Source organism: Pelagicoccus mobilis (genome assembly GCF_016595505.1).
Lineage (GTDB): Bacteria > Verrucomicrobiota > Verrucomicrobiia > Opitutales > Opitutaceae > Pelagicoccus > Pelagicoccus mobilis.
In genome coordinates, this window is the sequence record NZ_JAENIL010000025.1 from 57,672 (window position 1) to 109,682 (window position 52,011).

44 protein-coding genes (1 of these 44 cut by a window edge) are annotated in these 52,011 nt (G+C 55.1%); 14 read left to right on the forward strand and 30 right to left on the reverse strand.

What is annotated here, in order from left to right; translation table 11 throughout:
• The 21 genes from JIN87_RS14255 to gspG all read right to left on the reverse strand — a co-directional run.
• Nucleotides 1-1,038, reverse strand: the 5' portion of a protein-coding gene (locus JIN87_RS14255; RefSeq protein ID WP_200356251.1) for a cbb3-type cytochrome c oxidase subunit I. 441 nt of this gene lie to the left of the window's left edge; only the first 1,038 of its 1,479 coding nucleotides appear in the window; its start codon is at nucleotides 1,036-1,038; its stop codon lies off the left edge, out of view.
• A 28-nt stretch (nucleotides 1,039-1,066) separates the two neighbouring features.
• Nucleotides 1,067-1,351: a hypothetical protein gene (locus JIN87_RS14260; RefSeq protein WP_200356252.1), complete on the reverse strand. Its 285-nt coding sequence runs from the start codon at nucleotides 1,349-1,351 to the stop codon at nucleotides 1,067-1,069.
• 9 nt (nucleotides 1,352-1,360) lie between these two features.
• Nucleotides 1,361-2,596, reverse strand: a complete 1,236-nt coding sequence (locus tag JIN87_RS14265) for a hypothetical protein (protein ID WP_200356253.1) — start codon at nucleotides 2,594-2,596, stop codon at nucleotides 1,361-1,363.
• The gene (locus JIN87_RS14270) at nucleotides 2,593-3,207 is read right to left on the reverse strand and encodes a c-type cytochrome (protein ID WP_200356254.1); all 615 of its coding nucleotides are present in this window, start codon (nucleotides 3,205-3,207) and stop codon (nucleotides 2,593-2,595) included. Before JIN87_RS14270 ends, JIN87_RS14265 begins: the two co-directional genes overlap by 4 nt.
• Before the next feature lie 4 nt (nucleotides 3,208-3,211).
• Complete coding sequence (locus JIN87_RS14275; protein WP_200356255.1) at nucleotides 3,212-3,742, reverse strand: DUF3341 domain-containing protein; 531 nt, start codon at nucleotides 3,740-3,742, stop codon at nucleotides 3,212-3,214.
• A gap of 25 nt (nucleotides 3,743-3,767) precedes the next feature.
• Nucleotides 3,768-5,183, reverse strand: coding sequence for an NrfD/PsrC family molybdoenzyme membrane anchor subunit (nrfD, locus tag JIN87_RS14280; protein WP_200356256.1), 1,416 nt, complete (start codon nucleotides 5,181-5,183; stop codon nucleotides 3,768-3,770).
• On the reverse strand, nucleotides 5,183-8,479 hold the full coding sequence (locus tag JIN87_RS14285; protein WP_200356257.1) for a TAT-variant-translocated molybdopterin oxidoreductase: 3,297 nt from the start codon (nucleotides 8,477-8,479) through the stop codon (nucleotides 5,183-5,185). Before JIN87_RS14285 ends, nrfD begins: the two co-directional genes overlap by 1 nt.
• A complete protein-coding gene (locus JIN87_RS14290; RefSeq protein ID WP_200356258.1) occupies nucleotides 8,476-9,132 on the reverse strand; it encodes a cytochrome c3 family protein in 657 nt (218 codons plus the stop codon). Before JIN87_RS14290 ends, JIN87_RS14285 begins: the two co-directional genes overlap by 4 nt.
• A gap of 393 nt (nucleotides 9,133-9,525) precedes the next feature.
• Nucleotides 9,526-10,224 (reverse strand): ABC transporter ATP-binding protein, encoded by a 699-nt coding sequence (locus JIN87_RS14295; protein ID WP_200356259.1) that lies wholly within the window; start codon nucleotides 10,222-10,224, stop codon nucleotides 9,526-9,528.
• Entirely contained in the window at nucleotides 10,221-11,474 is a 1,254-nt protein-coding gene (locus tag JIN87_RS14300; RefSeq protein WP_200356260.1) for an ABC transporter permease, read from the reverse strand. The genes JIN87_RS14295 and JIN87_RS14300 overlap by 4 nt, the downstream gene beginning before the upstream one ends.
• 114 nt (nucleotides 11,475-11,588) lie before the next feature.
• A complete protein-coding gene (locus tag JIN87_RS14305) occupies nucleotides 11,589-12,836 on the reverse strand; it encodes a type II secretion system F family protein (RefSeq protein ID WP_200356261.1) in 1,248 nt (415 codons plus the stop codon).
• Between the two features lie 4 nt (nucleotides 12,837-12,840).
• Nucleotides 12,841-14,544, reverse strand: coding sequence for a GspE/PulE family protein (locus JIN87_RS14310; RefSeq protein ID WP_200356262.1), 1,704 nt, complete (start codon nucleotides 14,542-14,544; stop codon nucleotides 12,841-12,843).
• 6 nt (nucleotides 14,545-14,550) lie between these two features.
• Nucleotides 14,551-15,111, reverse strand: coding sequence for a hypothetical protein (locus JIN87_RS14315; protein ID WP_200356263.1), 561 nt, complete (start codon nucleotides 15,109-15,111; stop codon nucleotides 14,551-14,553).
• Between the two features lie 14 nt (nucleotides 15,112-15,125).
• Nucleotides 15,126-17,381 (reverse strand): secretin N-terminal domain-containing protein, encoded by a 2,256-nt coding sequence (locus tag JIN87_RS14320; RefSeq protein ID WP_200356264.1) that lies wholly within the window; start codon nucleotides 17,379-17,381, stop codon nucleotides 15,126-15,128.
• On the reverse strand, nucleotides 17,378-17,956 hold the full coding sequence (locus JIN87_RS14325; protein WP_200356265.1) for a hypothetical protein: 579 nt from the start codon (nucleotides 17,954-17,956) through the stop codon (nucleotides 17,378-17,380). The genes JIN87_RS14320 and JIN87_RS14325 overlap by 4 nt, the downstream gene beginning before the upstream one ends.
• A complete protein-coding gene (locus JIN87_RS14330; RefSeq protein WP_200356266.1) occupies nucleotides 17,949-19,139 on the reverse strand; it encodes a hypothetical protein in 1,191 nt (396 codons plus the stop codon). The genes JIN87_RS14325 and JIN87_RS14330 overlap by 8 nt, the downstream gene beginning before the upstream one ends.
• A gap of 26 nt (nucleotides 19,140-19,165) precedes the next feature.
• Nucleotides 19,166-20,152 (reverse strand): type II secretion system minor pseudopilin, encoded by a 987-nt coding sequence (locus JIN87_RS14335; protein ID WP_200356267.1) that lies wholly within the window; start codon nucleotides 20,150-20,152, stop codon nucleotides 19,166-19,168.
• A gap of 41 nt (nucleotides 20,153-20,193) precedes the next feature.
• Nucleotides 20,194-20,877 (reverse strand): prepilin-type N-terminal cleavage/methylation domain-containing protein, encoded by a 684-nt coding sequence (locus tag JIN87_RS14340; protein ID WP_200356268.1) that lies wholly within the window; start codon nucleotides 20,875-20,877, stop codon nucleotides 20,194-20,196.
• The gene (locus tag JIN87_RS14345; protein WP_200356269.1) at nucleotides 20,874-21,389 is read right to left on the reverse strand and encodes a PulJ/GspJ family protein; all 516 of its coding nucleotides are present in this window, start codon (nucleotides 21,387-21,389) and stop codon (nucleotides 20,874-20,876) included. Before JIN87_RS14345 ends, JIN87_RS14340 begins: the two co-directional genes overlap by 4 nt.
• Nucleotides 21,373-21,903 (reverse strand): prepilin-type N-terminal cleavage/methylation domain-containing protein, encoded by a 531-nt coding sequence (locus JIN87_RS14350; RefSeq protein ID WP_200356270.1) that lies wholly within the window; start codon nucleotides 21,901-21,903, stop codon nucleotides 21,373-21,375. Before JIN87_RS14350 ends, JIN87_RS14345 begins: the two co-directional genes overlap by 17 nt.
• Nucleotides 21,904-21,938: 35 nt before the next feature.
• Nucleotides 21,939-22,376, reverse strand: a complete 438-nt coding sequence (gene gspG / locus JIN87_RS14355) for a type II secretion system major pseudopilin GspG (RefSeq protein ID WP_200356271.1) — start codon at nucleotides 22,374-22,376, stop codon at nucleotides 21,939-21,941.
• A 445-nt stretch (nucleotides 22,377-22,821) separates the two neighbouring features.
• Between gspG and JIN87_RS14360 the strand changes: the two genes are divergently transcribed.
• The 6 genes from JIN87_RS14360 to JIN87_RS14385 all read left to right on the forward strand — a co-directional run bounded on the left by JIN87_RS14360 (nucleotide 22,822) and on the right by JIN87_RS14385 (nucleotide 27,079).
• Nucleotides 22,822-23,526 carry a YceH family protein gene (locus tag JIN87_RS14360; protein ID WP_200356272.1) on the forward strand — a complete coding sequence of 235 codons (705 nt, stop codon included), beginning with the start codon at nucleotides 22,822-22,824 and terminating at the stop codon, nucleotides 23,524-23,526.
• A gap of 110 nt (nucleotides 23,527-23,636) precedes the next feature.
• The gene (locus JIN87_RS14365) at nucleotides 23,637-24,431 is read left to right on the forward strand and encodes a segregation and condensation protein A (protein ID WP_325176389.1); all 795 of its coding nucleotides are present in this window, start codon (nucleotides 23,637-23,639) and stop codon (nucleotides 24,429-24,431) included.
• Nucleotides 24,432-24,446: 15 nt separating this feature from the next.
• Entirely contained in the window at nucleotides 24,447-24,698 is a 252-nt protein-coding gene (locus JIN87_RS14370) for a hypothetical protein (RefSeq protein ID WP_200356273.1), read from the forward strand.
• Nucleotides 24,699-24,733: 35 nt separating this feature from the next.
• Nucleotides 24,734-24,997: a hypothetical protein gene (locus JIN87_RS14375; RefSeq protein WP_200356274.1), complete on the forward strand. Its 264-nt coding sequence runs from the start codon at nucleotides 24,734-24,736 to the stop codon at nucleotides 24,995-24,997.
• 2 nt (nucleotides 24,998-24,999) lie between these two features.
• A complete protein-coding gene (gene trxA, locus JIN87_RS14380) occupies nucleotides 25,000-25,323 on the forward strand; it encodes a thioredoxin (protein ID WP_200356275.1) in 324 nt (107 codons plus the stop codon).
• Between the two features lie 172 nt (nucleotides 25,324-25,495).
• Nucleotides 25,496-27,079: an MFS transporter gene (locus JIN87_RS14385; protein WP_200356276.1), complete on the forward strand. Its 1,584-nt coding sequence runs from the start codon at nucleotides 25,496-25,498 to the stop codon at nucleotides 27,077-27,079.
• 42 nt (nucleotides 27,080-27,121) lie between these two features.
• Here JIN87_RS14385 and JIN87_RS14390 read toward each other — a convergent pair whose 3' ends face one another.
• Entirely contained in the window at nucleotides 27,122-29,611 is a 2,490-nt protein-coding gene (locus JIN87_RS14390; protein ID WP_200356277.1) for a beta-mannosidase, read from the reverse strand.
• A gap of 118 nt (nucleotides 29,612-29,729) precedes the next feature.
• Nucleotides 29,730-30,368 (reverse strand): DUF4202 domain-containing protein, encoded by a 639-nt coding sequence (locus JIN87_RS14395; RefSeq protein WP_200356278.1) that lies wholly within the window; start codon nucleotides 30,366-30,368, stop codon nucleotides 29,730-29,732.
• A gap of 227 nt (nucleotides 30,369-30,595) precedes the next feature.
• On the opposite strand from JIN87_RS14395, the gene JIN87_RS14400 reads away from it, so the two are divergent.
• A complete protein-coding gene (locus JIN87_RS14400) occupies nucleotides 30,596-31,957 on the forward strand; it encodes an alkaline phosphatase D family protein (RefSeq protein WP_200356279.1) in 1,362 nt (453 codons plus the stop codon).
• Nucleotides 31,958-32,039: 82 nt separating this feature from the next.
• Here the strand turns inward: JIN87_RS14400 and JIN87_RS14405 are convergent, their stop codons facing one another.
• Complete coding sequence (locus JIN87_RS14405; protein WP_200356280.1) at nucleotides 32,040-34,613, reverse strand: M16 family metallopeptidase; 2,574 nt, start codon at nucleotides 34,611-34,613, stop codon at nucleotides 32,040-32,042.
• A 91-nt stretch (nucleotides 34,614-34,704) separates the two neighbouring features.
• Entirely contained in the window at nucleotides 34,705-35,148 is a 444-nt protein-coding gene (locus JIN87_RS14410) for a Minf_1886 family protein (RefSeq protein ID WP_200356281.1), read from the reverse strand.
• Between the two features lie 208 nt (nucleotides 35,149-35,356).
• On the opposite strand from JIN87_RS14410, the gene JIN87_RS14415 reads away from it, so the two are divergent.
• From JIN87_RS14415 to mog, 3 genes are read left to right on the forward strand one after another with little or no spacing between them, the layout of a single operon-like run.
• The gene (locus JIN87_RS14415; RefSeq protein WP_200356282.1) at nucleotides 35,357-36,442 is read left to right on the forward strand and encodes an efflux RND transporter periplasmic adaptor subunit; all 1,086 of its coding nucleotides are present in this window, start codon (nucleotides 35,357-35,359) and stop codon (nucleotides 36,440-36,442) included.
• Nucleotides 36,443-36,499: 57 nt separating this feature from the next.
• Nucleotides 36,500-39,610, forward strand: coding sequence for an efflux RND transporter permease subunit (locus JIN87_RS14420; RefSeq protein ID WP_200356283.1), 3,111 nt, complete (start codon nucleotides 36,500-36,502; stop codon nucleotides 39,608-39,610).
• 20 nt (nucleotides 39,611-39,630) lie between these two features.
• Nucleotides 39,631-40,179 (forward strand): molybdopterin adenylyltransferase, encoded by a 549-nt coding sequence (gene mog / locus JIN87_RS14425; protein WP_200356284.1) that lies wholly within the window; start codon nucleotides 39,631-39,633, stop codon nucleotides 40,177-40,179.
• Between the two features lie 77 nt (nucleotides 40,180-40,256).
• Here the strand turns inward: mog and JIN87_RS14430 are convergent, their stop codons facing one another.
• On the reverse strand, nucleotides 40,257-43,199 hold the full coding sequence (locus JIN87_RS14430; RefSeq protein ID WP_200356285.1) for an ATP-binding protein: 2,943 nt from the start codon (nucleotides 43,197-43,199) through the stop codon (nucleotides 40,257-40,259).
• A gap of 139 nt (nucleotides 43,200-43,338) precedes the next feature.
• Between JIN87_RS14430 and JIN87_RS14435 the strand changes: the two genes are divergently transcribed.
• Nucleotides 43,339-44,142, forward strand: a complete 804-nt coding sequence (locus tag JIN87_RS14435) for an MIP/aquaporin family protein (RefSeq protein WP_200356286.1) — start codon at nucleotides 43,339-43,341, stop codon at nucleotides 44,140-44,142.
• A gap of 45 nt (nucleotides 44,143-44,187) precedes the next feature.
• Here JIN87_RS14435 and JIN87_RS14440 read toward each other — a convergent pair whose 3' ends face one another.
• The 3 genes from JIN87_RS14440 to JIN87_RS14450 form a co-directional block, all read right to left on the reverse strand.
• On the reverse strand, nucleotides 44,188-45,054 hold the full coding sequence (locus tag JIN87_RS14440) for an NAD(P)-dependent oxidoreductase (RefSeq protein WP_200356287.1): 867 nt from the start codon (nucleotides 45,052-45,054) through the stop codon (nucleotides 44,188-44,190).
• A 117-nt stretch (nucleotides 45,055-45,171) separates the two neighbouring features.
• Nucleotides 45,172-46,203: a class II fructose-bisphosphate aldolase gene (fbaA, locus tag JIN87_RS14445; RefSeq protein ID WP_200356288.1), complete on the reverse strand. Its 1,032-nt coding sequence runs from the start codon at nucleotides 46,201-46,203 to the stop codon at nucleotides 45,172-45,174.
• A gap of 155 nt (nucleotides 46,204-46,358) precedes the next feature.
• On the reverse strand, nucleotides 46,359-48,554 hold the full coding sequence (locus tag JIN87_RS14450; RefSeq protein WP_200356289.1) for a glycoside hydrolase family 2 protein: 2,196 nt from the start codon (nucleotides 48,552-48,554) through the stop codon (nucleotides 46,359-46,361).
• A gap of 264 nt (nucleotides 48,555-48,818) precedes the next feature.
• Between JIN87_RS14450 and JIN87_RS14455 the strand changes: the two genes are divergently transcribed.
• The 3 genes from JIN87_RS14455 (at nucleotide 48,819) to JIN87_RS14465 (ending at nucleotide 51,750) form a co-directional block, all read left to right on the forward strand.
• Nucleotides 48,819-50,345: an FMN-binding glutamate synthase family protein gene (locus JIN87_RS14455; RefSeq protein WP_200356290.1), complete on the forward strand. Its 1,527-nt coding sequence runs from the start codon at nucleotides 48,819-48,821 to the stop codon at nucleotides 50,343-50,345.
• Nucleotides 50,346-50,350: 5 nt separating this feature from the next.
• A complete protein-coding gene (locus JIN87_RS14460; protein ID WP_200356291.1) occupies nucleotides 50,351-50,776 on the forward strand; it encodes a DoxX family protein in 426 nt (141 codons plus the stop codon).
• A 134-nt stretch (nucleotides 50,777-50,910) separates the two neighbouring features.
• Nucleotides 50,911-51,750 carry a hypothetical protein gene (locus JIN87_RS14465; RefSeq protein WP_200356292.1) on the forward strand — a complete coding sequence of 280 codons (840 nt, stop codon included), beginning with the start codon at nucleotides 50,911-50,913 and terminating at the stop codon, nucleotides 51,748-51,750.
• Between the two features lie 81 nt (nucleotides 51,751-51,831).
• On the opposite strand, the gene JIN87_RS28295 is transcribed toward JIN87_RS14465, so the two are convergent.
• Nucleotides 51,832-52,011 (reverse strand): hypothetical protein (locus tag JIN87_RS28295; protein ID WP_234033419.1); only part of this gene is annotated, 180 nt, incomplete at its 5' end.

Consider the following 52,011-nt stretch of genomic DNA (forward strand, 5'->3'; position numbering starts at 1 on the left):
GCGGAGCGAACCGAAAATAGTCAAACTTGTCGCTACGATGAATGCGACAACCGCGTAAAATACGTACCGAATCGAAAGCGTGTCCCAGATCTTCGAGAAGCTTGCGAACAAGCTGGAAAGGAACTGCATCGAGAAAACGGTTAGCGGCAGGAAGAGTCCGAAGCTCGCTGTTACGCCAACGGAAGCAACCCAGGCCGGGAACGGCCCGTTCACCAAAGAAGCAAGCCCTGCTGCGCTGGAGAAGAGAATCCAACTCCAGAATGCGATGCCCGACTGACGGTAGCCAACGATGTGCTGACCGAGCGCCTTCGGAATGATGTAGTAGATCGCGGCGAGCGCGAAGGGAGCGACTACCAGACCGATCAAGTTACCTCCAAACCAAGCCGCCACTACGCTTTGGAAAACGCCTTGAGCCGGCATGCAGAAAATCATCACTTGAGCGATGGTGTAGATCCACACGAAGCAGAAAACACCAGCCAACGCATACCACTGGGAAGCAAAGGAAGAACGGTAAGCACGCGACTTAAACGCGAGCAGTATCCAGATTCCTAGACCAATGAAAGATGCGAAGAGAAAGGGAGCTGCGTACGTTGGAAACTCCAGCATGCGGTATGGAGTTTGGTCACCTTTAAAGATACCGAAAACACCTATGATCGCCGCGATGTTCCAAGCTACGGTCGAAATCGCCAGAACCGGGCCATTGCCAACCGGGCGCCCACCGAGGCGAGCTACGATCCAAGCCACGCAAGCGAGGCCTGCATTGAAAAGCCAGCCGTAGACGAGAGCATTCCAAAACGCTGGGTAGACCTTTCCGTAAGTCATCCAGGAGATGTCGGAAAGGTAGTCCGGCTTGTGAAGTTTGATGGAGACGATCAAGCCAAGCAAGGACGCGACGAGCAGCCAGAAAACTGAGCCCTTGATCAATCCAAGCACCGCGAAGCGCATGGAGGCATCGATCTTCTGTTCTCTATCACGATTCGATCCATCGCCTTCGAGTGAAGGGAAGATCGACGAAAAGAGGTTGCAGATCAGATTCATAGCTACGTTCGAAGCGACGGCCTGTCCCCTACTTGGAGTTCTCCGCGATAACGAGTGCCTTAGCTCGCTCGATAGAAAGGCGAACCTTGCCGTTGGCGGCGTCGGTTACCTTGCTGGTTGAAAGAAGGGATTGAGCTGCTCCTTCATGCTCGGCGAGAGTCGTATCAGGTACTGTGAAGTTGGATACTTCTTCAGGTGAATCGACTCCGTCCACATATACCTTGCTGGTGAGGAACCAGAAGAGAAGGAACAATCCGATGATCGCAACGACGACCGGAAATGAGCTACGCGAGGGTGTGTGCGCTTGTGTCATTTTTCGAAATTAGTGGTTGTGGCCCAAACACTCGCCGATGCGTGGATCGCGAATCGGGATGATCTTAACCTTGTAATAGCTGGTCCAGTACGCCCAGAGGAGTACACCGATACCGCCGACGATAGATGCAACCAACCAGAGGATAGCCATTGGCTGATGAATGAAGTCTACCGGGTGGTGGTGTTCCTTGAGAGAAGGCAGTACGTTGAAGATGATATCGAAGAGCTGCATGAAGAGGATCCAGCATGCCATGAATACCATGCTTGGGAACTTCGTCTTGAGCGGGTACTGCAGCATGAAAAGGAACGGGAAGAGGAAGTGTCCAAAGACTAGGAACATGGATACGCCCCACCACATGCCTTCCTCACGGAAGTTGTACCAGAACGTCTCTTCAGGGATGTTACCATTCCAGATCAGGAAGTACTGGGAGAAGCTGATGTACGCCCAGAAAACCGTGAATGCGAAACAGAGAGTACTGAGGTCGTGCAAATGCTTCGTGTTGAAGACACCCTTAAGTGGCCCCTTCGCTACGAGGAATGCTGCTACGAGTACGAGAACCGCAAGCGCGGCACGCATGGAGTTGGCGAAGAACCAAACACCGAACATCGTGGAGAACCAGTGGTACTCGAGAGACATGATCCAGTCGAAACCGGCCATTGACCAAGTGAGCGCGACTACCACGAGACCACCTGCTGCGTGCTTACGGCTTGAGTAAGTGTGGTCAGCCTTGCCGTCACCATCTTGAGAGAAGGAGTTACGACGGAAAGTGCGAGCGAAGTAGATCCAAGCACCGAAGCTGATGATGGTACGCGCCCAAAAGCCGAAAGGCCCAAACTCGTTCAACCACCAAGTCTTCTTCTGGTAGAGTACGTCGTCAGCAACCTTGTGGCCGTGAACAAGCGCGTCTTCGTTCATCCAGATCCAGACTGTGCCTTGGTCTCCAGAGAAGTAGGTGATTGCGAAGAGAGGGATGAAGAGAACAGCCATCCAAGGGAGAGCTGCGAGGAAGTTCTCAGCTTGGCGGCGGATGATGGTCGACCAGTAAGCGTCGAAGATGTGGTGAATCATCACCAAGAAAAGCATACCGATGGTGATCGACGTCGTGAAAAGCATGCCGATCAGGTAGCAGAAAGAGGCCAAGCGTGAGTCGACGAACATGCCGACGAATGCAATGATCAGGCCGACGGCGCCGATCATGAGCCACTTTGTTGGGTTCGGAAGCGAAGCGTCGCGTTCTGCACTCATAGTCCTAGTCCCTCCTTTTCTGCAGGAGTCAAATCTTTGGCGGAGCCGTTAGCCGCACGCTGTAGAGCGCGAACGTAGAGAACGACATTCCAGCGGTCTTCGACCGAAAGCTTTTCCTTGTAGCCGTACATGCGTCCGCTGCGGCTACCGTTACCGATGTAGTGATAGATTTCACCGTCGCTCATGTCTGTGTAAGGAGCAGCGGTAAGGTTCGCGATCGCTGTCATTCCGAATGCTGCGGTGCGACCGTTTCCGTCGCCTGCTGCACCGTGACAAACCGCACAGTAGATGTCGTAGCGTTCTTCACCGCGCTCCATGGCGGCTTCGTTCACTTCGATCGGGAAACCATTTCCGAACGTCTCGCCCTTCTTACCAGTCGCCTTGTAGGCATCTGGCTCGAACGTTCCGCGAGCAACCGTGCCTGGAACCGGCAAACGGTCCGAACGGCCATCGGCGAAGAAAGCGCTCTTCCCCTGTGGCTCGTAGCGTGGCATGTGGTCCATGTCATCGAAGATCTCGAGCGGACGCTTTGTCGTAGTAGTGCCTCGGAATCCGAGCACGCTGATCGCCGCGATCACGACGAATGCAAATATCAGGTATACGTAGCGCATCTCGTTATTTCTCCATATCGGTAACTTCTACCGGATGCAGCCCCTCGATAAAGGAACGCGTCTTGTCTTCGTCGAACTGTGGATCTTCGGTCTCGATGTAGAGGAAGAACTTGTCGTCGGACATCTCCGCGACGTTGTCGACTTTAAGCGCCGGATGATAGTGCATCGGCAGCTTGTTTAGAATGAACATGCCCGCGATAGACGCGAAGGCCGAGAAGAGGATCGTAAGCTCGTAAGATACCGGGAACGCAAACATCGGGCTGAAGAGCGGCTTGCCGCCGATCAGGATCTTGTAGTCAAACGCGTTTGTGAAGAAGATCATGCTCATACCGGTGATGAAACCAGTGGTGCCGCCCACAATAGTGAAGCGAGGCACCCAAGAGCGCTTGAGCCCCATAGCCGCGTCCATGCCGTGAATCGGGAACGGAGTGATCACGTCCCAAGACTTGTAGCCAGCGTCCCTCACCTTTTCAGCTGCATGCATGATGTCAGCCGGGGTGTCGAACTTAGCGAGAATTCCAAATTTGTCCGCCATTTTTAGAGGAGTCGACGTTTAGAGATTAGTGGTGGTGAGGATCAGCCTTTGGTGTGACTGCCTTGATTTCCGCCATTGCCATAAGAGGCACGAAGCGAAGGAAGAGCAGGAACAGCACCGAGAAGAGGCCGAAGGTTCCGAGGTAAGTGAAGATGTCCACGACAGTTGGGCTGTAGTACCCCCAGCTCGAAGGCAGGAAGTCGCGGGACAAAGATGTTACCGTGATTACGAAACGCTCGAACCACATACCGACGTTAACGAAGAGTGAGATAACCCAAACGAGCGTCGTGTTCTCGCGGATCTTCTTAAACCAGAAGAACTGCGGGGAAATAACGTTACAGGAGATCATGATCCAGTACGCCCAAGCGTAGTTACCGAACGCGCGGTTAACGAAGGCGAAGATTTCGAACTCATTCGCGCCGTAAGCCGCGATGAAGAACTCCATTCCGTAGGCGTAACCAACCATCGTACCGGTCGCCAAGATGATCTTGGTCATACAGTCGATGTGGTACTGAGTGATGAGATCCTGCATTCCGTAAATCGCACGGAGTGGCAGCATCAGCGTGATCACCATACCGAAGCCGGAGAAGATCGCGCCCGCAACGAAGTACGGCGGGAAGATCGTGGTGTGCCAGCCTGGAACCAAGGAGATCGCGAAGTCGAAGGATACAATCGTGTGTACGGAAAGTACGAGCGGCGTAGAGAGACCTGCCAAGAGGAGGTAGAGCATTTCGTAGTTGCTCCAGTGGCGGTTGGAACCGCGCCAGCCCATTGCAACGATGCCGTATGCGATCTTGCGGAACTTGGTCTTCGCACGGTCGCGAACAGTCGCGAAGTCAGGAATCAGACCGATGTACCAGAAGAGAACGGATACAGTACCGTATGTGGATACCGCGAATACGTCCCAAAGCAGCGCCGAGCGGAAGTTCGGCCAGATGCCGTTCGCGTTCGGGAATGGGAAGAGGTAGCCCGGATAAAGAGCGAACCAGACACGACCAACGTGGAAGACCGGGAACAAGCCCGCACAGACAACCGCGAAGATCGTCATCGCTTCCGCCGCACGGTTGATCGAAGTACGCCACTTCTGTCTTAAGAGACAGAGGATCGCGGAGATCAGCGTACCGGCGTGACCGATACCGATCCAGAATACGAAGTTAACGATCGCCCAACCCCAGTTAACTGGATTGGCGAGACCCCATACACCGACACCTGTCATAGTCAGGTAAGCAAGGCCGATGAAGGTGAAGCTCGCGGTAGCGCAAGCGATGATGAAGCACACCCACCACCAGGTAGGAGTCTTCTCTTCAATGATCCCGCATACCTTTTCGGTGATCCAGTTGAAGGAACGGTCGTTGTCCACGCAAACGGGGCGCGGGATGTCGACCGGATTCACCTCATCGAGAATCGCGGGTCTCACTTCTTGAGAGTGGGAGCTAGCCATTAGTGGTGTCCTCCTTCGCTGTCAGAATGGGAGTCATGGGAATCGTGCTTAGCAGCTTTCGGTGCCTTCGCCTTATACTCTTTCTTAGAGAGTGGCATATCGTGGTAGTCCGGCATCGCAGGATTTGGATTGCGAACGCGGGCCATGAAGGTGGTACGTGGACGGGTGTTCAAGTAACCGAGAAGCGAATACGTACGCTCGTTTTCACGAAGCTCTGAAACGCGGCTCTTTGGATCCTTGAGGTCGCCGAATACGATCGCATCCGTTGGGCAAGACTGCTCACAGGCAACCTTGATGGTGCCATCCTTTACGCGAACGTCGTCGCTGTCGCCGGCCTTAGCCTGCTGAGCGATCTTTGCCTGGTTGATACGTTGTACACAGAAAGTACACTTTTCCATCACGCCGCGCATACGCACGGATACGTCTGGATTTTGCGCCATTTGAACGAGCTCTGGCATGCCCTTTGGAGCGAGTGGCCCCATGTAGAGCTTGTCGAGCTGGCGTTGCTGGTAATCGAAGAAGTTGAAGCGGCGAACCTTATAAGGACAGTTGTTCGCGCAGTAACGAGTACCGATACAACGGTTGTACGCCATAGCGTTGAGGCCTTCCTCGTCGTGAACTGTCGCGTTAACTGGGCAAACAGTTTCACAAGGAGCAGTCTCACACTGCATACAAGCGATTGGCTGGAGAGAAACTTGTGGGTCTTCTGGGATCTCGGTGTTGTCCTTAGAACCAGAAGAGAAGTAGCGGTCCAAGCGAATCCAGTGCATCTCACGACCACGGCGAACCTGGTCACGACCTACTATTGGAATGTTATTTTCGCTTTGGCAGGCGATCACGCAGGAGTTACAGCCCGTACAAACGTTGAGGTCGATGCTCATGCCCCACTGATGAACGCCAGTCAGGTCAGGGTGTTCGTACATCGATCCGCCACGAGGCGTCTCGGTGATTTTCTGCTGAGTTGGCATGTCCGCATCCGCGCCGTAGATGGCTGGGGAGTGAGACTCCATACCCATGTGGTCAACCCATGTCGGGTCCTTCTGGTAATCGTCGAGGTTCGTTTCACGAACGATCGCGCGACCTTCCATTGACCAGTGCTCTTGCGTTTCAGCGAGCTGGTACTCTTGACCAGTGAGAGCGAGGGATGCGTTCGCGAGGAACGCGGAAGCAGAGCGGATCGCGTAAGCGCTGAATCCAGAAGCGGAACCAACACGGCCCGTCTTCGTGCGACCGTAACCGAGCGGAAGAACAACTGTGTAGCTGTCGAGACCTGGCTGGATGTGGATCGCGCCAGTAACTTCGCGGCCATCAACTGTGATCGTAGCAACCTTAGCGAACTGAGCGCCGTCGCGAACCTTGTTCGGGTTCTTGCGAGCAACCTGGATCGCAGAATCCGCAGCGACGATATCGAGATCCTTAGCAAGCGCCGGGCTGATGATGATCGCGTTGTCCCAAGTGAGCTTAGTCATTGGGTCCGGACATTCCTGCAACCAACCGTTGTTGATGTAACGGCCATCATCGACAGTCGCATCGTTGAGGAAGCGAACTTCGAGATTGTCCTTGCTGGTCGGAGCTGCCGGAGCAGTGAAGCCCTTGAGCAGATCAGCGAGCTCTAGACCAGAAACATTGCTATTTGAAGTCTTGTAGCCTGCTTCAACGAAACCGGTGTTGAGGTAAGCTTCGAAGGCACGCTTGCCACCATTTCCGTTGTCGGACTGGAAGGTTGCGTAAACTTGGCTGTATCCATCCGAATTGGCTTCACCCACGAGGCGAGCGAGTACTTCGATTTCGGATACACCGTCGAAGAGTGGAAGGATCATTGGCTGCTGAGCAACCACGTCACCACCGTAAGTGCGGCCGTCACCCCAAGACTCAAGGAAGTGAGCTTGGAGGATGTGGTAGCTAGCCTTCTCAGAAGTTTCGTCGTTGTAGTAACCAACACGGATAACCTCCCCTACCTTGCCGATGAGTTCTGCGAAATCGAGATCGGCTGGAGCATTGTAAACTGGGTTACCACCGAGAACCACAAGTGACTCAACTGAACCAGCTTTGATGCTGTCAGCGAGGTCGCGGATGGAAGCGGTTTTGCCGTTATCAACGGAAACGAGAGAAACAGTCTTCTTCAGGTTGCCGAGCTTCTCATTGACCAAGAGGCCGAGAGCGTGGGCTTCTGGAGAGAGGTGCTGGCCAACAAAGACGAGGCTTTCACCCTTATGGCTTGCGAGGTCTTCCGCACACTTCGCTGCCCATTCCTTAGTTGCCGCGTCAAGCTTACCAGCGAGCGGGTTAAGGACTGGCTTGAGAGCGTTGCCTTCAACACCGAGGTTGATTTCAAGAGCAACAGCAGCGAGGAAGGAAACCATCTGGCTCGAAGCGAGACGCTTGCGGTGGTCCGCCATAGCGCCAGTGAGCGAGAAGTTACTCTCTACAGAGTAGAGGCGGTTCATGTCTTCCTTGCTGGAACGGATACGACGTCCGTCCGCGAACTGCTTGGAGAACTGAACAGCACCTTGCTCCTCGTCGAGGAAGTCAGCGTCAACCGCGAGGATGCGGGATGCCTTAGTCAGGTCGTACTTCGGCTGAAGCGTGTCGTTGCCGGTTACTTTAGCGGCAGCGATGCCAGCGTTGGTAGCGTCGATCGCGTCGTACTCAGCCCAAGTCGCTTGCGGAAAGGCTTTGAGGAAAGCCTTCTTGAGGCGGAGGCGAGTCGGCGAAGAAGAGCTTTCAGCGAGAATCGCAACGCCCTTACCATTAGAAGCCGCGTACTTCTTATTGAGGCTCGCGAGCAGATCATTGACGTCTGCGTTCGAAATTTTGGCAGTTCCCTTCGTGTGAGCTGAAGCACGGTCAGGATCGTAGAGGTCGAGAATCGCAGCCTGCGCTTTACGAGTCGTGCCACCTTTGTAACCCTTATGATCGTCGTTACCTTCGATCTTTGTTGGGCGACCGGTGTGGGTCTCAACGAGAAGCGGAAGCGTTTCGCCGCGAAGCGGGAAACCGGTCGCGTAGTAAAGAGCTTGGCCAGGAATCTGGTGCTCCGGCATCTTGGAGTGCGGGAGAATGTGAGACTCCGGACGACGGCAACCGGCGAAACCGAGACCGCCAATCGCAAAGGATGCCGCCATGATCTTGAAGAAGTGGCGACGATCCACTTCGTTCATCTCGGAAGCTTCCGGTCCAAACTCGCGCTCTACTTGGGCGAGGAATTCAGGAGATTGCGACAGATCGTCGAGGCTACGCCAATAGCGCGGGCCTGACAATTCCGCTTCTGGGTGTGTGTAAGGTGCGCGTTTCATCGGTGGCAGCCTGTGCAGCTTTCTGGAGGAGTGATGTTGCGTTCTTCAACAAACATGTGGCCGTCCTTGATCTGGCCCTGCTTGCCGCCTGGGTGCTCCCAGTCGAGATCGAAGACCTTGTCGATAGGACGAAGGACTTCTTCTGGGTGACGGTGACAGTCGAGACACCAGCTCATGCTCATCGGCTCGGCGTGGGAAACGACTTCCATTTCGTCGACTCGACCGTGACATTCCACACAGGAAACGCCGCGGTTCACGTGAGCTTGGTGGCTGAAGTAGACGTAGTCGGGCACCTCGTGCACACGCTCCCACGCAACCGGCTCGCCTGTCGCGTAGCTCTCGCGGATCGGAGCCAGCAACGGGCTGTCCGTCTTGATCATGCTGTGACACTTCATACATGTGTCCGCAGCAGGGATGTTTGCGACGTCGGACTGATCGACCTTATCGTGACAGTAACGGCAATCGAGACCGAGCTCGTTCACGTGGAAACTGTGGTCGTAAGGGACCGGCTGAGTCGGCTCATAGCCGACGCGCACATACTTCGGCGTCACATAATAGGTGATGCCAGCGAGGAGCGTAGTCACGAAGACGAAGACAAAAACAACGATCTTCAGTGGCAACGCGTTCGTCCACTTGGGAAACACTTTAGACATAGCGGAAAATGGTTTGCCCTTCCTTGTAAGGGAAAGTCGTTAGGCGAAACGCGAGTCCTCTCGGTTAACCGAGCGAGGATCCTGCCGCAGCTTTATATTAGAGGCGGACTCTGGAGTCGCGCTCTTGGACCTATTAGCCTGGCTGCGAGCCAGTATTTTAGGCAATGCGATTACGCCGGCCACGACGGCCGCGATCGCAAGCAGAAACGATTTGCGGGAATTTTCGGAACTCACTGAGCAGAAGGTTAGGCGTTAGAGGAAAACGGAGTGAAAGAGACAAAAATCGAAAAGCAAATAAAATGTTGGGCGCTTTGTTTGCCAAAGAATCGGTTATTAGATCACGCGCACCCCATTAGTCGCGTTTCTAATAGCCATGAACGCCACACATGCAAATCAATCGACGAAAAGGCCATCTTCCATGCGGAGGATGCGGTCGCAGCGCTCAGCAAGGTCGGGATTGTGCGTAACAATCAACACAGCCTGCTGATGCTCCTTAGCCAGACGGGTAAGCAGATCGAATACCATCATCGAGTTTTTAACATCGAGATTACCAGTCGGTTCGTCCGCTAGAAGCACGCTTGGCCGATTCGCCAACGCCCTGGCGATCGCCACCCGTTGCTGCTCTCCACCGGAAAGCTGCGATGGACGTCGGCCCGTCTTCTCACCAAGCCCTACCTGCCCCAGCAACTCCGTGGCGCGAGAGACCATTTCCTCCTCGGAGAGCTGCCCGAGCTTACGCATCGGCAACATCACATTCTCGAGCGCGGTAAACTCAGGAAGCAGAAAGTGAAACTGGAAAACGAAGCCGATATGCTCGCAGCGAATATCCGTATGCGTGCCATCTCGATCGCGAGGCACATCTTCGCCGCAAACGGAAATGCTTCCATCATCCTGCCAATCGAGCAGTCCTAGAAGATAAAGCAACGTACTCTTCCCGCAGCCAGACGGCCCCACCACAGCGGAGACTTCAGATCGGTGCAGATCGAGATCAACCCCCTTGAGCACATGCACCCGCGTCTCCCCTTCACCGAGGTACTTTTGCAGACCACGGCAAGACATCGCCACTTCCGTTGAAACAGCCGAATCGCTCATGAGGCAGTCCCCCGAATCACATCGCCCGGCACGAGACGGGCCGCGCGGCGAGCAGGAGCTAAACTCGCCACCATCACTATAATAACAGCGGTCACGGCCGCCCAGAAGTAGTGCATCGCCGACCACTCGACGACATAGCTATCGGTCGAGAAAATCCCGCGTACGCGCAGCGGCAAATTCGACACTCCCCAAGTCACGGCGGCCCCGAGTGCAAAACCAAACATAATCCCAAACACCAACACGATCCCGCCCTGCCAAAGGAAGATCGCCGAAATGTCCGCCCGGCTGTAGCCCATCGAACGCAAGATCGCTATCTCTCGGGTCTTCTCCATAACAATCATCACCAAGGTATTAAACATCCCGAGGCCAGAAATGAAGATGATGGTCGAAACCGTTATCACCGCCGATACCTGCAAAGCCTTGAACACGTCGAGCCAGACCTTCTCCCGGTCCTGCCAGGGTGCTGCCGAGTGATTCGTCATATTCTCGATCACGACCGAATCATACTCAGCACGATCGCGATCGAACACGCTTACCTGCACGAAGCTGACTCCGTGCGGCTTCTTCAAAAGCGAACGAGCCTGGTCGAGATGCATGAAAATACGCACCCGATCGATATCTGATACTCCAGTTTCGTACACCCCGCTCACTTGATAACGGTTCTGATCCCCACGGTTCTCTATTATAATAGAGTCACCCACCCTCGCCTGAAGACGATCGGCTAATTTTCGGCCAATCAAAATCCCCGTCGGGGTCGACCGGAACTCTTCGATACTACCAAAAACGATCTGATCCTCGAGATCGGAAACCGATATGTGGTCATTAAGCACAATACCGTAAACTTGGGCCGACTCTGAACGAAGCGGGCTCTGCACCAAAACCCTCCCCTTTAAAACCGAGGAAGTAGACGCGATGTTGTCCATGGTGCGAAGAGCGTCGATAATCTCATCCGGATACTCCACGCCTTCGACATAACGCCGGTTTCCTCGGTCAGCCACGAAGAACTTGGATCCGGAGGTCGTACTCGAAGCCGCCTCGACATGAGCGAGCGTATTCTGAAACCGATCCTCAATTCGGATTGCTCCGTCCGTCCCCAAAATGGTTCGGATAAAAAACTCCTCGAACCCACTCAACTGAGCCTGCGTCACGATAAAAAAACCGACGCCAAACGCGATGCCGCAAAGGCTCATCAACAGGGAGCGCTTCTTCGCTATCAAAAACCGGATCGCTATCTGAATATTGGGAGTCATCGAAAGGGACGGCCAACCTAGGCAACTTTGTTCCGAGCATTCAACTACAACTTTCGCCGATCTCAGATCAACTCAGCTACCGCGCTCCTTAAAGTATTCAACGCACGGATATCCCTAGCCCGACAAACTCCCGCTAAGCTGAAACACCGCCGAAATGATCCCCAGAGCCACAAGCCCCACGAAAATAAAGACGAAGACCAACACCCCCACCGACATCACTCCGATGAAAGACTTGATCGCCTTGTCCACTCGATCCGAATACTGACGCGAAAGCTGCTTCAGCCCCGGCACCACGTTACCCGTGTTTTCGCCAACCGTAAAAATATCCAAAGCCATGCCATCGAAGTAGCCCGTCCCCTTGAACGCGCCCGACAGAGATGACCCTTCCGTCACCTTGCCCCGCGCATCGACGAAGCGCTCGCGCATCGCATGGTTCGTCAGCGAACGCTCCGACATGTGCAAAGACTGGACCATGGTGATCCCATTCTCCAGCAGAAGCGACAAGACCTGAGTCAAACGCAACACCTGCACATCCCTGATAAAGTTGCCCAGCATCGTGATCCGAAGCGTCAACTCGTCAAACTTGAGCCGTCCCGCCGCAGTAGCCCTCCAAGACATCGTCGCCACAACACCCCCGACAACCACCAAAGCCACGATCCAACCATAGGACAAAGCCCACGTCGCCAAGCCAATCAGCAACTTTGTCGACCACGGCAAATTTCCGCCGAGAGAAGTCAGCAATCCCTCGATTCGCGGCAGCAGAAAAAACAGAAACATCAACACGAGCCCAAAGGCCACAAACATCAAAAACGCCGGGTACGCCATCGCCGCGCTTAGCTTCGCTTTGATCGCCTTCGTCTCCTCGAGGTTCACAACCAGACGTCCCAAAACATTATTGAGATTACCCGTCGCCTCCCCGGCCTCGATCAAACTCACCATACTGTCGTCGAAAACCTTATCCTGCTTCCGACACGCCTCCGACAAAGAACGCCCTTGCCTCACATCATCCCAAAGCACCGTCGCGAGGTGCTTCTGAGAACGATCGTTCAAACGAGAGCTCATCAACTGCAGGGCATCTCCAGCCTGCACCCCACACGCCAACAATTCCTTCAAGGCAGTCAAAAACGGAAGCGTCACCTTGCTATCAAGTTTCACGGCACCCCTGCCCGCTCCGATCGAAAACAAGCCCTCAAACGGATTCGATTTGCCGCCCCCCGTCTCGCTTCCGCTCTCGCTTACCGAAACCGGACGCAGCTTCTGAGCGCTCAATTTCTGCAGAGCATGCTTTCGCGAAGTCGCCTCGATCTCCCCTCGTGTCGACGCCCCCGACGCGTCCCTCGCACTGTATTTAAAAGTAGGCACCTGACTATTCGCCTTCCTTAACTGAAATCGTACGCACCACCTCTTCCAAGGTCGTCAACTTACGATCCACCAAATTCCAACCGGAACGCCCCAGCGTAACCATGCCTGCCTCCAGCCCAAGCCCACGGATAACCGGAGCCGCCTCTCGACGCACAATCGGATCGTGCATCTTCTCAGTCATGCGGAGGATTTCGTAAATCCCGATACGTCCCTTGTATCCAATTCCCCTACACGTCTCACAGCCGACCGATTCCGGAAGCTGCGTTACCCCCGCCCCAACCGACGGATCCAAGTCCAGAACCTTCAAAGCATCCTCGACCTCCGACGGTTCAGCAGCGCGCATCGTCATGCAGGACGGACAGGCCCGACGCAGCAACCGCTGAGCGATCACCATCTCCACAGACGAAGCGATCAAGAACGGCTCAACTCCCATATCGATCAAACGCGTGATCGCGCCCGCCGCGTCGTTCGTATGCAGAGTCGAGAAAACCAAGTGACCCGTGAGAGACGCTTGCACCGCGATCTCCGCAGTTTCGCGGTCACGAATTTCGCCCACCATGATCACGTTCGGATCCTGACGCAAAACGTGACGCAACGCCTCCGCAAAACCAAAGCCAATATCCGGTTTCACCTGAATCTGGTTCACGCCGGCCACCTCGTACTCAATCGGATCCTCCACCGTGATGATACGTCGATCCTCGGAATTGATCGAACGGATAAACGCATTCAAAGAGGTCGACTTACCGGAGCCCGTTGGCCCAGTTACCAAAATGATCCCGTGCGGCAGATTCAACACGCGGTCAACGATCCCCGTATCCCGCTCAGACATACCGAGCTGCGCCATACTGAGAGGCTTATCCTTCTTATTGAGGAGACGCAAACTGATGCTTTCCCCATACATCACCGGCATTGTCGAAAGACGAATATCCAGCGTTGTCGACCCCACCTTGTGATTAATACGGCCATCTTGAGGCAAGCGACGCTCCGAAATATTCAGCTTCGCCATGATCTTCAGACGCGAAACAATCGCGTCCTGAAAGCGTCTCAAGTTTTCGGGCACAGGAACAGGCACAAGCAAGCCATCGATTCGATAGCGGATTCGGAGGTAATCCTCCATCGGCTCGAAATGGATATCCGTCGCCCCACCAGTAATCGCCTGATTGAAGACTTCATTTACAAAGCGAATGATCGCCGCGTCCTCATCCTCTTCCTCTTCGACCTGATCAGCAGCAAGCTCAGCTTCCAACTCAAACGAGTCATCCAAACTCTCCGCGCCAACACCAAGGTTTTGCGTAATGAAATTAGAAATACGCTCCGGATGAGCGATCACCCACTCAGGACGCTCGCCGCAAGCAGCAAAAACCCAATCGTCCATCTCCGGCGTCACCGGCCACGCAGTCGCCAAAACAAACGGTTGCTCAGCAGACTCGTCGTCCACGTCCGAATCCAATGAACGAATCGGCACGCAATGAAACTCATGCAAAATCCGCACCGGCACGCGTTGTAAAGCCTGCAGATCGAATCGGCTGTCTTCGATCTTCGAAACGCAACACCACTGAGCAAGCTCACCCACGAGCTCGATTAAGCTGCGCCCCGCATAGCTCGCCACCTTATCGAGGCGTTCACCCCGCCGAGCAGCAGCGATATCCTCAAGCTGCTCTTCTGTCAGACCAAACCGACTCTCAAAAACCGTATCTGCAACCTGCATACTCGTCTAGTTTCCTGTGTTACGATTACGCTCTTCCAATTGCTGACGTCGCTCCGCGCGCCGCCGACGGATCTCCTCCGCGACACGCTGAATCCGTGCCCGAGCTTCTTCATCCGACTCAACTCGCTCCCCAGGACGTCGCCCCGGCGTAGCCGTCGCAGCCGCCGTTGCAGCCTGAACAGGAGGAACCTTTTTCGGTGCGATCTTCAACGACTCGATCTTCACCTTGTTCAAGGAGAGCTTTTTCGAAACGCCCCCCTGCGCAATCACCACAGTTTCACTCTCCGGGTCAAACCGACTAAACGAAACGCCAAACTCCCCGATCTTGTCTTCGTCCACCCAGATATTCCGCTTCGCTTTCGTATCATACAGGCTGATACGCACTCGATCCCCAATTTCCATGATCCCATTAAATTGAAACCCATCGAGCGTAGTAACCGGAGGCGGGGCGACTTCGACGCTAGCAGCCGAACTCCTAGAAGGAGTCTTAAACGGACTATCACTATCCTGAGCCTTCAACGGAACGACACACAAGGTTGCCGAAAGAATCAATAATCGTCCTACCATCGGATTACCTCCTATTAACGTTTCCCTTTCGGAGAGACCCCCTTCGAATCGTCTCCTTCTAAAGATTGGATCGCTTCATCATCCTCAAAGCGCCCATCGATATCCAAACGCCCGTCTTCAATCACACGATCAATCGAAGGAGCAGCCTTTAGACGACTCTTAACATCAACAGCATCTCGGTACACATCATCCGTTGAACGGACTACGATCGGGCGAATGAAAACCATAAGTTCCGACTTCCGTCCCCCATCGCGCTCGTTCGAGAACAGACCTCCCAGCACTGGTACTTGACCGAAGATACCGAGCTTTCTCTTTTCTTTGGTGACGTTCACACGCTGTAAACCTCCCAACACAACCAACTCCCCGCTCGCCACGCTCACGTAAGAAGTCGCTTCACGGCGACCGATGACCGGCTGTTCATTGTTATCGATTTCAACCGTCTCGCCAGTCACCTCATCAATCTGCTGGCTGATCTCCAATTGCACCACATCGTTCGGCCCAATCAGAGGCGTAACCGTCAGAGTGATACCGATATCCTGATACTGGATAGAAGAGCGAACATTGTCGCTGATCGAAGACACCTGAGAACCCGTGATAATCGGCCGCGACTCGCCAACCGTGATCGAAGCCTCCTTGTTGTGAGTCGTCGTCAACGTCGGCTGAGAAACGATCCTGACATTAGAATTCGAACGAGCAGTATCCAAAATCGTAGAGATCGTAATATTAGTCAGCTCTCCGTCCGTAAACTGCAACGACCCATCACTCAGCTCCAAACCAAGAAACTTGGTATTCAAAGTTACCGTTCCATTCCCATCTGTATCCCCGTCATATCCGGCCGCAAACGCATCAAGGCCACGCGTTAGACCATCGTTCTCGTTCAGGTTAACCTCCGTAATAACAACTTCGATACGAACCTGAGCCAACAACACGTCGATATCGGCGACCAAAGCCCCCATCAGATCGAGGTCGCTCCGAGTGCCAGAAATCACCAAGGAATTACTTCTCTCATCAGCCAAGATCGTCATGAACGTGCTGAACTGGCTATCCCGGTCCTCGGCTGAAGAACTTGAGCTGGCAAAGGTCGCTTGTACCGGAGCGGCATTAGGCTGGTTCGCATTTCTAAAGGTGGCCCGCCCTGCTGAAGTCCCTCGATCCCGGGCATTCGCCGAGTTCGTACGACTATTTGTCCGGTCATTCGTGTCAGAACTCGTCCTATTCGACACGAACTGGCTCAACAAACTTGCAACCTCCGTAGCGTCAGCATGCTTGAGCGGAATCACTTCGATCCGGGTAGACGGGTCCGCCTTGATATCCAGTTTCTGGATAATGTCCTCAAAAAACTGCAAGTTGCTTGGAGCAGTCATAATGATGATCTGATTGGTACGATCATCAGCCGAGATCGCAGTTCCAGATCCAAACAGAATCTCATTGATCGATCCGCCTTCCCGCTCGCTCGAAACGTTATTCGCGACCGGAGGAGCGTCAGCCCCACCACTACGATTATTGTTCTGATTTCTGCCGCCACCCGGATTGTTTGCGGTGTTGTTCGTGTCGCCAAATCGACTACGAGCATCCTCGATCATCTGCTGAATTTGCTGAGCAACCTCGCTCGCTTGAGCAAACTGTAGCGTGTAGAAGGTTGGCTCGATATTCAGACGCGAGGGCTTATCCACCTCACCCACCACGTATTCGAGACGCTGCAAGTTGCTGATCGTGTCCGTCACGATCACAGCATTCGAATTCTGAAACGGAATGATCGTGCTGAAACCTGGACTAAGGAACGGCGTGATCTGCTGCTGAAAGGTTTGCGAATCCAAATGTTGGAGACGGAAGAGCTTACTTACGATCTTACCGCTCGGATCGCGCTGGGCGAGACTGTCAGTCACGAGTTCAGGCGCTTCAGTCCGGATCTCGCTCAACGGCACGACCTTCAAGAACCGCTCGCCCAAAGGAGAGATGCCGATGTCGTTCAAACTCAGCAAACTTTCGAGAGCCAGAACAAGCTCGCCGACAGTAATCTCCCCGCCACTATCAAAGGTGATCTTTGGCGTCGGCAACGCCTGCGGGCGCAAAATCGAACGCCCCGTCATCTCCGAAAGGATGGTCAGCACGCCTTCAAGCTCCTGGTCTACAACCTTGTAATTGCTAACGACCTCGTCCGGGTCCCGAGCCTCCAATTTCTTGCTCTCTGATTGAGCGAACGAAGTTGTAGTCAACCCACAGGCCAACACAAGAAAGGCTATCTTTGTCTTAAGCACCCAGTTTCTCATTTTGTGTATTCAATTGACTTAAAAACGTAGCGAACGTCCAAGAAGTTATCATCCCGAGCTTGGGCCTGGATGACGATTCGCTCGAGACTGAGAAAGGGGAGTTCAGTCTTTATCGTTTGTGTGAAGCTTTTGATTTTTTGGTACGTCGATTTTTGTACGACGAGTTGGAATGTATGAAAATTCAGGTCCGCCCCGGCTTCGGTCCGAGCTTCTCCCAAATCGAAAGAAGAAAAGCCTGAACGCCGCACTAGCGCGTCCACCTGAGCCCGCACCTCGTCCCGACTCGGGAGAGACGCAAGATCGATGGCGGAAATCTGATCTTGATAGGTCGAACGGATGTTAGGCCCCTCGCTCAACTCCAGTTCCTGCATTTGCTCGGTACGCCGCACATTGTCATGCTTCGCCCCCAATGCCGAATGCCGGTCCATCTGCCAAGAGAACCAGATGAACACCAGAGCCAAAACAAAGAGCAAAGCCAGCCCCTTCTCCCGCATGGAGAGCTTAAAGAATACCCGACGCGCTTTCAGAATTCCTGCCGAAAGGCGGGCGTTTAAAGATACATCCTGCTTAGCCATTATCGCTCACCTCCGCTAGCTCAAAGAATGCCCCAAACCGAAACCGAATCGTCGTCGTAAAGGTAGATCCCGAAGGATTGTTCACCTGCTTTGAAAGCTCGACCGACTCCACCTTTTCAAAACGCTCCAAACGTTTCTTGAATTCCGTCACCTGAGTCTGGCTCGCCGCCTTGGCATCAATAATCAGAACGTCAGGGCCATCCGTTTCAAACTTCCTGTATACGATATTCGGATACTGCTGAAGAGGATACAAGGCCTCGATCATTTTAAAGGGAACCAGATTCGACTCCTGAAAGTCCCGCAGAGCCACTGTCGTATTTCTCAACTCCGAGATCTCAAACACTTCGGGCTCATTGTCAGCAACCCCTGTCTCGCGCAAAGAGAGGTACGCGCGACTCCCTCCCCAATACAGTTCCCCAAGCAACAAAAGCGCGACACCTGCCGCAAGCCCGCCAATCGCCTTCCAAAGAAAACCGTTCTGACGCTCGTCACGCTTCGCTTGGGCAACCATTTCCGGATCCCGCAAATCTGCCTTCCAGATCTCATTTCGAGAAAACTCCGTGCGAGCAGCAGGGCTTTCGCTACTGTCCACCGCGCCAAACCAAGCGGATTGCCCAACCCACTTCGCGTCCGTATTGGCGTACCAAATACGCGTTTTCGAAAAACCGAATCGCTCCTTAGCATTCGCCGCAAACGCATCCACCTGGCGATTCAACGAAGGAGCCTCACCTTCCTCGTTTTCGAGCACCCGCGCCTCCGCGTAGAAGCGAGACGGCAACTCGGAATCCTTATCGAACTCCAGAGCAACCAGCGAACGCTCGGTCACCAAGACAAGGCCCGCATCCCCGTCTTTAACCGACCGATGCAGTCCGATTATGAAATCCGGCAACACCGCATCGATCCGACGCCAGCCGCTCTGATCCACCTTCTCGAAACGGCGACGATACGCGGCAAACAAAAAGGCATAGCGCCCAGACTCGTCCAGCTGGTAGCCGTAATGGAGATGATCCAAAGGAAACGGTGACAAGTTCTCGAGCTCGAGAAACACGAAGCCTTCCTCTTCTCCTCTTTCGAGATCAGAAGGGATTTCGATCCGCCGGCAAAAGAACCAATGGCCAGGAGCCATAAAGGCATCTAGCTCATACGCTTGGGCTTTGGGTTTAATTTTGGAGAGGACAGACACTTACTGCAAAAATCTCTAGGCAAATTCTATAAGGGTCGAGCATTATCAGCTCCCGGTTGTTCCCTCAAATCGAGGAAAAGGAAAGGGTATCTCAAGCTTTCGCCGCTTTGCTCCAAAGCTGGAGCCTCGGTGGTCGCGCTCAAGGTACCGATCAGGGAATAAGCATAGCCCCCTTCGCGAACGGTTACCTTGACGGTCAGCACCGAAATTTGGTGACCAAGAGGAGCTCCCTCAGGCACATCCACCAGCACCGCTGAGATATCCTCCGAGCTTGAAAAATAGTTGTCATCCCCAGTGCCGAGCTCGCCATCCATCCCCTTGAGAAACTCGTCGATCGCTTGCTTATCAAATTCGTTCAAATCAGCCATCGCCCGCAACGCCAGCGACGAAGCCGAGTTCACGTTCAGCGTCCCAACCTCGTGAACCGTAACCGCCTCTTCCAACTGGCTAAACACCGGCAGCGGCAAACCGTTTTCATCGAAGAAAAACTCTTCGAAATCGATCAGATACCTCAACTCCTCTACCGATTTAAGCGGTTGGTTCGCCGGATGCACGTCGAGCTCCAAGGAACTGTAATCCTCCGACTCCGCGCCCTCGATTCGCGTCTCGTCATCCACATCGATCCAATCGAGAAGCACGTCGCTCAGACGTGACGAAATATCCAGCTCGAACCCGAGCTCGTCGAACAACAGAATCAGAGAATCGCGATCAAGCGTGTTCAAGTCCACCTTCCCGCTTTCGTCGATGAACGAAAACTCCACTTCCAATCCTTCGCGAGGCTCCACCTGGGCATACTCTAGCGGGTCATCCCAACCTTGGTTCGGAGCATAAAGCGCCCCATCGATCGCTTTCACGTCAGCAAGCACAGCCACCGCCACTTCGAGCATCGACCACGCATCCATCCTCAGCTCGGAACGCTTCACAAAATAGCCCTCGCTCTTGATTTCGACCTCCGCCTTCTCGATGAACATCGTCAAGGCGAACGACACCACCACGATCAGCACCAAAACCATCAGCAGGATGGATCCTCGACTTCCACTGCGCGATCCGCCCCTCACAAGATCGGTGTCCCTTCCATCACTTTAGGCAAAATGATCTGCCGTTTGACCTCCTCACGACCGAACTGAAACACCAGCTCGATCCGTTCCGGCATCAAGTAAGACTCATCCGCCTCCTGCTGCGGCAGCTCCTCGATCTCCCACTCTGGACTCTCTTCCTCGTAGTTGATGTAGTGATACCGGATCAAGGTCACGAAAGGAGAGACCAAGGTCCTGCGCGGCGGATCCTCATCAAACGCATCCTCCAAACGCGAACGCCAAAGCAAAAACAAGCCCTCGTCTTCGTCGAACTCCAGAGAGCAAACGATGTGCGGCAGAGGATTCTCCGGCCAAATCAAGGCGCCCGGACTCTGCTCAAGCTCGAAACTCAAAAACTCCTCGTTCCGAGCGTCATCCCCCTCCCAATTCATCCAGAAGACAGGGTCGTTACCATCCTCCTCTGTCGCATAACGCAAACTAGCACGATGAAAACTGCTTTCAATGAAACGGGATACCCCGCGAGCATGCTTCTCGAACAAACGCTCGTTCGAACCCGCCCCCCAAAGCTCAGCCATGCTATAGAGAAAGCTGGTGATCGCAGTCAGGATAAACGCCCCCAAGGCCACCGCCAGCAGCACCTCTAAAAGCGTAAACCCGCTACGCTTGCCCCCTCGAGCCCCGCGGATGTTCGCCCGTCTCATCGTTCCGAACTCAACTGGCGCTCCACCAGCCGCTCCTTGGTGCGGGCTCTCAATTCATCGCGTTCGAGCGGCTCGGACCAGCTGGGTCGCGTCAGGTAAAACTGCTCAGTCGCCTCCGTCACTCCCTTTTCCTCATCCTCCGGATCCAACTCAACCGTCAGCGTGACCAGAAAAAGATCCGCCACTTCCGTGTACTCGTATTCCACGCTCCAACGAGCAAGACCATGCTCTCCCGTGACGACATCGCCCCCCTCTTCGACTTCCTCGATATCGCCCAGCAACAAAACCTGACGCCGAATCGCCGCCATGTCCTGCTCCAAACTTTGATTCACCTGCGTGCTCTCCACCGCCATCAGCGTGTTCAAGTAGGCCATCGAGAAATAGGTCACCGCCACGAAAAACAAGGCCATCGCCACCAGAACCTCCAGCAACGTGAACCCTAACAATCCAGCCGGAGCGGGCCCCTTCCCCCAATGCCGAGCCAGCGATAGCCTCCTAAATCCCCGCTTCATCCTCATTCGGGTCGACCAGCTGCACTCCCGTCCAAGGATCCATCTGGAAATTCGTTTCGAAGCCCGCGATTTTCATCGAAACCGTGTAAGGCGAGCAGGTCCCGTCCGGATAGAAGCCAACCGTAGCGATCTCCCGCTTGGCCACCAGCTCCCCAGCGATCAGCACGTAGCTGTTCTCCGGAGCCACTTCCTCGAAGAAAACCTCGATCTCCACATCCCCCATCGAAGACGTGTCGACCTCGAACGCCTCCGTTTCCCCGGCGGATCTCACCAGAAATCTCTGTTCCTTCCCGTCCCACTCCAAAAAATGTACCTGCTGATTGAATACGGCTCCCGACCGAGCCGATTCCACAGCCCGCCAATACTCGCGCTCGAGCGTTTCCAGCTCTCCGTCGCGTAGGAGGGAATTTATATTCATCACCAAAACCGAGCCGAGCATAGCCACCAAGGCCACTGCCAGCAGGACTTCAATGAGCGTAAATCCCTCCGCCCCTCTTTTTGAATTTCGAAACATAAGACGCCGCCCCAGCGCTTAAGCTAGAAGAACGCCTATTCCCAGTTCCCTATGTCGTCAGCCGTTCCGTCCTTGCCGTCTTCGCCAAGTGAATACAGATCGTATCCGCCGACGTTCTTGGTCCCCGGATAACGATACTTCAGCTCGTTGCCCCAAGGATCGACGAGGTCTTCCGCCTTGGTGATGTAAGGGCCTCTCCACCGTCCCTTGTCGTCGGAAGGCTTGACCAGAAGAGCCTTGATCCCCTGGTCCGTGGTCGGGTAGCGCCCCGTGTCAGCGCGGTACTTGAAGAGAGGAGCGTTAAACGACTCCTTCACCTTCATCGAAACGATCGCGTTTTGGTTGGAACCAAAAAGCTTGTCCGCGTTCGCCACTCCGAAACCGATCAAAAGCGACAGCAGGGCCAGCACCAACAAAATCTCAACCAAGGTAAAACCGGATTTCTTACCGCGAAAATTCTTACTCCTTCTCATTCTTTCAAGCTACAGCATTAAGGGTTTAGGGACTGTCCAATAAGTTGCTTTCGAGCGTACCAAGTGCAATTCGAGTTCCAAATTTTGGCTTTCGATTTGAGGTATACCCGGAGGGTATATCGAAACGAGGAAACGAAATCTGGAGCCGAAGGGTGCAAGTACGCGAAGAAATTGGACTTATTGGACAGTCTCTTAGGGATTTATCTGGGTAGAGTTCCAAAAGGGAAGCTCTCAAGGTGTAAAGTGTTTATAGACTAAGGGCTTTGCAACAATGTTGCGCCTTCTCCTTAGAACCACGACACCGGCGAGCTATTTCATTTATTTTGAAGTTATCGAGTTGTTCCTTTGAATTTAGCGGCACTTTATTACCGATCCGTTACCTCAACATTACATTTTCATAATTTAAGAAAACGGCACCCATCGCCGAACCCCAGCCTCCCAGCCCATGAGCGAAGACAACGCACTCCCCCACGAAGCCCTCTCAATGGTAGAAACCCGCATCCTCGGCTGCCTCATCGAAAAGGAAGCCACCACCCCCGACGTCTACCCCCTCACCCTCAATTCACTCGTCAACGCCAGCAACCAGAAGAGCAACCGCTCCCCCGTACTCGATCTCGACGACGAAGCCGTCTCGGCCGGGCTCGAATCGCTCCGCCACAAAAAACTAGCCCTGCTCGTCACCCAGACCGCCGCTCGGGTCGCCAAGTACCGCCACTCCCTCGACAACGTCTACCCGCTCCCCAAACCCCAAGTCGCCATCCTCGCCGAACTCCTCCTGCGCGGCCCCCAAACCGCAGGCGAGCTTCGCACCCGCTGCGAACGCATGTGCCATTTCGAAGACCTCGACACCATGCGCGACGAGCTCGAACAACTCGCCACCCGCCCGACTCCGCTGATCGTCGAACTCCCCCGCCAACCCGGCAAAAAAGACGCTCGCTTCGCCCACCTCCTCTCCGGCGAGCCCGAAATCGAAGCCCAAACAGTCGTAGCCCAGCCAAGCGGAGAACCCATGAAAGTCGAAGTCGCCACCGCACTCCCCGCAGAGGCCGAAGCTCGCATCGCGACTCTAGAGCAAACCGTCTCCCAACAATCCGCCGCCATCCAGGCGCTCCAGGAAGAACTCGCCAGCTTCAAAGCCCAATTCGAATAGAAGCCAAGCCCAGCTCTTCTCCCAATTCCACCCCACCTCCCAAGGCCCTCCACGGCTTTGTGAATAATTTCGCATTGCCACCGCTGCGCCCCGCTCCGTGAATCCCAGCCGTGGTAGCCGAAGCAGATCCAAGAATAAAGCTCTCCGTCTTCGAAGGCCCAATGGACCTTCTGCTCTTTCTCATTCGCAAGCATGAGATCGACATCTACGACATCCCGATAGAGCTCGTACTCGACCAGTACCTCGAAGTCCTCAACTCCATGAAGGAGGTGAAACTCGAGATCGCAGGCGACTTCTTCGTCATGGCCGCAACCCTCATGGAGATCAAAAGCCGCCTGCTGCTTCCCAAAACCAAACGCAGCGCCTCCGAAGACGACGATGACGACGCGGAAGTCGACCCCCGCTGGGAACTCGTCCATCAGCTCCTCGAGTACAAGAAATTCAAGGAAGCCGCCGACTCCATCGACAAACTCTCCGACCGGGCCGCCCTGCTTAAAGAACGCGACTACGACTCGGTCAACAAGACTGAAAAGCCCCAGCGCCCCCTCAAACCCGAGGATAAAATTTCCGTCTGGAACGCCTACAACATCGTCCTTCGACGCCTCACCGAAAAGCTGGTCGTGGGCGAAATCCAGGACGACTCCGTCACCGTCGTCGACCAGATGGAAATGCTGATCTCCAAGATCACCACCGAGCCCGTCTTCAACTTCTCCACCCTGTTCGAAGGCCCGATCGGCCTGCGACGACTAGTCACCACCTTCATCGCCATCCTCGAACTCACCCGCCTCAAACGCCTCAAGGTCGAGCAGGACGAAGCCTTCTGCGATTTCATCGTGACCGGACTCGAAGGCGGCGAGCGCCTCTCTTTCGAGGAAGAAAACGAGCTTGAACAGCCCGCCCCTTAGCCCACGCTCAAGGTTGTGCGAGACGAAAGCCTAGCGAACAAGCAATCACATCTACTCGGAGTCGGCCTGGACAACGAAGACGGCCACAAACGAATCACGCAGGCCGAGAAGTTTTCCATCGTCGGCGGTTCCCAAGAAACCCACGAACGCATGACCGAAACCGTCGTCAAGACCTTCGAAGACATGAAAAAGGCCGGCAAACAGCTCGAAACGATCGAGAAAAAGCACCTCGCAGAACTCATCGAGAAAAACCGCCCCAGCGAGTAGAAACGCAAGGCCGAGCGACGACCGGCCTTCCTCCCATGGCCCACCGCGACCCCGACACTCCACGCCCCAGCGCCCTCTCCATCGAAGACGGCAAAGGCGACGAAGTGTTGCCCGAAGGGCAGAAAACAGAAGAACAAGTCGTCATTGCAACCGACTCGCAGGGCAATTCGTTGACCTTGCTCGAGGAATACGCCGCTCGTAAAAAAGATAGCATATCTCCTCTCGAGCTAGCGATTAGCATCACATGCGCGACAGCTTCTCTTGCATTCGCGACACTCATCTATTTTAACACGCACTAATCATGGCAGACATCATCAACTTGAATGAACAAAGCTTTAACGACGCGATTTCCAGCGCCAACGGCCCAGTCCTCGTGGACTTCTGGGCGCCATGGTGCGGACCTTGTAAGGCAATCGCGCCGCTCCTCGAGGAAATCGCGGGCGAGCTCGACGGCAAAGCCGCCATCACCAAGGTGAACGTCGACGAAAACAGCGCCATCGCCGCCAAGTACAACGTGCGCGCGATCCCAACCCTCATCCTCTTCAAGGGCGGTGAGCAGGTCGACACCATCGTCGGCATGATCGGCAAGGACGACCTCAAGGCCAAGATCGAGGCCCACGTCTAAGCCTAGAAAACGAATTTTCCAAAGCGCCTCCCGCCATTTCGCGGGAGGCGTTTTTTTGTGCCAAAACCTCCACTACTGAAAGCGCGTCCGCCCGCCATAGAAGTTTGACTCGCACTTTCAAAATTGGCGGTATCGAGACACCCCTTAGCAAACATCCCGAACACGAATTTCCATGCCCGAGGCCCCTGACTCCGCACCCGCAAGTTCAACCGCCCCCGTCTCCACCCGCAGCAAAATCATCTACGGCCTCGGGACAGGAAACGACATGTGGGGCAACTGGCTCTACGTCACTTTCGCCTGGACCGTGTTCAACCAGTTTCTCGGCGTTCCTGGCACTCTGATTGGCACCGCCCTGATGCTGCGCCTCGGCTGGGACGCCATCACCGACCCCCTGTTCGGCTGGTGGTCAGACAACACACGAACACGCTACGGCCGCCGCCGCCCCTTCATCCTCGTCGGCTCGATCCTCAGCGGACTCTTCTTCCCCATGCTCTTCCTCGTGGGCAAAGACTGGAGCAACACCGCCTACTTCTGGTGGATGCTCGGCAGCTCCATGGTCTTCATGACCTTCGTCAGCTGCTTCAACATGCCCTACTCCAGCCTCGGAGCTGAACTCAGCCCCGACTACCAAGAGCGCAACAGCATCTTCAAATTCAAAGGCAGCATCCAGAAGATCATGGAGATCGCGATGTTCACCGCCGGAGCATTCGCCACCGCCCTCATCTGGGACAACGCGACCTGGGCAGACGTCCCGCAGAAACTAGCCATACTCGTCAGCAACGCCTTCAGCTGGCTCGGCTCCATGGGGGGAGCCCTTTTCACTTTCGACTTCGCGGCAGCGCTCAGCCTGATGGCCACCCCGTTCGGACTCGAGTCAGGCGACGGCGGCGAAAACGTGAATACCCTCCTCGGAGCGCAAGTCTACGGCGTCATTCTCGGCATCCTGATGATCTGCATCGGCTTCCTCCTCTTCTTTGGTCTGAAGGAGCGCTACTACGACAAGATCGTAAGCAAGTCGCAGGACAAGATCCGCATCACGGAAACCATTTGGGAAGCTCTCAAATGCCGCCCCTTCCGCACCCAACTCGCCATGGGGCTCTCCTATTCACTAGGCCTCAGCATGGTCGGCACCCTCGGACTCTACGCCACCCTCTACTACGTCAGCCAAGGCAACCTGACCGAAGGCTACCTTTGGAACGCCGGGATGGGACTCGCCAATACCGTCTTCGGCTTCATGGGCCCGCTCACTTGGGGGCTACTCGCTCATCGCACCGACAAGCGATTCACCATTCTCTGCATCCAGATTTCCGGAATCGTCGTCTTCACCGCCACCTGGTGGCTCTACACTCCGGAAGTACAGTGGCTACAAATTTTCGCCTCCGGCTCCATCGCCTTCACTCAAGCCGCCTTCTGGATGATGTATGGCTCGATCGGAGCCGACGTCATCGACTACGACGAATACGAGAACGGCAAGCGTCGTGAAGGCGCCTTCTCCGCATGCGGCTCCTACATCATGAAAATCGGCATGATGCTCGGCATGTTCATTAGCGGGGTCACTCTAGACCTTACCGGCTTCGATGCAGAGCTCGGCGGCGATCAGAGCGACTCCGCCATCTTCTGGATCCGCTTCCTCCTCGCAGCAGTTCCAATCGCAGGCCTGATCCTCTCCTTTATCTTCGTTCTCAACTTCCCTCTCACCGCCAGCAAGATGAGAGAGATCCGCACCCAACTAGAAGAACGACGCGGCACGGTATAAACGGTAGTGCCCGCTGTCCTCAACGGGCACTGTAATTTCGTCCTATTTCTCCTGATACGTATCGAATACGGAGCGAGCGACCACCGCCTTCTTGACCTTGGCCAAAGTCGTCTTCTCAGTCGGAGTGACTCGTATCGTATTTGATTCCCCTGCCATGAGATGGACAAAGTTGTCGCTGAAACGCGCGTCCATCCCCTTTAGCTCAAGCCAAGTCCAAAGCGAAGGTTTCTGAGCGGAAATCGTTATATCGAACGCGCCCCGCGGAGCTACCTTCACCTTTACGGAAAGCTTTGGATCCACAAGCGTCAGATGCTTCGGACGAGCGAACGTCACCAAGTTCTCGCTCACAACCTTTCGGCCATCCTTAAGCGAGAGCTTAATCATCAAGCCACGTTGCCCCTGCTCGGCCACCAACTTCTTCAACTTGAGAACCTTCACGACTCCAGTCGAATTCGCCCGAGAGCGGACCTTCTTCGTTCCAGTTTCAAACTCGTTCCCATCCACATCGACGACCTTCCAGCCTACCGTCAGCGGTTTTGCCTCCAGCAAATCGTTCACCACGTGGATAGCGACTTCACTCGTATCCAAGTCTTCGACACCAGTCACCAACAACGGATTGTAGAAGTTTCGAGCCGCGTAATGCAGAGCCTTCCACTTTCCGAAAAAGTCGACCGAAGACCAACTCGCCACCTGCCAGCAGTCGTTAAGCTGCCAATACAAAGCCCCCATGCAACGAGGCTTGTTCATGCGCCAGTGCTCCACCGCATACTTGATCGCAAGCCCCTGCAAAATCTGAGTCAGCCAAATCGTGTTGTCGAAACCAACCGGTAGGCGGAACCAACTGAGCATGTAGTCGATTATCGCACTATTGCCGATAGGACTACGCTGATGCTGCTCCATAACGTACGAAGTGACATTGCGCTCCTCCTTGTTCGTGTAAGTCTCGATCGTGCTGGGTTCCGGAAAACTCTGAAAACCGAATTCGCTACAGAAACGGTGATAAGCAGTGCGGTACCACTCAAACGGGCGACGCCCATGCCAAACCTTCCACAAGTGAGCATCTCCACAATCCGGATTCTGCGAAAACTTGCGATCTCCCACAGGCGAATGCTCGCTTGAAGGCCAATAGTCCGTTTGAGCATCATTCTGCTTCACCACCTTCGCTATCACCTTGTCGAAGAGGTTGATGTATTCGTCCCAAGGCATCTGCCCCGGCTCATCCCCCAGGATTGGCGGGATGTGCTCCATCTCATTGTTGCCGCACCAGATAGCAAGACACGCATGGTGGCGTATCCGCTGCACGTTCTGGGCCACCTCTACCTTCACGTTATCGACAAACTCGTCGTCAAACCCTGGATACGCCGAACAAGCGAACATGAAGTCCTGCCAAATACAGATCCCCAGCTCGTCACAAGCGTCGTAAAAATCGTCGCGCTCGTATTTCCCGCCACCCCATACGCGAATCATGTTCATGTTCGCCTCGGCAGCCGACTTCAACAAATCGCGATTTCGCTCGTTGGTTCCCCACACATCGAACTGGTCCGAAGGAATCCAATTCGCTCCTTTGGAAAAGAAACGGTTTCCATTCGCTTGGAAACAAAAAGACTCGCCCCACTGGTCCTTCTCGCGAACCAGCTTCAACTCGCGGATTCCGATTCGCTTGCTCGATTGGTCGAGCACTTCCCCTTCCGCATCTAGTAAAGTCACCGCAAACACATACAACGGTTGCTCGCCCAGTCCATTAGGCCACCAGAGCTCAGGCTGCTTAACCGTCAACTGCGTCTTCGCCTTTCCACGCGAAACCTGACTCTCCCCGCTCGCGACCACAGAGCCGCCAAGAGATAGCGTGACGAACGCCTTCAGCTTTCCACGACGCGTCGCCGAAACGCTGGTTTCGACTTCCAAGTCCGCCTTCCTGAAATTCTTCGACAACGACTGAGTTACCAGAAGCTGAGAAATCTCAGCCGTATCGAACGCCTCGATACGCACCGAACGCCAGATACCGCAGGTAACGATCATCGGCCCCCAGTCCCAACCAAAGTTCGACTGCTCCTTGCGCACCCATTGCCCGCCTTCGAGTCGGTGGTGATCAATACCCGTCTGCCAAAGAAAACGCTCCTTCTGCTTCGCCAAACCATACTTGAGAGCAGAGGCAAACTTGATGGAAATCCGATTCGCTCCCGCCTTGAGCAAAGGCTTCACGTCAAACTCCCACTCCCGGAACATGTTGTTCGTCTCGGCCAGCTTTCGCCCGTTGATCGAAATAGTCGCCAAGGTGTCCAGCCCATCGAAACGCAACATCACTCGATCCCGCCCTAGCAGACTCTCGCTTGCCTCAAACTCGCGGGTGTAAGTCCAAGACTCTTCCCCCACCCATTGGACAAGCTTCTCGTTGTCTCGATAGTACGGATCCGGAATCAGCTTCTCCCGATGCAAATCAGCGTGCACGCAACCGGGCACAATCGCCGGAATTTCAATTTTCTTCGGACCGGTCAAAGTCCATTCACCATCAAGTTCGAGAAGTTCGTTCATACTGTCAGTAAGCGTTGTCGATTTAGGGGAACACCAATTTGCAAAGCATCACTTTAGATGCTCTAAAACTAATTCGCTTTGAGAAATAGCGTATAAAATTTAAGTGAGGCCTAACGGCTCAGCTCGCCAACGCTTTCCCTACCAGAGCCTTTTCCGCCTCGCCAAGCGGAAGCGAGAGGGCTGCTTCGTGACCCGCTTCGCTCATCTTGGCCCAGGTCTTCTGCAAGATGTTCACCATCTTCTCCTCGTCGGTCTTCTCGCTAAACTGGGCGAACTGCTTTTCAAGGAACACAAGACAGAGCGCGTCCTCAAGAGCCTGGCACTCCGGGTCCGACTTGATCCCCTTCTTCAGATTCAAATCCGAGACGCGGGCGATCGTCTCCGCGTCATAGTCCATCATCTCCAAGACCTCAGTGGTCTTGTGGGCATGAAACTTCTTCAGGTCAGCACGCCACTTCAGATAGCCCGCTCGATCACGCGAATAGTCCTCGCGCGGAATCATCCAACGGCAAATGTGCTGACCACGGGTCGCTAACATCAACGCTTCGCTCGCGTCCGGAGCGAGCTGCAGCAGCCAACGCGTGAGCTGCACCGAGAAGAACAACTCGTAGCCAACGTTCCTTCCATCCATCGCGTAGCGATTCGGATCGTCGTCGTTAAGCAAATCCATCTCCCCGATCGCCTTCAAAAAACGCGTCGTGTCGGCGACACGGCCTAACTGCCGCTCGAGCAAGTCCTTATCAAAAGTCCGTTCCATCCCAAAACCCTAGTAGGGAAGCGTTTAAAGGCAATAGCGAGGGCGACTTCTAATAGAGTTAATTACTCAAGAAACGCTCGCACCCTAAGACGATCCCCCAGTGCCACATCAATGAGCCCTGATATCTTTCGAGCTTCCCATCAAGGCGACCGGATTTAACAATCCATTTACATTAACGGCATTTTTACAATCGCCGGACTAACATCAACTCACCCAAAACAACATCCATGCGCATCAACTCCATCCGCCTCGCTCTTCTAGCAAGCTGCGCCACCCTTTCCGCCCTCGCGGCCACAGCCGCCCCCAAGCTCATGCAAGGCCCAATGCTCGGCCACGTCGACCAGAGCTCCGCTCAAATCTGGGCCCGCGTCGCCGGCGAGGCAGACCTTTCCATCCTGTATTCTAAGAGCCCCAACTTCACAGAAGCCCTCGAGTCCCCCGCCATCCGTGCCACCGCGGAAAACGACTACTGCGTTCAAGCGACCATCGACGGGCTCGAAGCGGGCTCTTTCTACTACTACCAAGTGCTCGTCGACGGTGAACCGCTCGCCTCCCCCCGCGAAAACGAAGGCTACCCGCTCCTCACCGCGCCGCCTTCCGACATGGAAGTGCAGTTCACCGTCGCCTTCGGGGCAGGCGCCAAAACCGAAATCGACGGCATGCAAGCCATCTGGCTCCAAGTGCAAAACGCTCGCCCGCACGCCTTCTTCTGGCTCGGCGACAACGAGTCCGCCGAAGGCCTCGCCCCAGCGTTCCAAGCCGAGCAATACCGCAAGCAACGCAGCATCCCGTTCCTCCAACCCCTCCTCCGCTCCATCCCGCAAATGGCCACTTGGGACGGACCGGGCGTTGACGAAGCAAAGTCATTCGAGGTCTTCCAACGCTACTGGGCCAATCCAGCCTACGGAACAACGGAAGCTCCCGGTTCCTACTTCAAGCATAACTACGGCGGCGTAGACTTCTTCGTACTCGATACCTACAGCTACCGCCAAAACGACGAATCCGCGACCCTTCTCGGCGAAACTCAAATCCAGTGGCTGAAATCCGAGCTCGAAGCCAGCGAAGCACCTTTCAAAGTCCTCCTCAGCAGCAGCAGCTGGACTGACATCAAGGAACACACCGATTCCACCTGGATGGCCTTCCCAGAAGAGCGTGACGAACTTCTCGGCTACATCACACAGCAAGACATCCCCGGCGTGATCCTCGTTTCCGGCGACAATGATCAGGCCGAGATAAAAGCGATCCCGATGTCAAACGCTGGTGGATACGACTTCTACGAGCTCGTCAGCAGCCCGCTCGCCCAAGACCCCACAGCAACCTTCGACGAGCAAGATCCCTCCACCATCCACATCCACGAGCCGTACTCGACTACCATGAATTTCGGCCTACTCAGCTTCGACATGACCGGCGAGGACCCAAGCTTCGCCTACGAAGTCATCAACGTCTTCGGCGAGAGCGTCTTCCCTGCCCTCGAAGTCAAAGCGAGCGAACTCAAAAACGGCACCGCCTCCTGGCAAACCAAAGTAGACGACCCAGAAACCTACGCCAACGTTCCGCCAGCCGCCCCAAGCGAAGCAGTCGTGCAGTAACGAAAGGGTAGAGCCCGCTGTCCCTAGCGGGCGCAACGCCGAAACAGACTATGGCCGTTGGGGACAACGGCCGCTAACTTCCTTAGAAACCGGGTCCGATCACCAGTTCGACCCGGTTTTCGTTTGCAAAGTAGCGCTTCGCGAACGCACGCAAAGAATCGACCGAAACCGCATCGATCTTCTCGTCGTAATTCCGCCACTCGTTCACCGGCAAACCATAGACCCCGTTTAAGACGGCTTGGCTCGCACAGCTCGAGTTGGTCTGCATGCTCATTCGCTTTGCAGCCTTCAGGCGCTTCTTGCAACGAGCAAGCTCCTCTTCGCCCACCCCTTCCATCACACGATTCGTTTCACGATCAAGCTCGACGATCACTTCCTCGAAACGCTCAGGAGAAGTCCCTGCATAAAAATAGAACATCGTCGCATCCAGCCCGACGATACGTGCGGAACGCACAAAGTAAGCTAGACTCAACTTCTCGCGAACCCGATCAAAAAGCTCGCTCGACATCCCCGAAAACAGTTCGTCGGCGACCTCAGAGACGTAATAATCGTCCCCCTTCAGCCCCGGAGCCGGATAGGCGTGAAACACGATCGCCTGCTGACGATCCATCACTTCCCGATGCTCGCCTACTTCGGCTGGCTTCGCAAATACCGAGCCGCTAGCCGGCAAGACCTTTTGGTCCAGCTTGCTTAGCAACGATTCCAATTTTGCTTTGAGAGCGCCTCGGTCAAACTGGCCGGAAACGCCAATCGTAACGTTCCCGCCAACCACGATCTGCTCCCAGAACGCCCGCACTTCATCGAGCGTGATCGAAGAAACAGTCTCCAAACTTCCACTACCGCTTTCTCCAAACGGGTAGTCTCCGAAGAAACGCTTTCGCAAAGCACGACGGCCCGCAGTCACGATATCATCGAGATTTTCCTTAATCCCCGCCAAGTGCGACTCCTTTTCGACAGCGTAGACCTCCTCTTTGAACTTTGGGCGAAGCAAGGACTCTTCGATCAAATCGAGGGCCAGATCGGTATCCGACGGCAAGACCTCGAGGGCGAATCCCAAACTGTTGTTACCCGAAAACTCATAAAAGCTGCCCCCAACTCCTTCGATCGCCTCGGCAACTTCAAGCGCGCTACGCTTTTCGGTGTCCTTGGTCATCATCGTTGAGAGCAATGCAGTCAGCCCCTGCTTCCCCTCAGGCTCGAACATCGCCCCTGCCTGCATGGCCACACGAAAGTGCAGATTGGGCAAACGGTTGTTTTCGCGGAGCAGGATCTTGCAACCATTCGCCAGCACGATCTCCTCGAAATCGAGAGCGGCTTTCGACTGATCGCTGTCATCGGCTTCCTTTGTCAGCCGATCTTTGGGATTCAGCGTCACCGTCGTCAAACGATCCCAGCGTATCCAAGCATCAAGCACACGCTTCAGGTCCGCTGCCGTCACCTCCGCGATTCGCTTCAAATAATTCCGAGCATACCCGATGTCTCCCACTACCACTTCAGCCGTTCCCAACCGAGCCGCCTGGCCAGCTGCCGTCTTTCGAGAGTTCACTTCATTTACCAGCAGTTGGCGCCGGACCTTGTCCATGATCTGCGGCGTAAAGTCCTTTTCCTGCAAGGAAAGAACATACCGACGCATCTCCTCCAGAGCCGCCTCGCTCTTGTCAGGATCGCAAATCATCGAGACGTAAAAAACGCCCACATTTCCCGGTGTCCAGTTCGACACGTCGATCATGTGAACGAGCTGCTTCTCTTCACGCAAATGCTGGTAAAGCAACGCGCTGTCACCATTGCCCAACGCAAGGGCCAATGCGTCGAGAGCAGGCGTATCCGCATGCGTGAGACCAGGCACCTGAAATCCCATGGCAACTCGCGAAATTTGCACTTCCTCGTACAAATCCTGGCGGCGATCAGACAACTGCAAAGGCTCTTCAGGAAGATAAACCGGAGCCAGCGAGCGACGCTGGAATTCTCCAAAGTGATTTTCAACCGCAGCCCTCATCTCAGGCACGTGGAAATCCCCCGCCACCACGAGAACCGCATTATTTGGAACATAGCGCCCTTCATAATACTCGACCAAGTCCTCACGCGAGATCCGGTTAAACACGTCCTTGTATCCAATAATCGGATAGCGGTAGGGGTGCTTGTTAAACGCGGTCTCAAAAAGCGAGTGCATCAGCTTGCTGTCCGGATCGTCCTCACCCATCGCGATTTCGCGATTGATAACTTCCCGCTCCTTATCGACTTCTTCCGCAGGAAACGTCGAGCCGAACACCGAATCGCTCAACACATCGAGAGCCACATCCACATTCTCCGCCGGCATGTCGATGTAATACACCGTCCGATCGAAAGTCGTGTAAGCGTTGATATAGCCGCCCGATTCATGCACCACACGGGCGATCTCCTTGCCGGGACGCTTCTCCGTGCCCTTGAAGAGCATGTGCTCGACGAAGTGAGAGATGCCGGATCCCAGATGACGATCCTCATGCACGCTCCCTGTCTTCACCCAAACCTGCACCGAGCAGACGGGAGACGAGTTATCCGGTTTCAGCAAAACCGTCAGCCCATTCGGCAAAACAAAACGGTCAACCGGCTCTTTGAGCAAAGGAGCGATCATCGCCTGACCTTCGTCAAGCGCGCGATTGTGGGGGGAGTGGTCCATGGTTGGAAAAATAGATAGCGTCCGTTGTCCCCAGCGGACACTCTTGCAAAACATTTTGGCCGTTGGGGACAACGGCCGCTACCCGATAACGCTACAGCGACTCGATCGCCCGGTAGCTCGGACGCTTCAGGAACCGCTTCTTCGGCTTAAAAGGTTTCTCGAACGCCTCCTTGAAGGTGTAGGTGGATGCGAAATCTTCTCTGGCGTCGTTCTCGTTCTTACTGAAAACGCCGTATTCGATCAGGTTGAATACCATCTCGCCAAAATCCTCGCACTTGGTGATGCCCCAGGAGGTGAGAATGTAGTAAGTCATCGGACCATACTGCTCCAAAGCATACTCGCGAATTCCATCGAGCAGCTCCTGCCCTGACACGTGACGCTTGGCCACCTTGGTAACCACCTTTCCTTGGCGCTTGCGCTCCCTGTCGATGGTGAAGTTCAAGGCCTTCTGGAGAAAGAGGTACCCGTTCTTCGCGTAACGCGGGTCCTCCTTTACGATCAGGCTAACAACTTCCGTAAAATCGTGCTCTTTCATTATAGTGGATGGGTCTCTCGATAAGACGCTCAACTCTCAGCTCTGCACCCCACAAATCCCTGCCCAGACTGTCAATCTTGCAAAAAGAAAGTTGTGACCAAATGCGCCGCAGTCATTTTTCGTAACCACTCGCAGCCTTGATGCGTAATACTTGCACGTTCGCAAGCAGCACACAGCTGCAACCAATCTCTCCCATCTGCATAAACGCATGAAAACCAACCTTACCATCGCGATCACTATCGTCGTGCTTCTAACCGCCTGGATGATCTTCGGTTCCATCGGCGCCAACCAGAAGGCCGCCGAAGACGCGGAAGCGCAAACCGCAGCCGCGAACGAAAAAAAACCGCTCCCCAGCGTGCGGGTGCGTGACTCGATCGCTCAACCCTACGCCGCTCAAATCACCCTGCGCGGAAAAACGGAAGCCTCCCGTGACAGCGTGCTCAAGGCCGAAATCGGCGGTCAAATTCTTCGCATCGTAGCGCCCCGCGGCGCTCAGGTCGAAGCTGGCGCCCCCCTCATCGAAATCGACTCGCAAAACCTTCCAGAGCAACTGGCAGCGGCCAAAACCCTTCTCACTCAACGAAAACTCGAATACGAAGCCGCTCAGAAACTTCGTACCAACGGCTACCAGTCCGAAACCCGACTCGCCGAATTCGCAGCTCTGCTCGCAGACGCCCAAAACCAGGTCGCAGCGACCGAAATCGCCCTCGAAAACACCGTCATCCGCGCCCCCTTCGACGGAATCTTCAACGAACGACTCGTGGAAGTCGGCGAGTTCGTAGCCGTCGGCGACCCCATGGCCCACTTCCTCGCCCTGCACCCCATGATAGTCTCCGCAGAAGCCACCGCCCTCGAGATCCAAAAAATTGACCACGACTCCCCCGCCATCGCGAAAATTGGCGAACGCACCGTGCAAGGGCGCATCCGCTACCTTTCCCGAGCGGCCAACGAAGCCGTGCGTACTTACACCGTAGAGTTTGAATTCGACAACCAGGACCTCAGCTTCGAAGCCGGCCTGACCGCTGACATCGTCACCACCACCGAAAGCGCCATGGCTCACAAGGTCACGCCTGCGGTACTCTTCCTCAGCGCCGATACGGACGGCGAGCTAGGACTCAAAACCGTCGAGGAAGGCGACACCGTGGGATTCTACAAAACCGAAATCATCGGCACAGGAGACGACGGATTCTGGGTCAGCGGCCTCCCAGACAAGGTAAAGCTCATCACCGTCGGCCAAGGCTTCGTTGTCCCCGGAGCAACCGTTGAAGCCGTCGAGGAAAGCGCCCTCCAATAGCGATCACCCTGCCACCCAAACCCGAAGCCCGGAACCTGAACCCCGGAACCCAACACTGTGATCGAACTCATTCTCAGCCGTAAACGCACGGTCAACCTCACTCTCTTCTTCATCCTGGCTGCCGGCCTCTTCGCCTACATACAGATCCCCAAAGAGTCCGACCCGGACGTGCAGATCCCCACCATCTACGTCTCCATGTATATGGAAGGAATCTCGCCCGAAGACGGCGAGCGACTGCTCGTGCGCCCCATGGAGCAAGAACTCTCCAGCGTCGAAGGCGTAAAAGAGATGACCGCGAGCGCTTCCCAAAACTCAGCATCCGTCACGCTCGAGTTCGACGCAGGCTTCGACCCAGATACCGCTCTCGCCGATGTACGCGAAAAAGTGGACCTCGCCCGAGCCGAACTTCCCCAAGCCGCCGAGGAACCGACGGTGCACGAGATCAACTTCTCCGAATTTCCCGTCATCGTCATCACCCTCTCCGGCGACGTACCCGAGCGCGCCCTCACGAAAATTGCCAAGGAACTCGGCGACGAGATCGAAAGCATCGGCCAAGTCCTCGAGGCTCGCGTCATTGGCGACCGCGAGGAAGTCGTCGAAGTCATCATCGATCCCTCGATCCTGCGCACCTACAACCTCTCCCAAGGCGAAATCATCGCTTTCGTCGCTCGCAACAACAAGATCGTCGCCGCCGGCAACATGGACAAAGGCGACGGACGTTTCGCCGTCAAAGTCCCAGGACTCTTCAAAAGCGCCCAAGAAGTCATGGACATCCCCGTCAAGCGAGACGGAGACAAGGTCATTCGCCTATCCGACGTCGCCACCGTCCGCCGCACCTTCAAAGACCGCAGCGCCTACGCCCGCCTCAACGGCGAGCCCTCCATCGGCATCGAAGTCTCCAAACGCGCCGGCGAAAACGTTCTCGATACCATCGCCGCCGTCAAAGAACTCGTCGAAAGCACTCGCCCCCTTTGGCCGGAAAACCTCACCGTCACCTACTCCCAGGACAAGTCCACCGGCATTCGCGACATGCTGCTCGACCTGCAAAACAATGTGATCAGCGCCGTCCTGCTCGTCATGATCGTCGTCATCATCGCCCTCGGCGTACGCTCCGCCCTGCTCGTCGGCATCGCGATCCCAGGCTCCTTTTTGGCAGGCGTGCTCTTCCTCTACGCAGTCGGATTCACCGTAAACATCGTCGTGCTCTTCTCTCTCATCATGGCCGTCGGCATGCTTGTAGACGGAGCGATCGTGGTCACCGAATTCGCCGACCGCAAAATGGCGGAAGGCCTGGCCAAAGGCCCCGCCTACGCCGAGGCCTCCAAACGCATGGCATTGCCCATCATCGCCTCCACCCTCACCACCCTCGCCGCCTTCGCCCCTCTCCTATTCTGGCCCGGAATGGTCGGGGAATTCATGAAATACCTGCCGATCACCTTGATCGCGACACTCAGCGCGTCCTTGGCGATGGCCCTTATCTTCGTCCCTTCACTCGGGGCGATGTTTGGCAAGCCCAACAACTCGAACAACGATGCCCTCGACGCCCTTGATGGAGCAAAACACGCGGATCTAACTAAACTCTCCGGATTCACAGGCTCCTACGCTCGCCTGCTAAACAAGGTTATCCGCCACCCCATCCTACAGCTCGTTTCGATCGCCTCCCTCTTTGTAGCGGTTCTATTCGTCTATGGAGCTTTCGGCAAAGGCGTTGAGTTCTTCCCGGATGTAGAACCTGAGTTCGCCAGCATGAACATCAGAGCTCGAGGAAACCTGTCCGTCGACGAAGCAGATGCCCTCGTTCGCCAAGTCGAGTCCCGTATCCAAGATGTGGATGGACTCAAATTCCTGTACACGAGAGCAGATCCAGAACTAAGAGCCCAAAACGTCCCGGAAGATACGGTCGGCGTAATCCAATTCGAATTCTCCCATTGGGAAAGCCGACCCACCGCGTACGAGATCTTCGACGTCATCCGAGCTCGCACCGCAGATCTCGCCGGCATCATCATCGAATTCGCAAAACCGGACGCCGGACCACCCGTCGGCAAACCCGTGCAGCTGCAGCTCAGTTCTCCCTTCCCGGATGAACTGAAAACTGCCACCCAAATCGTAGTCGACAAGTTCAACGAAACCGAAGGCCTGATTGACATCACCGACACCCGCGGCATCGAAGGCTTCGAATGGGAAATCACGGTCGACCGTACCGAGGCAGCACGATACGGGGCAGACATAACGGTCATCGGAAACGAAATACAGATGCTCACCAACGGTGTCGAAATCGGTGAATACCGACCTCTCGACGCCGACGACGAAGTTGAGATACGCGCTCGCTACCCCTTCGATGAACGCAACCTCGACCAGCTGAACGAACTAAAAATCGTCACCGAAGCAGGACTAGCTCCCGTATCCAATTTCATATCACAAAAAGCCGCTCCTCGAGTTCAAAAGATCGACCGAGTCGAACAGCGCCGCGTCTACACCGTTGCGGCAGAAGTGAAGGAAGGCGTACAACCCGCCGTCATTTTCGAACAGCTAAGGGATTGGCTTCCAGAGTCCGGCATCGATTTCTCGCGAATCCGAGTCGAATACCGAGGTGAAGACGAGGAGCAACAAGAAGCCCAAGCCTTTCTCGGCAAAGCCTTCTTGGTCGCGGTCTTCGCCATCGCGATCATCCTGATCACCCAGTTCAACAGCATCTACCAAAGCGGCCTCATCCTTACAGCGGTCCTCTTCTCAACGCTAGGCGTCTTCATCGGACTCCTCATCACCCACCAACCCTTCGGCATCGTCATGAACGGCATCGGCGTCATCGCCCTCGCTGGAATCGTGGTGAACAACAACATCGTCCTGATCGACACGTTCAACCTCCACCGCAAGAGCATGGACCCCTACCAAGCAGCATTGCTCACCGCAGCCCAACGACTCCGCCCGGTGCTACTCACAACCGTAACCACAATCCTCGGTTTGATCCCAATGGTACTCGGCGTAAACCTCGACTTCTTCACGCCTCACGTATCCATCGGAGCGCCTTCGACCCAGTGGTGGACGCAGCTCGCCACTTCTGTCGCTTTCGGACTCGCTTTCGCAACCGTGTTGACGCTTATCCTCACGCCATCTCTACTCGCCTGCGAACACCGCATCAAAAGCATCTTCAAAAAGAAGGCAGCCTAACCACCTTTTAACTTAGACAAGTGGCTACAGAAAACCACCCCTCACCACGCATCGGCGTCATCAACATATCGGACCGCGCCTCAAAAGGCATCTACGAAGACATTCCCGGCAAAGCTTGCCTCGACCTCTTAAAGACATGGCTGACAACCGAGTTCGAGGTTTCCTATGCAGTCGTTCCCGACGAGCAAGATCAAATCGAGGACACGCTCAAAAAGTTTGCCGACGAAGAAGGTTGTAGTCTCGTCGTCACTACAGGCGGTACAGGCCCCGCCCCACGCGACATCACTCCCGAAGCGACGGAAGCGGTCTGCGAACGCATGCTGCCCGGTTTCGGCGAGCTCATGCGCTCCGCTTCCCTAAAGTACGTACCGACCGCCATCCTCTCCCGCCAAACAGCCGGTACCCGTGGCCATTGCCTGATCGTCAATCTACCAGGCAAGCCCAAAGCCATCAAAGAGAACCTAGAGGCAGTCTTTCCCGCGATCCCTTACTGCATCGACCTCATCGGCGGCGCCCGCCTTGAAACCGATGACGAAGTGATGAAAGCGTTCCGTCCTAAAGGCGCCTAAGGTAGCGCGGAGCTTTAGCCCGCGTCCACAACCCGAGTTCCAAGCTACGAACGCGGCCGAAAGCACCGCACTCCTCATCAATCCTCCGCCCACGCTTCGAAGTTCAACTTCAGCTCCTCGAGGCACTTGATCGCTTTAGGTTCATCAACATCCTCAGCCGCCTTTTCCAAGTCCTTGGAATCCAAATACAGCTGGTCTATTCCTAGCGCCATCGCTGTGTTTGCCAGATAGTGAGCATCCTCCTTCACCATGGCCCAATCCCCTTCCGCCGCACTTTTCTCCATGTCCATTTGCTTGGTAAACACTTCAGCGATAGCAGCCTTTACCGCCTCCTCTGGATAACTGTCGATCCCGCCAAAAACGGTTTGTGGAACCTCGGGGTTGGTCTCTTCGACCGGAGCAACCTCCTCAACTTCGGCGGGTCCTATAAAAAGCGGCACATGCTCTTCCGCTGCAGGTTCCTCAGGCGAGGCAACCGCTTCCACACGTTTCTCCTCGATCCAAGGAATGTCCTCAAGCTTCTCCTGCAGCTGACCAGCATAGAACGGTTTGCCAAGAAAATCGTTCACACCGGCATCGCGAGCTCGCTTCACCTCGTCCTCCTGCAAAGAAGCCGATACCGCTATAATCCAAGGTCGTATCGACTCACTGCCTTTCTTCCGGATCAACTCGGCCGCTTGCGGTCCATCGACTTCCGGCATTCGAAGGTCCATGATCAATAGGTCGTAATTCAGACCAGCCTCCGCCGCAGCAGCCCCTCCGTCCAGCTCGTCGGCCTCGTAACCGATCGACTCCAAATATTGCAGGATAAGGCGACGCACCATCGGGTTGTCATCAACGACGAGGATCTTAAGCGGGTACCTCTGCCCCATCAGGACCTCTTCCTCTTCCATGATGTCAGCAAACGAAACAGACTCATCCCTTTGTTCAACCTCCAGCTCCGTGAATCCAAAGGACGCCGTAAAACACGAACCTTCGCCCACCTCGCTTTGCACGTCGATCCGTCCTCCCATCAGCTCTACGATACGGTTCACGATCGCAAGCCCAAGCCCAGCTCCTTCCCGTGGAAATTTGCTGGAATGCTCAAGCTGAATAAAAGGCTCAAACAAACGGACGAGATCAGACTCCTTGATCCCAACCCCCGTATCCGAAATCTCGAACTTTAGAGGAAGCGCCCCTTCCTCCGCAGACGGCTCGACGAACGCCTTCAAAAACACCTCGCCCTCTTCGGTGTACTTAACGGAGTTTCCGAATAGATTCAGCAAAACTTGCCTCAAACGAACGCCGTCCGCTTCCACCAACTCAGGAATTTCAGCCGAAATTTCCAGATGAGCTTTAAGCCCCTTCCGATCCGCATTCGGCTTGATGGTGCGAAACGTCTCTTCGATCAAGCGCCGCAATTGCACCGGACCATACTCCAACTGAAAGTTCGCCTTCCGCAAATTCGAGAAGTCCAGAATGTCCTGAACGATGCGCAGCAGGATCTTCCCTTCAGATTGGATCGTATCCAGACACGAACGTTGCTTGTCATCCAACCGCGTCCCTTTCAGCAAGTCGCTATAACCAAGAACACTCTGCAATGGCGTGCGAATTTCGTGACTGATAACCGCCAAAAACTCGCTCTTCGCACGGTCCGCCGCTTCCGCACGCTCTTTCGCCAAAATCAAGTCAGCCTCGCTCTCATGCTCGATCTGGTAGTAGAGGAAAAAGATGACTAAGGCCATCACCAAGCCCGCGATGATAATCGTCTGCAACCGAGAAAGGGATACATTGCGAAACCAGGAAGAGCCCGAAATATCGATCCCCAACCAATACGCGATTTCCCCCGTGCCACGAGCTCGGACTGGCGCGCTCAAGTGGAGAATAGACTTGCTGTCCACAACGTAAGGTCCCGACAAAAAGGCCTCCTGTTCCTGGTACCCCTTCACCTTCGAGAGATCGAGGTGCGACTTAGCCAAAAACGGTCGTTCGCCTTGCTCCGTCTCGAAAGCCGCCGTGCGAATTCCAGATTCGTCTCCACTCCACAAATACACGCTAAGCACGTCCGATCCGATTCGTTGCAGCGCGATGAGTTGACTCGCTAAATCCCCACCCAAACGCCGTCCGCTGTCAGCCAATTCCGCGAAGTCGCCGATACTTGAAACATCCAGCGGCACGGCAGCGGTTTGAGCTCGAGAAAGATAATCCTCGCTCATCCGATCCTTCATCCGCTGCCCATTCCAAGTGGTCACCAGATAGCTTCCACCTACCACCACCGCCAAAGCCACAGGCAGCACTCGATGACCCCAGAGCTTCAATTGAGCCCCTACTTGAGGAACGACATCCTCGATCCGACGCTGCAAACGGTAGTACCAAAAGCCGCTCAAAATCGTCCATGCGGCGACGATCCGTAACAGCAAGAGATCGAACCCATAGTATGGAAAATCCTCATACGTAAGCGACTCGACAGGAAACACCGCCCCCAATCGTCCCGGAGCCAGCAGCCATGTGGGAAAAAGGATCACCAATCCAGCCACGATCACATAAAGCTCCCGACGCTTCTCCTCAATCGCCGCTTTGGCAAAACAGCGACACGACCAAATCACCGCGACCGCAGAAACCAGCAACGAAACAACCAGCGTATACAACGAATCCCCAATCTCGATCGACAAGCCCAGAAACAGACCGCCAACCGCGGAGTACGGAAAAAAGTTCCGCTCTTCATCCTTTTTCGCATACCGGATCGCCGTCTCGACCAAGAGCCCGTAGCCCAGCATTTCGAACCCCACCTCTAAATTGAAGGCCCGAAAAAACGCGTCAGAGAAAGACAAGGTCCGCAAAAAATCCTGCAACGCCTGCGAAAACGCATAGAAGCCAATCCACAACCACGGCAGTTTCGCCGCGCCGTGCTGTGACAAAGGCTTCGACAAGGCGAGCAAGCCGACAAGCATCCATCCAAAAAACGACAGGAACACCAGAAAGTCCTGTTCGAAAATCCAGCTTGGGATCAGCTGAGGGGAATTTGGATCAACAGAAAGCATGAAGTGGGCAAAGGAAAATCATTCCTACTATCGGCATCGTTGCAATCCACTACACCAATAGGCAATCCAACAATGCGGATCGCAGAGCTTGCCACCTCCCCCCTAAACGGGCAGAACGCCCATTCCTTGCTCCTGACTCATGAAACCTAAGCCTTCCACCGCCTTCCTCGGCGAACTCGTCGGAACCTTCATTCTCGTCTTTTTCGGGTGCGGCAGCGTCGCCGCCGCAGTCGCGATGGGCGCCCAAATCGGCCTTTTCCAAGTCGCCATCGTCTGGGGCTTCGGCGTCTGTATCGCCATTCTCCTTACCGGAGCAAAGAGCGGGGCCCACATAAATCCCGCCATCACGCTCGCTTTCGCCACCGTCCGCGATTTTCCATGGCGACGCGTCCCCCTCTACATCACCGCACAATTCCTTGGCGCCTTCATCGCAGCCGCCGTCCTCTACAGCCTCTTCAGCGGAGGCATCGCCCTCTTCGAGAGCAGCAACGGCATCGTGCGCGGCGAACCCGGCAGCGAAGCGAGCGCCATGATGTTCGGCGAATTCTACCCAAATCCCGGAGGAGCCGCGTTCACCACTGGAGCGTTGGAACACATCACTACCACCCAAGCTCTTCTCGCCGAGTTCGTCGGCACCGCGATGCTCGCCTTCGCCGTCTTCGGGTTTACCGATCCGAAAAATTCCGGCATTCAAGCCAAGCACGTGCCCTACGCCATCGGCGCCACCCTCACAGCTTTGATCTCTCTGCTCGCCCCGATCTCCCAAGCCGGCTTCAACCCTGCCCGCGACTTCGCTCCACGACTCTTTTCAAGCCTCGCTGGCTGGGGCAGCTATCCGTTCGAAATCCTCGGACACGGTTGGCTCACCGTCTACATCCTAGCTCCCATCGCGGGAGCCATCACCGGCGCCTACCTACAAAAGATCCTCCTTTCCCGAAAGTAATACCGCGCGCAATGGCCGCTGAGGACGTCGGCCGCTACCTCAGGATTACAAATACAACTTAAACAAAGCCTGAGTCCCCTCGTCAGCCGCCCCCTCGTTCACCAAGCGTTCGAAAAGCTTCTTAGCTAGGTCGAGTCCGTGCAAATCGAGCTCCATTTCTTCCGCGGATTCGAGAGCGATCTTCATGTCCTTGACGAAGTGCTTCACAAAGAAACCTGGCGTATAGTCGCCTTTGAGAGCTCGCGGGACGAGATTGCTCATCGTCCAACTTCCCGCAGCTCCCGCTGAGATGCTTTGCAGAACCGCTTCGGGGTTGAGCCCCGCCTTGCGAGCATAACTCAGAGACTCTCCGATCGCCACCATACCACCGGCAATCGCGATCTGGTTGCACATCTTAGTATGTTGGCCAGCTCCTGGTTTTCCTTGGTAGACTATGTTTTTGCCCATTACCTCAAGAATTGGCAAAGCGCGATCGAACACTTCCCTCTCTCCGCCTACCATGATCGATAGACGAGCCTCGCGGGCTCCCAAATCACCTCCCGATACCGGAGCATCAAGCACACCGATTCCCCGCCGACGGCCGACCTCCGCGATCGTTTCGGCAATCAGCGGGCTCGAAGTCGTCATGTCGATGGCGATCGCGTCCTTGTGCAAAGCGGAGAGAATCCCTGTCTCCCCAAGATAAATCGCTTCCACGTCGCTAGGGTAACCGAGAATCGTGATGACGACATCCGCGCCTTCCGCCGCATCGTGCGGAGAATCCTTCCAGACCGCCCCCTTCTCAATCAGGCCTTCCGCCTTCGACTTCGTTCGATTGTATACGCTGACTGGATACCCAGCCGCGAGTAAGTGACCAGCCATGCTAGCACCCATCACTCCAGTGCCGATAAATGCGATTCGTTCCCTGCTCATAAGGTAATAGTCTAATTAGGTTTTGTGATTTTTCGAATCGAAAGCGGCTCGAAACAAAAAAACCGGCCTCGTTGCCGAGACCGGTTAAGAAAAACGTATTTAAGCTACAATTACAGCTTATACCGTTCCGAAGATTGTCTTCCCTTCAGAGAGAAGGTCAGACGCTGCTTCCTGAAGACGCTTTGCCATGTTGGCTTCAGCCTTCTTGAGGTAGCCGCGTGGGTCGTAAGTCTTCTTGTTACCTACTTCACCGTCGATCTTGAGAACGCCTTCGATGTTTTCGCAGATGTGAGTTACGACTGGACGAGTGAACGCGTACTGAGTGTCAGTATCGATGTTCATCTTAACCACACCGTAGTCGAGAGTTTCGCGGATTTCGCTGAGCTCGGAACCTGAACCACCGTGGAAAACGAGGTCCATTTCAGCTTCCGCGCCGTGCTTGTCTGTAACTGCCTTCTGACCGTCCTTGAGGATGGTTGGCTTGAGCTTAACAGAACCTGGCTTGTACGCGCCGTGAACGTTACCGAAAGTAGCAGCGAAGAGGAAGCGGCCGATTGGCTGGAGCGCTTCGTAAACTTCGAGCATGTCTTCTGGAGTCGTGTAGAGCTTTTCAGCTGGGAGACCGGAAGTGTCGTGTCCGTCTTCTTCGCCACCTACGCAGCCAGCTTCAACTTCGAGGATGATGTCGAGCTCGGCACACTCCTTGAGGAGTTCCTTGGAGATCTCGAGGTTTTCGTCGAGAGCAACAACGGAACCGTCGAACATGTGAGACTGGAAGAGAGGACCCTTGCCTTCAGCGATACGCTGACGAGACGCTTCGAGCAGAGGCTTGAGGAAGCCGTCAACCTTAGCTGGGTGACAGTGGTCAGTGTGAAGAGCGACGAGGATGTCGTACTTCTCAGCGAGACGATGAGTCGCCTCAGCCAATACGATCGCGCCAAAAGCTGCATCAGCTACATTGAGGCCGGAAGCGAACTGGCCGCCACCGGTAGAAACTTGAATGATACCGTCTGATTTGGAATCCGCGAAAGCCTTGAGGGCTGCGTTGATCGTCGTGAGTGACGTTACGTTAACGGCTGGGTATGCGTAGCCACCCTTTTGGGCGGCATCCAACATCGCTGCGTACTGCTTAGGTGTTGCGACTGGCATTATGTCTTAAGATTAGATGTTCTTATTTTATTTTCTCCCTGTTAGTAGGAAGGCTGATCAATGTACTAAGAAACGGTTCTCCTTCAACTAAAATCGCCGCTTACCTCGGGGTTAAGGTCAATTAGCGATGCGAATGGAGAGATCCCGCTGCCTTCTTAGTCCTGTAAACAACAGAACTCATACTCCGAATTCCAGTCGGGGCGGCCTTCGACACGCAGAATCAGCCGGAAAGTCTGAGCCTCCATCTCCGGCACTTGAAAACGCAGCACCGGGCCAACCCGATTTTCATCCTCCTCCAGGGCATCGAAATACCAGCCGAGCACAAAACTCTCCTCATCCTCGAAACGCAGATACGCTTCCACCCGATCCCCTTTCACTGAGTCAAGGCCGTCGTGCAGCATCCACAATTCCGCCTCGAACAACTCCCCGCTACGCCAAGCAAACCGTTTCACCCGGGCCGACGCCAAGGTCGTGCGACAACTCTGCTTCACCCCGCGAAGAGCAGGCTTCGCCTCGCAAGGCCAAGAAATCAGGCTGTTGTTCGCGGCAGCTGGCCAAGGCTCATTGAAGCACCAGTTCACAGCCATCGAGCAATACGGCTTTTGCCGGCGGGCCTCCTCAAACAAACCTTTCAAGCCTTCCGACTGCAAAAGCTGCCCCCACTGTACCAGCTCCTCGATCGATTCGGAACGGCCAAAATAGTGTTCGATCACCTCCAGGCAGAGCCATGACTCCGGACAAACATCCCAAGCTCCAAACCCATGCCTCAACTCCCACGCTCCCCCCGGACGCGGTGGAAAAAGCTCATCTTCGGGCAACAAGCTGCGCAACTTCTCGACCGATGCAGGCCCAGGCACGCCAAACTCCACGTACGCCGAATTCCGCGCCCTCTGGAAAACCTCGAAACACTCCTTCCCGCTCGCATCGCGAAACAAGTAGCCACCGTGCCCTGCCCCCATGATCGGCGAAGTCGGCAGAAACGGCGTATCCGGATCTATCTCCAAGCACTTCTTATTTAGCAGACGAATCGCCTTGGACTGGTCCGTCATGCCCGACCAGGAATTGTAAAGCTCGTTGCCTCCGCACCAAATGACCACCGAGGGATGCCCCTTCAGTTGCCTGATGATCGACTCGGACTCCTCTCCGAGCACATCCAGAAACTCGGGTCTGTCGGAATAGCAATTGCACGCCAAAGGAAAATCCTGCCAGACCATTAGCCCCAGCCGATCGCACAGCTCAAAAAAAGAGGGCTTCCCTACCGCAGCTCCCCCCCAGCAACGCAGCAGATTGAAATGACAACTAGCCGCCTGCTCCAACAGAGGCCGGTAGGCGTCCTCACCGGCAACTCCTGGGAATACGTCCGGAGCAACCCAGTTAGACCCTTTCACAAACACTCGACGCCCATTCAGCTCCAGAGTCATAGGCGCCACATTTCGACTCTTGGGCATCTCGGTCGTATCCTCCCAAGCGCCATGATTCATCACCAAACGGACCGTGCGAAACCCGATCGTGTGAGAACACGCGTCCAACAAGTCCCCATTCTCTCCATGGACAGAAACCGTCAGCGAATACAAAGACTGTTCACCGTATCCACGCGGCCACCACAACTCCGGATCATGCACTTCGCAAAACCCGTCCACCATCGATTGCTCATCCAAGTGGATCGACTCCCCATCCACCACCGCTCCCTGCGGATCGACCAAACTCCACTCGAGCAAGCCTTTCGCTGCCCGGCTCAGCTCCACCGACAAGTCCAAACGCAACAAAGCCAAGCCCTCCTCCACGACATAGTCGAAATTCAACTCCTTGATATGCGTATCCTCCCGCAACTCGAGAAAGGTCTCCCTCCAAATCCCCGACGGCACCAAACGCGGGTGAAAGTCCCACCCATAACTGACCGCAGGCTTGACCGACGAGCTCGCTTCAATCCGTCCCTCGCCCAAGCCCGAATCCGGTATCGGAAATACAATTACCTCCAAAAGTTGCCCGTCTCCCGCCGCATGAGAGAAATCGAGCTCCACCTTGCTAAACATCCCCTCCTGAGCATGCAAAGTCTTACCCCCTAGCCTCACAAGAAAACGATAATCGACACCGCCAGAAACGAAGAAAAGCCGCTTACCTTCCTCCAAAGCCACCTTCGGAACGGTCGCCGAATACACCCAATAAACCTTCTCCATCCAAGCGTAACGCCCCACGTCCCCGTCCTGCCAGAAGTGAGGCCACCCTTCCGCACGAGCCCAATCAAGCTGCACCGCCCCAGGAACCGACGCCGGAACCGTTTTCGAAGGACTCACGCTCGGGTCAGACGTGTATCCCACGCTCCATTCCAGATTGTATCGCTTAGGCATCATAGGCTTCAGAGTTCGACTCGCAACAAACCACTATCCCTCGAAGCCCAATCCCGCAACTCCTAGATCAAAAAGAGCTGCTCAAAGCATACACGCCCCCGAATCCGAAAAATCCCACCAACACCGTATCTCCCTACTCACGACGCGCTTATCCCAAACTTTCGAAGGCTTAGAATTGCGTAAGCCTCCTTTCTCGCTAGCGTCTACATAGCACTCCCCCAACTCGCCACAAATCGCCCGCACACGACAAATTGACCGCCCCCGCAAATGTCTACGAAATTAGCGATCAACCTGCATAAGCTCGCCCGCTTCACCAATACCGCCATCCCCATCCTCGCTACGATTTTCTTCCTAGCCGGCAGGTACATATCCTTCTACTACCACTTCCTCACCGTCCCCCTGCTCGGGCTTCTTCTCGTCAACCTCTATTACCTCTTCGGACAGAAGAACCACTCACTGCTGAGAAACTTCGGCATCCTTGGCCAAGGCCGATACATGCTCGAAAGTCTAGGACCAGAACTCCGACAGTATCTGTTTTCCGGAGACACCGAAGAACGCCCCTTCAATCGAACCGAGCGAGGCGAGGTCTACCGCAAAGCCAACAACGTAGACTCCGCCGCATCCTTCGGCTCCCAAAACAACTTCGACGCCACCGAGATAAAGCTGCGACACTCCCTCTTCCCCATTTCCCGAGGAGACGTAGAGCCCTACCGGATGACCTTCGGCGAAGAGAGAGGTATCCAAAACGCCTATACGCTCACCGTCCCCATCATCATCAGCGGCATGAGCTACGGAGCCCTAGGCAAACGCGCCGTTCGCTCGCTCGCCCGAGGCATCGCCCAAACCGGAGGCCTCATGAATACCGGAGAAGGAGGCTACCCCAAATACCACCTGATGGAGAACTGCGACCTCGCCTTCCAAATCGGAACCGCCAAATTCGGAGTCAGAAATCGAGACGGCACCCTAAACGACCAGCTGCTCGCCGAACTCGCCGCCAAAGAGCAAATCAAAATGATCGAGCTCAAGCTCAGCCAAGGAGCAAAACCCGGCAAAGGCGGCATGCTCCCCAAAGAGAAGATCACCCAGGAGATATCCGAGCTCCGCGGCGTACCGATGGGAAGGGATATCGTCTCCCCCACCCACCATGCCGAATGCCAAGACTATCCCAGCACCATCGCCTTCATTCGACGCATTCAGGAAATCTCCCAACTCCCTGTCGGCATCAAACTCTGCATCGGCGACCCCAGGCAATTTTTCGAGCTCGTCGGCGAGATGAAACGTCAAGACGCCTTCCCCGATTTCATCACCATCGACGGAGCCGAAGGCGGCACCGGAGCCGCCCCCAAAGCCTTCCTCGATCGAGTCGGCATGCCACTCTTCCCCGCCCTTAAATCCGCCAACGACATTCTGCTCGCCGCAGGCGTCCGCCAACGCGTCAAAATAATCGCCTCCGGCAAACTAATCAGCCCCGGCTCCCAAATCATCGCCTTTTGCCTCGGAGCCAACGCGGTCGCAACCGCTCGAGGATTCATGCTTTCCATCGGCTGCATTCAGGCCTTGCAATGCGGCAGCAATACCTGCCCCGTCGGCATCACCACCCACGACCCAGACCTGGAGCGCGGAATAAACATCCCCGACAAAGCTCTCAGAGTGGCAAACTACATCCACAGTCTCGAACACGATCTCGACGAGCTTCTCTGCTCCGCCGGAGCCAGAACCGTTAGCGACCTCACCTTCGATCACCTCTACATTCCCAACGAATCTGCCCTCTATCCCTTCGCCAACCACAGCTAATCCACATGACTATCCCTAAACTCAAAATAATCTCCTGGATCACCCAAATCGTCGCCGTCGTGATCATGGGGCAAACCCTCTTCTTCAAATTCTCCGCTCACCCAGAATCCGTGCAGCTCTTCAGCGAGCTCGGAATGGAGCCCAAAGGGCGTTTGCTAATCGGAGCGCTCGAGCTCGTGGCCTGCATTCTCCTGCTTATCCCTTCTAGTATAGTATATGGAGCGCTTCTAGGGGCTTGCCTAATGGCTGGAGCGGTCATTGGCCACATCACAGAACTCGGATGGGAGGGGCCGCGAGGCGAACTCGGAATGCTCGCCATCGTCACCCTCATCTGCTGCGGAATCACAATCGTCATTCGTCACCGAGAACTTCCCCTCCTCAAAGCGATCCACAGCGACACTCCTACCGAACGCGGTCGTCGCAAACGCTAACCCCTCCGGAACAAAGCCCCCAAACGGTGGTCTGTTACTCTATTCTAGACAAAAAGCACTCCCGAACAGCAAGTTTTCCCTAGAACTGATCTAGCGAAAACCCTCAACTTTAGAAAAAACTTCAAAAAAGTTGAATGCTTTCAGAAAACGTGCGTCTACCAACAACGATGCCGGACAACCGAGGTAAATTTACTTTAGAAGAGCTCATGCGTGCGAAACGCAACGAGCGACCGGAGCCCGAATTCTGGGTCCGTTTTGAACGCGAACTTAAGACGAAACAAAAACTGCTCATCCAAAAGCAGCTCGTCAGCGAGTCTCGCCTCAAATCACCACTCTCCGCCAGACTCTTCAAAGTCGGCACCTTCACCGCCACCTGCGGCATCGCAGCCGTCGCGGTCTACTTAGGCATCCAAACGCCCATCGGCGATGCCGAACTCGCGCAAACCGAAGTAAGCGCTCCACTTGGCGCCGCCGAAGAGCCCACCTTTACGGTCGCCGTAGCCGAACAACCTCAGATCCAAGAGGTCGGTTTGAAGGAATTTTCCACCCTAGCCCGTCCAAACGCCCCTCGCGTCGTGGTACACCAGTCTGGTCTAGTCGCTCAAACGCCGACGCCAACCCAGCTCACCGCGATCGAGACCCTGGCCTCGCTAGAGAAAACCATCCGTGCAAATCGCGCGAGTGGACCAACTTCTACACCAGCTTACCAATTCCTCAGCTCAAACGGTCTCTTTGACACTGAACTCGTAAGCCTCGACGAAGCCGACCAAGAAGTCGAAGGGGTCTGGGATTTCGAAAATGCTTACATGCTGGGAAAATACGCGGATCCCCTCACAGGAACGCTTCCCGCCTCTCACTCGAACAGAAGCGTGTACGACATTCACCACGTGAGCTTCTCCCAAATCGACGAAGCCCTTACTGGACAAGTCAGAAGCAGCAATCGCTCCCTCGACGCCCTAACGGTCCGCTTCTAATAAAAGAGACAAAACAATTTCACAAAGACGCTCAAAACCAGGGCGTCTTTTTTCGTGCCCCAGTATCTCCGCTTCGCTCCATCAAACCCCTTCGGGGTTCTTCATCCCTTTTCTCAAGGGAAAGCGTCGTGCCACTTCTTCGTTCTTCATTCTGAACTCTTCGTTGAGAAGTGGCAGCCCGACAGGGATTGGCTTCGAGACTCCGTCTCTTCGGTCCTGCGGACTCACGCTTCGCGTGCCCCATCTCCGCTTCGCTCCGTC

Excerpts from the sequence above, each read along its gene's own strand:
- JIN87_RS14260 (WP_200356252.1), bottom strand. The coding sequence starts at position 1,351 with ATGACACAAGCGCACACACCCTCGCGTAGCTCATTTCCGGTCGTCGTT.
- JIN87_RS14265 (WP_200356253.1), bottom strand. The coding sequence starts at position 2,596 with ATGAGTGCAGAACGCGACGCTTCGCTTCCGAACCCAACAAAGTGGCTC.
- JIN87_RS14270 (WP_200356254.1), bottom strand. The coding sequence starts at position 3,207 with ATGCGCTACGTATACCTGATATTTGCATTCGTCGTGATCGCGGCGATC.
- JIN87_RS14275 (WP_200356255.1), bottom strand. The coding sequence starts at position 3,742 with ATGGCGGACAAATTTGGAATTCTCGCTAAGTTCGACACCCCGGCTGAC.
- nrfD (WP_200356256.1), bottom strand. The coding sequence starts at position 5,183 with ATGGCTAGCTCCCACTCTCAAGAAGTGAGACCCGCGATTCTCGATGAG.
- JIN87_RS14285 (WP_200356257.1), bottom strand. The coding sequence starts at position 8,479 with ATGAAACGCGCACCTTACACACACCCAGAAGCGGAATTGTCAGGCCCG.
- JIN87_RS14290 (WP_200356258.1), bottom strand. The coding sequence starts at position 9,132 with ATGTCTAAAGTGTTTCCCAAGTGGACGAACGCGTTGCCACTGAAGATC.
- JIN87_RS14295 (WP_200356259.1), bottom strand. The coding sequence starts at position 10,224 with ATGAGCGATTCGGCTGTTTCAACGGAAGTGGCGATGTCTTGCCGTGGT.
- JIN87_RS14300 (WP_200356260.1), bottom strand. The coding sequence starts at position 11,474 with ATGACTCCCAATATTCAGATAGCGATCCGGTTTTTGATAGCGAAGAAG.
- JIN87_RS14310 (WP_200356262.1), bottom strand. The coding sequence starts at position 14,544 with ATGCAGGTTGCAGATACGGTTTTTGAGAGTCGGTTTGGTCTGACAGAA.
- JIN87_RS14315 (WP_200356263.1), bottom strand. The coding sequence starts at position 15,111 with ATGGTAGGACGATTATTGATTCTTTCGGCAACCTTGTGTGTCGTTCCG.
- JIN87_RS14320 (WP_200356264.1), bottom strand. The coding sequence starts at position 17,381 with ATGAGAAACTGGGTGCTTAAGACAAAGATAGCCTTTCTTGTGTTGGCC.
- JIN87_RS14325 (WP_200356265.1), bottom strand. The coding sequence starts at position 17,956 with ATGGCTAAGCAGGATGTATCTTTAAACGCCCGCCTTTCGGCAGGAATT.
- JIN87_RS14335 (WP_200356267.1), bottom strand. The coding sequence starts at position 20,152 with ATGGTTTTGGTGCTGATCGTGGTGGTGTCGTTCGCCTTGACGATGTTC.
- JIN87_RS14340 (WP_200356268.1), bottom strand. The coding sequence starts at position 20,877 with ATGAGACGGGCGAACATCCGCGGGGCTCGAGGGGGCAAGCGTAGCGGG.
- JIN87_RS14345 (WP_200356269.1), bottom strand. The coding sequence starts at position 21,389 with ATGAAGCGGGGATTTAGGAGGCTATCGCTGGCTCGGCATTGGGGGAAG.
- JIN87_RS14350 (WP_200356270.1), bottom strand. The coding sequence starts at position 21,903 with ATGTTTCGAAATTCAAAAAGAGGGGCGGAGGGATTTACGCTCATTGAA.
- gspG (WP_200356271.1), bottom strand. The coding sequence starts at position 22,376 with ATGAGAAGGAGTAAGAATTTTCGCGGTAAGAAATCCGGTTTTACCTTG.
- JIN87_RS14360 (WP_200356272.1), top strand. The coding sequence starts at position 22,822 with ATGAGCGAAGACAACGCACTCCCCCACGAAGCCCTCTCAATGGTAGAA.
- JIN87_RS14375 (WP_200356274.1), top strand. The coding sequence starts at position 24,734 with ATGGCCCACCGCGACCCCGACACTCCACGCCCCAGCGCCCTCTCCATC.
- trxA (WP_200356275.1), top strand. The coding sequence starts at position 25,000 with ATGGCAGACATCATCAACTTGAATGAACAAAGCTTTAACGACGCGATT.
- JIN87_RS14385 (WP_200356276.1), top strand. The coding sequence starts at position 25,496 with ATGCCCGAGGCCCCTGACTCCGCACCCGCAAGTTCAACCGCCCCCGTC.
- JIN87_RS14390 (WP_200356277.1), bottom strand. The coding sequence starts at position 29,611 with ATGAACGAACTTCTCGAACTTGATGGTGAATGGACTTTGACCGGTCCG.
- JIN87_RS14395 (WP_200356278.1), bottom strand. The coding sequence starts at position 30,368 with ATGGAACGGACTTTTGATAAGGACTTGCTCGAGCGGCAGTTAGGCCGT.
- JIN87_RS14400 (WP_200356279.1), top strand. The coding sequence starts at position 30,596 with ATGCGCATCAACTCCATCCGCCTCGCTCTTCTAGCAAGCTGCGCCACC.
- JIN87_RS14405 (WP_200356280.1), bottom strand. The coding sequence starts at position 34,613 with ATGGACCACTCCCCCCACAATCGCGCGCTTGACGAAGGTCAGGCGATG.
- JIN87_RS14410 (WP_200356281.1), bottom strand. The coding sequence starts at position 35,148 with ATGAAAGAGCACGATTTTACGGAAGTTGTTAGCCTGATCGTAAAGGAG.
- JIN87_RS14415 (WP_200356282.1), top strand. The coding sequence starts at position 35,357 with ATGAAAACCAACCTTACCATCGCGATCACTATCGTCGTGCTTCTAACC.
- JIN87_RS14430 (WP_200356285.1), bottom strand. The coding sequence starts at position 43,199 with ATGCTTTCTGTTGATCCAAATTCCCCTCAGCTGATCCCAAGCTGGATT.
- JIN87_RS14435 (WP_200356286.1), top strand. The coding sequence starts at position 43,339 with ATGAAACCTAAGCCTTCCACCGCCTTCCTCGGCGAACTCGTCGGAACC.
- JIN87_RS14440 (WP_200356287.1), bottom strand. The coding sequence starts at position 45,054 with ATGAGCAGGGAACGAATCGCATTTATCGGCACTGGAGTGATGGGTGCT.
- fbaA (WP_200356288.1), bottom strand. The coding sequence starts at position 46,203 with ATGCCAGTCGCAACACCTAAGCAGTACGCAGCGATGTTGGATGCCGCC.
- JIN87_RS14450 (WP_200356289.1), bottom strand. The coding sequence starts at position 48,554 with ATGATGCCTAAGCGATACAATCTGGAATGGAGCGTGGGATACACGTCT.
- JIN87_RS14455 (WP_200356290.1), top strand. The coding sequence starts at position 48,819 with ATGTCTACGAAATTAGCGATCAACCTGCATAAGCTCGCCCGCTTCACC.
- JIN87_RS14460 (WP_200356291.1), top strand. The coding sequence starts at position 50,351 with ATGACTATCCCTAAACTCAAAATAATCTCCTGGATCACCCAAATCGTC.
- JIN87_RS14465 (WP_200356292.1), top strand. The coding sequence starts at position 50,911 with ATGCTTTCAGAAAACGTGCGTCTACCAACAACGATGCCGGACAACCGA.